Origin of the sequence: Cellulomonas sp. Y8 (assembly GCF_008033115.1) — a bacterium.
Classification (GTDB): Bacteria; Actinomycetota; Actinomycetes; order Actinomycetales; family Cellulomonadaceae; genus Cellulomonas.
In genome coordinates this window covers 2,977,331-3,032,921 of sequence record NZ_CP041203.1, presented here as the reverse complement: position 1 = coordinate 3,032,921, position 55,591 = coordinate 2,977,331, and the positions used below count along the sequence as shown (strand labels likewise).

General features: G+C 76.8%; 56 protein-coding genes, 1 tRNA gene and 1 pseudogene (2 of these 58 cut by a window edge). 20 read left to right on the top strand and 38 right to left on the bottom strand.

The window, feature by feature from the left end:
- Together FKM96_RS13720 and FKM96_RS13715 are read left to right on the top strand one after the other, a co-directional pair.
- A protein-coding gene (locus tag FKM96_RS13720; protein WP_147795714.1) for an rRNA adenine dimethyltransferase family protein crosses the window boundary here: on the top strand, positions 1–834 show its 3' portion. 129 nt of this gene lie to the left of the window's left edge; 834 of the gene's 963 nt are visible here — the last part of the coding sequence; its start codon lies off the left edge, out of view; it ends in the stop codon at positions 832–834.
- Between the two features lie 98 nt (positions 835–932).
- Complete coding sequence (locus FKM96_RS13715) at positions 933–1,877, top strand: 4-(cytidine 5'-diphospho)-2-C-methyl-D-erythritol kinase (RefSeq protein WP_147795713.1); 945 nt, start codon at positions 933–935, stop codon at positions 1,875–1,877.
- Here FKM96_RS13715 and FKM96_RS13710 read toward each other — a convergent pair.
- From FKM96_RS13710 to FKM96_RS13690, 5 genes are all read right to left on the bottom strand, one after another.
- On the bottom strand, positions 1,874–2,365 hold the full coding sequence (locus FKM96_RS13710; RefSeq protein ID WP_147795712.1) for a GNAT family N-acetyltransferase: 492 nt from the start codon (positions 2,363–2,365) through the stop codon (positions 1,874–1,876). The two genes, FKM96_RS13715 and FKM96_RS13710, sit on opposite strands and share 4 nt — an antisense overlap.
- Positions 2,362–3,969 (bottom strand): alpha/beta fold hydrolase, encoded by a 1,608-nt coding sequence (locus tag FKM96_RS13705; protein WP_147795711.1) that lies wholly within the window; start codon positions 3,967–3,969, stop codon positions 2,362–2,364. Before FKM96_RS13705 ends, FKM96_RS13710 begins: the two co-directional genes overlap by 4 nt.
- Positions 3,970–4,085: 116 nt before the next feature.
- Positions 4,086–5,894, bottom strand: coding sequence for an HNH endonuclease signature motif containing protein (locus tag FKM96_RS13700; protein WP_147795710.1), 1,809 nt, complete (start codon positions 5,892–5,894; stop codon positions 4,086–4,088).
- Positions 5,895–6,052: 158 nt separating this feature from the next.
- The gene (locus tag FKM96_RS13695) at positions 6,053–6,784 is read right to left on the bottom strand and encodes a head GIN domain-containing protein (RefSeq protein ID WP_147795709.1); all 732 of its coding nucleotides are present in this window, start codon (positions 6,782–6,784) and stop codon (positions 6,053–6,055) included.
- 160 nt (positions 6,785–6,944) lie between these two features.
- Positions 6,945–8,129, bottom strand: coding sequence for an aminotransferase class I/II-fold pyridoxal phosphate-dependent enzyme (locus tag FKM96_RS13690; RefSeq protein WP_147795708.1), 1,185 nt, complete (start codon positions 8,127–8,129; stop codon positions 6,945–6,947).
- A gap of 104 nt (positions 8,130–8,233) precedes the next feature.
- Between FKM96_RS13690 and aroD the strand changes: the two genes are divergently transcribed.
- Positions 8,234–9,016 (top strand): type I 3-dehydroquinate dehydratase, encoded by a 783-nt coding sequence (aroD, locus tag FKM96_RS13685; RefSeq protein ID WP_147795707.1) that lies wholly within the window; start codon positions 8,234–8,236, stop codon positions 9,014–9,016.
- A gap of 39 nt (positions 9,017–9,055) precedes the next feature.
- Here the strand turns inward: aroD and rsmI are convergent, their stop codons facing one another.
- The gene (rsmI, locus tag FKM96_RS13680) at positions 9,056–9,916 is read right to left on the bottom strand and encodes a 16S rRNA (cytidine(1402)-2'-O)-methyltransferase (RefSeq protein WP_147795706.1); all 861 of its coding nucleotides are present in this window, start codon (positions 9,914–9,916) and stop codon (positions 9,056–9,058) included.
- 128 nt (positions 9,917–10,044) lie between these two features.
- On the opposite strand from rsmI, the gene FKM96_RS13675 reads away from it, so the two are divergent.
- Positions 10,045–11,955: a dolichyl-phosphate-mannose--protein mannosyltransferase gene (locus FKM96_RS13675; protein ID WP_246854974.1), complete on the top strand. Its 1,911-nt coding sequence runs from the start codon at positions 10,045–10,047 to the stop codon at positions 11,953–11,955.
- 9 nt (positions 11,956–11,964) lie between these two features.
- Here FKM96_RS13675 and FKM96_RS13670 read toward each other — a convergent pair whose 3' ends face one another.
- From FKM96_RS13670 to glp, 8 genes are all read right to left on the bottom strand, one after another.
- Positions 11,965–13,452: a family 20 glycosylhydrolase gene (locus FKM96_RS13670; protein WP_147795705.1), complete on the bottom strand. Its 1,488-nt coding sequence runs from the start codon at positions 13,450–13,452 to the stop codon at positions 11,965–11,967.
- A gap of 139 nt (positions 13,453–13,591) precedes the next feature.
- The gene (locus FKM96_RS21845; protein ID WP_256375919.1) at positions 13,592–13,783 is read right to left on the bottom strand and encodes a bile acid:sodium symporter; all 192 of its coding nucleotides are present in this window, start codon (positions 13,781–13,783) and stop codon (positions 13,592–13,594) included.
- 32 nt (positions 13,784–13,815) lie between these two features.
- Positions 13,816–14,622, bottom strand: coding sequence for a bile acid:sodium symporter (locus FKM96_RS13665; RefSeq protein ID WP_256375918.1), 807 nt, complete (start codon positions 14,620–14,622; stop codon positions 13,816–13,818).
- A gap of 72 nt (positions 14,623–14,694) precedes the next feature.
- A complete protein-coding gene (locus FKM96_RS13660; protein WP_147795704.1) occupies positions 14,695–15,252 on the bottom strand; it encodes a dihydrofolate reductase family protein in 558 nt (185 codons plus the stop codon).
- An 86-nt stretch (positions 15,253–15,338) separates the two neighbouring features.
- Positions 15,339–15,411: transfer RNA gene (locus FKM96_RS13655), tRNA-Ala, on the bottom strand.
- Positions 15,412–15,472: 61 nt separating this feature from the next.
- The gene (locus tag FKM96_RS13650) at positions 15,473–16,609 is read right to left on the bottom strand and encodes a hypothetical protein (protein ID WP_147795703.1); all 1,137 of its coding nucleotides are present in this window, start codon (positions 16,607–16,609) and stop codon (positions 15,473–15,475) included.
- Positions 16,610–16,759: 150 nt separating this feature from the next.
- Positions 16,760–17,365, bottom strand: coding sequence for a GNAT family N-acetyltransferase (locus tag FKM96_RS13645; protein ID WP_147795702.1), 606 nt, complete (start codon positions 17,363–17,365; stop codon positions 16,760–16,762).
- On the bottom strand, positions 17,365–18,588 hold the full coding sequence (glp, locus tag FKM96_RS13640) for a gephyrin-like molybdotransferase Glp (protein ID WP_147795701.1): 1,224 nt from the start codon (positions 18,586–18,588) through the stop codon (positions 17,365–17,367). The genes FKM96_RS13645 and glp overlap by 1 nt, the downstream gene beginning before the upstream one ends.
- 103 nt (positions 18,589–18,691) lie before the next feature.
- Here glp and FKM96_RS13635 point away from each other — a divergent pair, with 103 nt between their 5' ends.
- Positions 18,692–19,330: a 5-formyltetrahydrofolate cyclo-ligase gene (locus FKM96_RS13635; protein ID WP_147795700.1), complete on the top strand. Its 639-nt coding sequence runs from the start codon at positions 18,692–18,694 to the stop codon at positions 19,328–19,330.
- A gap of 170 nt (positions 19,331–19,500) precedes the next feature.
- Positions 19,501–19,593 (top strand): annotated as a pseudogene (locus tag FKM96_RS22275) (FmdB family zinc ribbon protein); the annotation flags it as partial.
- A gap of 62 nt (positions 19,594–19,655) precedes the next feature.
- On the opposite strand, the gene FKM96_RS22270 reads toward FKM96_RS22275, so the two are convergent.
- Positions 19,656–19,796, bottom strand: coding sequence for a hypothetical protein (locus tag FKM96_RS22270; RefSeq protein ID WP_371300544.1), 141 nt, complete (start codon positions 19,794–19,796; stop codon positions 19,656–19,658).
- 178 nt (positions 19,797–19,974) lie between these two features.
- On the opposite strand from FKM96_RS22270, the gene FKM96_RS21100 reads away from it, so the two are divergent.
- Together FKM96_RS21100 and mscL are read left to right on the top strand one after the other, a co-directional pair.
- Positions 19,975–20,865 (top strand): SAF domain-containing protein, encoded by an 891-nt coding sequence (locus tag FKM96_RS21100; protein WP_210417275.1) that lies wholly within the window; start codon positions 19,975–19,977, stop codon positions 20,863–20,865.
- Between the two features lie 40 nt (positions 20,866–20,905).
- Positions 20,906–21,487: a large conductance mechanosensitive channel protein MscL gene (gene mscL / locus FKM96_RS13620; protein WP_147795697.1), complete on the top strand. Its 582-nt coding sequence runs from the start codon at positions 20,906–20,908 to the stop codon at positions 21,485–21,487.
- 245 nt (positions 21,488–21,732) lie between these two features.
- Here mscL and FKM96_RS20760 read toward each other — a convergent pair whose 3' ends face one another.
- The 3 genes from FKM96_RS20760 to FKM96_RS22260 all read right to left on the bottom strand — a co-directional run bounded on the left by FKM96_RS20760 (position 21,733) and on the right by FKM96_RS22260 (position 27,146).
- On the bottom strand, positions 21,733–21,906 hold the full coding sequence (locus FKM96_RS20760) for a hypothetical protein (protein WP_168216988.1): 174 nt from the start codon (positions 21,904–21,906) through the stop codon (positions 21,733–21,735).
- Between the two features lie 477 nt (positions 21,907–22,383).
- Complete coding sequence (locus FKM96_RS22265) at positions 22,384–24,051, bottom strand: hypothetical protein (protein ID WP_371300533.1); 1,668 nt, start codon at positions 24,049–24,051, stop codon at positions 22,384–22,386.
- Positions 24,052–24,455: 404 nt separating this feature from the next.
- On the bottom strand, positions 24,456–27,146 hold the full coding sequence (locus FKM96_RS22260) for a hypothetical protein (protein ID WP_147795696.1): 2,691 nt from the start codon (positions 27,144–27,146) through the stop codon (positions 24,456–24,458).
- A 646-nt stretch (positions 27,147–27,792) separates the two neighbouring features.
- Between FKM96_RS22260 and FKM96_RS13600 the strand changes: the two genes are divergently transcribed.
- A complete protein-coding gene (locus FKM96_RS13600; RefSeq protein ID WP_147795695.1) occupies positions 27,793–28,206 on the top strand; it encodes an OsmC family protein in 414 nt (137 codons plus the stop codon).
- Here the strand turns inward: FKM96_RS13600 and FKM96_RS13595 are convergent.
- On the bottom strand, positions 28,172–30,853 hold the full coding sequence (locus FKM96_RS13595; protein ID WP_147795694.1) for a LuxR C-terminal-related transcriptional regulator: 2,682 nt from the start codon (positions 30,851–30,853) through the stop codon (positions 28,172–28,174). The two genes, FKM96_RS13600 and FKM96_RS13595, sit on opposite strands and share 35 nt — an antisense overlap.
- A gap of 293 nt (positions 30,854–31,146) precedes the next feature.
- Here FKM96_RS13595 and FKM96_RS13590 point away from each other — a divergent pair, with 293 nt between their 5' ends.
- Positions 31,147–31,746 (top strand): NADPH-dependent FMN reductase, encoded by a 600-nt coding sequence (locus FKM96_RS13590; protein WP_147795693.1) that lies wholly within the window; start codon positions 31,147–31,149, stop codon positions 31,744–31,746.
- A 37-nt stretch (positions 31,747–31,783) separates the two neighbouring features.
- On the opposite strand, the gene FKM96_RS13585 is transcribed toward FKM96_RS13590, so the two are convergent.
- Positions 31,784–32,776 carry a pirin family protein gene (locus tag FKM96_RS13585; RefSeq protein ID WP_147795692.1) on the bottom strand — a complete coding sequence of 331 codons (993 nt, stop codon included), beginning with the start codon at positions 32,774–32,776 and terminating at the stop codon, positions 31,784–31,786.
- Positions 32,777–32,933: 157 nt separating this feature from the next.
- On the opposite strand from FKM96_RS13585, the gene FKM96_RS20750 reads away from it, so the two are divergent.
- Entirely contained in the window at positions 32,934–34,934 is a 2,001-nt protein-coding gene (locus tag FKM96_RS20750) for a hypothetical protein (RefSeq protein WP_168216987.1), read from the top strand.
- A gap of 29 nt (positions 34,935–34,963) precedes the next feature.
- Here the strand turns inward: FKM96_RS20750 and FKM96_RS13575 are convergent, their stop codons facing one another.
- Both FKM96_RS13575 and FKM96_RS13570 read right to left on the bottom strand, forming a co-directional pair.
- Positions 34,964–35,524, bottom strand: a complete 561-nt coding sequence (locus FKM96_RS13575; RefSeq protein WP_147795691.1) for a hypothetical protein — start codon at positions 35,522–35,524, stop codon at positions 34,964–34,966.
- A 12-nt stretch (positions 35,525–35,536) separates the two neighbouring features.
- A complete protein-coding gene (locus tag FKM96_RS13570) occupies positions 35,537–36,685 on the bottom strand; it encodes a zinc-dependent alcohol dehydrogenase (protein ID WP_147795690.1) in 1,149 nt (382 codons plus the stop codon).
- A gap of 115 nt (positions 36,686–36,800) precedes the next feature.
- On the opposite strand from FKM96_RS13570, the gene FKM96_RS13565 reads away from it, so the two are divergent.
- Both FKM96_RS13565 and FKM96_RS13560 read left to right on the top strand, forming a co-directional pair.
- Complete coding sequence (locus FKM96_RS13565) at positions 36,801–37,256, top strand: hypothetical protein (RefSeq protein WP_147795689.1); 456 nt, start codon at positions 36,801–36,803, stop codon at positions 37,254–37,256.
- The gene (locus FKM96_RS13560) at positions 37,253–39,493 is read left to right on the top strand and encodes a DEAD/DEAH box helicase (protein WP_147795688.1); all 2,241 of its coding nucleotides are present in this window, start codon (positions 37,253–37,255) and stop codon (positions 39,491–39,493) included. Before FKM96_RS13565 ends, FKM96_RS13560 begins: the two co-directional genes overlap by 4 nt.
- A 7-nt stretch (positions 39,494–39,500) precedes the next feature.
- Here the strand turns inward: FKM96_RS13560 and FKM96_RS13555 are convergent, their stop codons facing one another.
- Positions 39,501–39,749, bottom strand: coding sequence for a hypothetical protein (locus FKM96_RS13555; protein WP_147795687.1), 249 nt, complete (start codon positions 39,747–39,749; stop codon positions 39,501–39,503).
- Positions 39,750–39,979: 230 nt separating this feature from the next.
- Here FKM96_RS13555 and FKM96_RS13550 point away from each other — a divergent pair, with 230 nt between their 5' ends.
- Complete coding sequence (locus FKM96_RS13550; RefSeq protein WP_147795686.1) at positions 39,980–40,306, top strand: hypothetical protein; 327 nt, start codon at positions 39,980–39,982, stop codon at positions 40,304–40,306.
- Here FKM96_RS13550 and FKM96_RS13545 read toward each other — a convergent pair.
- Entirely contained in the window at positions 40,254–41,225 is a 972-nt protein-coding gene (locus FKM96_RS13545) for a DMT family transporter (RefSeq protein WP_147795685.1), read from the bottom strand. The two genes, FKM96_RS13550 and FKM96_RS13545, sit on opposite strands and share 53 nt — an antisense overlap.
- A gap of 35 nt (positions 41,226–41,260) precedes the next feature.
- Between FKM96_RS13545 and FKM96_RS13540 the strand changes: the two genes are divergently transcribed.
- Complete coding sequence (locus tag FKM96_RS13540; RefSeq protein WP_147795684.1) at positions 41,261–41,839, top strand: TetR/AcrR family transcriptional regulator; 579 nt, start codon at positions 41,261–41,263, stop codon at positions 41,837–41,839.
- Here the strand turns inward: FKM96_RS13540 and FKM96_RS13535 are convergent.
- Both FKM96_RS13535 and FKM96_RS13530 read right to left on the bottom strand, forming a co-directional pair.
- On the bottom strand, positions 41,836–42,198 hold the full coding sequence (locus FKM96_RS13535) for a hypothetical protein (protein WP_147795683.1): 363 nt from the start codon (positions 42,196–42,198) through the stop codon (positions 41,836–41,838). The two genes, FKM96_RS13540 and FKM96_RS13535, sit on opposite strands and share 4 nt — an antisense overlap.
- Complete coding sequence (locus FKM96_RS13530; RefSeq protein WP_147795682.1) at positions 42,180–42,512, bottom strand: hypothetical protein; 333 nt, start codon at positions 42,510–42,512, stop codon at positions 42,180–42,182. Before FKM96_RS13530 ends, FKM96_RS13535 begins: the two co-directional genes overlap by 19 nt.
- A 260-nt stretch (positions 42,513–42,772) precedes the next feature.
- On the opposite strand from FKM96_RS13530, the gene FKM96_RS13525 reads away from it, so the two are divergent.
- Complete coding sequence (locus FKM96_RS13525; protein WP_147795681.1) at positions 42,773–43,528, top strand: class I SAM-dependent methyltransferase; 756 nt, start codon at positions 42,773–42,775, stop codon at positions 43,526–43,528.
- A gap of 15 nt (positions 43,529–43,543) precedes the next feature.
- Here the strand turns inward: FKM96_RS13525 and FKM96_RS13520 are convergent, their stop codons facing one another.
- From FKM96_RS13520 to FKM96_RS13495, 6 genes are all read right to left on the bottom strand, one after another.
- Positions 43,544–44,143, bottom strand: a complete 600-nt coding sequence (locus FKM96_RS13520; RefSeq protein WP_147795680.1) for a hypothetical protein — start codon at positions 44,141–44,143, stop codon at positions 43,544–43,546.
- Positions 44,140–44,952, bottom strand: coding sequence for a hypothetical protein (locus FKM96_RS20745; protein WP_168216986.1), 813 nt, complete (start codon positions 44,950–44,952; stop codon positions 44,140–44,142). The genes FKM96_RS13520 and FKM96_RS20745 overlap by 4 nt, the downstream gene beginning before the upstream one ends.
- A complete protein-coding gene (locus FKM96_RS13510) occupies positions 44,949–46,238 on the bottom strand; it encodes a hypothetical protein (RefSeq protein ID WP_147795679.1) in 1,290 nt (429 codons plus the stop codon). The genes FKM96_RS20745 and FKM96_RS13510 overlap by 4 nt, the downstream gene beginning before the upstream one ends.
- The gene (locus FKM96_RS13505; protein WP_147795678.1) at positions 46,238–46,534 is read right to left on the bottom strand and encodes a hypothetical protein; all 297 of its coding nucleotides are present in this window, start codon (positions 46,532–46,534) and stop codon (positions 46,238–46,240) included. The genes FKM96_RS13510 and FKM96_RS13505 overlap by 1 nt, the downstream gene beginning before the upstream one ends.
- 33 nt (positions 46,535–46,567) lie before the next feature.
- Entirely contained in the window at positions 46,568–47,035 is a 468-nt protein-coding gene (locus FKM96_RS13500; protein WP_147795677.1) for a hypothetical protein, read from the bottom strand.
- Between the two features lie 141 nt (positions 47,036–47,176).
- Complete coding sequence (locus tag FKM96_RS13495; protein WP_147795676.1) at positions 47,177–47,644, bottom strand: hypothetical protein; 468 nt, start codon at positions 47,642–47,644, stop codon at positions 47,177–47,179.
- 207 nt (positions 47,645–47,851) lie between these two features.
- Between FKM96_RS13495 and FKM96_RS13490 the strand changes: the two genes are divergently transcribed.
- Complete coding sequence (locus FKM96_RS13490) at positions 47,852–48,049, top strand: hypothetical protein (protein ID WP_147795675.1); 198 nt, start codon at positions 47,852–47,854, stop codon at positions 48,047–48,049.
- A 121-nt stretch (positions 48,050–48,170) separates the two neighbouring features.
- Here the strand turns inward: FKM96_RS13490 and FKM96_RS13485 are convergent, their stop codons facing one another.
- From FKM96_RS13485 to FKM96_RS13460, 6 genes are all read right to left on the bottom strand, one after another.
- Positions 48,171–48,665 (bottom strand): hypothetical protein, encoded by a 495-nt coding sequence (locus FKM96_RS13485; protein ID WP_147795674.1) that lies wholly within the window; start codon positions 48,663–48,665, stop codon positions 48,171–48,173.
- Positions 48,659–50,431 (bottom strand): alpha/beta hydrolase, encoded by a 1,773-nt coding sequence (locus FKM96_RS13480; RefSeq protein WP_147795673.1) that lies wholly within the window; start codon positions 50,429–50,431, stop codon positions 48,659–48,661. Before FKM96_RS13480 ends, FKM96_RS13485 begins: the two co-directional genes overlap by 7 nt.
- A complete protein-coding gene (locus tag FKM96_RS13475; protein WP_147795672.1) occupies positions 50,428–50,730 on the bottom strand; it encodes a hypothetical protein in 303 nt (100 codons plus the stop codon). Before FKM96_RS13475 ends, FKM96_RS13480 begins: the two co-directional genes overlap by 4 nt.
- On the bottom strand, positions 50,727–51,263 hold the full coding sequence (locus tag FKM96_RS13470; RefSeq protein WP_147795671.1) for a hypothetical protein: 537 nt from the start codon (positions 51,261–51,263) through the stop codon (positions 50,727–50,729). The genes FKM96_RS13475 and FKM96_RS13470 overlap by 4 nt, the downstream gene beginning before the upstream one ends.
- A gap of 66 nt (positions 51,264–51,329) precedes the next feature.
- Positions 51,330–51,773: a hypothetical protein gene (locus tag FKM96_RS13465; RefSeq protein WP_147795670.1), complete on the bottom strand. Its 444-nt coding sequence runs from the start codon at positions 51,771–51,773 to the stop codon at positions 51,330–51,332.
- On the bottom strand, positions 51,755–52,267 hold the full coding sequence (locus FKM96_RS13460; RefSeq protein ID WP_147795669.1) for a hypothetical protein: 513 nt from the start codon (positions 52,265–52,267) through the stop codon (positions 51,755–51,757). Before FKM96_RS13460 ends, FKM96_RS13465 begins: the two co-directional genes overlap by 19 nt.
- A gap of 176 nt (positions 52,268–52,443) precedes the next feature.
- Between FKM96_RS13460 and uxuA the strand changes: the two genes are divergently transcribed.
- The 3 genes from uxuA to uxaC all read left to right on the top strand — a co-directional run.
- Positions 52,444–53,625 carry a mannonate dehydratase gene (gene uxuA / locus FKM96_RS13455; RefSeq protein ID WP_147795668.1) on the top strand — a complete coding sequence of 394 codons (1,182 nt, stop codon included), beginning with the start codon at positions 52,444–52,446 and terminating at the stop codon, positions 53,623–53,625.
- Between the two features lie 20 nt (positions 53,626–53,645).
- A complete protein-coding gene (locus FKM96_RS13450; RefSeq protein WP_147795667.1) occupies positions 53,646–54,677 on the top strand; it encodes a LacI family DNA-binding transcriptional regulator in 1,032 nt (343 codons plus the stop codon).
- Between the two features lie 128 nt (positions 54,678–54,805).
- Positions 54,806–55,591 carry the 5' portion of a glucuronate isomerase gene (uxaC, locus tag FKM96_RS13445; RefSeq protein WP_147795666.1) on the top strand. 651 nt of this gene lie beyond the right edge of the window, so 786 of the gene's 1,437 nt are visible here — the first part of the coding sequence; it begins with the start codon at positions 54,806–54,808; its stop codon lies off the right edge, out of view.

The window sequence follows — 55,591 nt, the reverse complement described above, 5'->3', positions numbered from 1 at the left end:
GGCGGCACCGTCCGCAAGATCGTCCGGCAGGCCGACGTCGTCGCCGGCGAGCGGGTCGTCGAGGTCGGCCCGGGCCTCGGCTCGCTGACGCTCGGGCTGCTCGAGGCGGGTGCGGACGTCGTGGCGGTCGAGATCGACCCGGTGCTCGCGGGGCTGCTTCCGGACACCGTGCGCCGGCACGTCCCGGGCGCGGTCGTCGACACCGTCGACCTGCCGGACGTGCCCGTGCCCGCTGCCGGTGGGCCGGACCCCGGTCCCCCGCCGCACCCCTCGCTCACGGTCGTCCGCGGCGACGCGCTCGACGTGCGCGCGCTGCCCGGGCGGGCGCCGACCGCGCTGGTCGCGAACCTGCCGTACAACGTGTCCGTGCCCGTGCTGCTCACGTTCCTCGAGCACTTCCCGACGCTCGAGCGGGTCCTCGTCATGGTGCAGGCCGAGGTCGCCGACCGCGTCGCCGCCCCTCCGGGGAGCCGCACCTACGGCGTCCCGTCGGTCAAGGCCGCCTGGTACGCCTCCGCCCGCCGCACCGCGACCGTCGGCCGGTCCGTGTTCTGGCCGGTGCCGAACGTCGACTCCGCCCTGGTCCGCCTCGACCGGCGCGAGCCCCCGGCCACCACGGCGACCCGCGAGCAGGTGTTCGCGGTCGTGGACGCGGCGTTCGCGCAGCGGCGCAAGATGCTCCGCTCCGCCCTGGCGACCCTCGCCGGCGGCAGCGAGGCGGCCACCCGCGCCATCGAGGCCGCCGGGGTCGACCCGCAGGCCCGCGGCGAGGCGCTCGACGTCCTCGCGCTCGCCCGCGTCGCCGAGCAGCTGCACGCACCCACGGCGGGCTGACCTCGCCCGACGCCGTCGGCGGTCCGCGCCGCCGTCGCGGGCCCGCCCGTCGCCGCCGGGACGCGCCGGACGCGCCCGGACCTGGCACAGTGGTCCCCGTGACCGACCTGCGCCTCGCCCCCCGCACCGGCCGTGAGGTCCGCGTCCGGGCGCCCGGCAAGGTCAACCTGTCGCTCCGCGTCGGCCCGCGCCGCCCCGACGGCTACCACCCGCTGGCGACCGTGTTCCAGGCCGTGTCGGTGTACGAGGACGTGGTGGCCTCCGCGTCGCCGGACCTGCGCGTCACGGTCTCCGGCCCGCAGGCCGACCTGGTCCCCACCGACGCGAGCAACCTCGCCCTCCGCGCCGCCCGCGCGCTCGCCGCCCGCACCGGCATCGACGAGGGCGTGCACCTGCACCTGCACAAGGGCGTCCCGGTCGCGGGCGGCATGGCAGGAGGCTCCGCCGACGCCGCCGCCGCGCTACTCGCCTGCGACGCGTTCTGGGGCACCGCGCTCAGCCGCGAGGAGTTGCACGAGGTCGCGGCCGAGCTCGGCTCGGACGTGCCGTTCCTGCTGATGGGCCAGACCGCCGTCGGCTCGGGCCGCGGCGACCTGCTCACAGCCGCGCTGAGCCGCGGCGAGTACCACTGGGCGTTCGGCGTGCGCGACGAGGGACTGTCGACCCCCCGGGTCTACGAGGAGTTCGACCAGCTCGCCGCCGGCCGCGACGGGCTGGACTCCGACGGGGACGTCGCGCTGCTGCAGGCGCTCCGGGCCGGCGACGCCCCCGCGCTCGGCGCGCTGCTGCACAACGACCTGCAGGACGCGGCGGTCGAGCTCGCGCCCGGCCTGGTCGAGACGCTGGCGGTCGCGGAGGACGCCGGCGCGCTCGGCGTGGTCGTCTCCGGCTCGGGGCCGACCGTGGCTGCGCTGGCCCGGAGCCGGCAGCACGCGCTGGTCATCGCCGCCGCGATGACCGCCGCGGGCGTGGCCGACTCGGTGCTCACGGCCTCGGGGCCGGTGCCGGGTGCGCGGCTCGTGGCGGGGTCGGACGTCCTCTAGCTCGCGGTGATCGCGCGAGTGCTCGCAGCCGGAGCGATGCGCCGCAGGTGCAGCAGCGGGTAGGGCCTGCCGTCACCGTCGAGGGCGGAGCGACCCACCTCGACGAAGCCGCGCCGGGCGTAGAAGGCCCGCGCCCCCGGGTTCTGCTCGTTGACGTCGAGCTCCACCACCGGCCGACCCGCCGTCGCGTGACGCAGGAGCGTCGACCCGACCCCGCTGCCGTGCACGTCCGGGTCGACGAACAGCATCTCGACCCGAGCGCCGTCGACGGCGACGTCGACGGCGACGAACCCGAGCACCCGACCCTGCCGCTCGGCGAGCGTCACCGTCAGGGCCGGGAGCCCGGCACGGACGACGGCCTCGTAGCGGGCGACGTCCCCCGACGCGAGGAAGTCGTGCGTCGCGAGCACCGCCCGGTGCCACACCGCCACGAGCGCCTCCGCGTCGTCCGGCCCCGCCGGGCGCAGGGCGGGCTCGGCCGCGCTCATGCCAGGTCCACGTAGACGTCCAGCCCGCCGAACTCGGCGAAGCCCAGCCGGGCGTACAGCCGCGCGGCGCCGTCCGTGTCCGGCTCGGTGTGGGCGAGGCCCGCGCCGGCGTCGACCGCGCACGCGAGCAACCACGAGCTGACGGCCGCCGCGACGCCCCGATTCCGGGCGGCGGGCACCACCCCGACGCCGCCCAGCCCCACGGCGGGACCCGCCTCGCCGTCCGAGCGCACGACGTAGGCCGTTCCCACCGGGGCCCCGTCCAGCTCGGCCAGCGCGACCGTCACCGCCGGCGACCCCAGCAGCGGATCCAGCCAGGCGCGTGAGGCGGCCGGCTCCCCGCCGAACGCCGCGAGGTCGGCCGCCAGCACCGCGTCCAGGTCCGCTCCGGTCGCCCGGCGGATCCGCAGCCCGGGCACCGGCGGCTGCGTCACGAGCGCGTCGGCGTCGAGCAGCATGAGCCGCTTCCGGAACAGGCGCCGACCGTGCGGCCAGGTCACCCCGGCGGGGACCCGCACGCCCCACGGCACACCCCGCCGCGCGTACCAGTCGCGGACCGCCTCGAGCTCCACCCGGTCCGGGTCCGTGACGTCACCGTTGTTCCACCACGGGTGCGCGAGGCCGCTGGCCATCAGCCGGATCCCCGGCAGGTCCGCGACCGCGCCGCCGCGGCCCGCGCGGATGCGCCCGTGCGTCTGCCAGGTCTCGGCGTGGGCGGCGCGCGCGAGCGCGTCCGGGTCGGGTGCACCGAGCGCCGCGTCGAGCACCAGGTCCGGCCGGTCCCACAGCAGCGAGCCACCCGCGCCCGGCACCACCCGCCGCACCGCGCCTGGTACGCGCGCCGTCAGCATCCGCGCACGATCGGGCGAGTGCCCGCGGTCGTGCTCCCCGACCAGCACCGTGGTCGGCACGGCGACGGCCGACAGGTCGACGCGCCAGCGCCGCATGGCCAGCAGCGTGTCCTGCACGTACGCCGCCCCTTGACCGGCGAAGCCCTCGACCAGAGACGCCCGCCAGCGCGCGAGGAACGTGGGACGTTCGTAGACGGCCCGGTCGACGGCCTCGGCGCCGGCCAGCACCATCGCCTCCATCTCGGCCGGACCGAGCCGCTCGAGGACGGCCCGAGCGGCCTCCGGATCCGCCAGCGCGAGGTCGGCCAGCTCGCGCGCGTGCGGCGGCAGGAGCGGCGCCACGTCCGGGTGCGCGACCTCGTCCGCAGGCGAGACCAGCACCAGCCGGGAGGCGGCGCCCGCGGCGGCGAGCGTGAGCCCGAACACTGCCCCCTGCGAGTTCGCGACCACCGGCAGCGGCCCGGGATGCCCCACCGCCGCCGCGAAGGCGACGTAGTCCCGTGCCGTCGAGGCGGCCGTGCGGGTCGGGTCGGGGGTCGATCCCCCCATCCCGGCGCGGTCCACCGTGATCAGCCGCACGCCGCGCGGCTCGAGGAGGTCCTCGCCGAAGCCCATGGCGGAGCCCGTGGCGGCACCGCCGACGAGCAGCACGGCCCTGCCGTCCGCGGGGCCTCGCGTGCGGCCCGTCAGCACGCGGCCGTCCGGCAGCGCCACGGTGTGCCGCTCGGCCGCGCCGGTGGAGGTGGTGGTCATGGGGTCGGGCTCCTTCCGCCGCGTCGGACGCTAGCGGCGCCACGGCCCGGCACGCCCGCTGATATCCGCGTCGCCTCGCGCCCGTTGCGCGCGCCGGCTCCCGGGTGCTGGCGGGGTCAGTACGGCGGGAGGTCGTCGTCCAGGGCGTGCGGGGCGGGTGGGAGCGGGGCGGCTGCACCCGGCGGAGCCCCCGACGTGGAGCTGTCCGGCGGGACCCCGGACGGAGACGGCTCGGGCGAGGTTGCGGGCGTGGACGGGTCCGGTGGGGTGTCGGGTGCGGGTGTGCGCAGGCGGCGGGGGCCGGTGAGGTGCTGGGTGGGGCGGTCGGTGCCGGGGCGGGTGCGGTAGGTGTGGCCGGTGGGGTCGGTCCAGTCGTGGGTGCCGGGTTCGGGTTGGTGCAGGGTGAACCGGGCGTGGTGCTTGGCGCGGTGGTGGCGGGGGCAGGTGGGGCCGAGGTTGGTGTGGCTGGTGGTGCCCGGGAGGTGGGGGTCGTCGGGTGCGGGCGCCCAGTCCTCGGTGTGGTCGAGGTCGCAGTGGTGGGCGGGCACGGGGCAGCCGGGGAAGGTGCAGGTGCGGTCGCGGTGCCGGACGTGGTCGGCGAGGGCTGCCGGTGGCCGGTAGGTGGTGCGCCCGACGTCCAGGACGGTGCCGGACAGGTCGTCGGTGACCAGGCGCCGCCAGACCCCGCCCTGGGCCAGGGCGCGGGCGGTGGTGGCGTCGATCGGGCCGGACCCGGCGAGGTCGGCGGGGGTGTCGCCCTGCCCGATCAGGGTCGACAGCGGCACGGTGACCAGGACGTGGGTGCGCGGGTCACGCGTCGCGGCCCGGCCGGCGTCGGGCGAGGAGCCCACGTCGGCACCGGGGACGGGGTCGGACGAGGTAGGCGCGCCGGTGTCGCGGGGGCTGGGCAGGTAGCCGGGGGTGGCGGCGGGTGAGGCGCCGGTCGCGGCCAGGGCGGCGGCGGGGGTGCCGGCCAGGACGCAGTCCACCAGGGTGTCGCAGCGCAGCTGGTCCACGGTGCGGGGGTCCCCGGCGGCCTTGGCGGAGCGGGCCGCGCCCTGCAGGGCGGTGTCCAGACCGATCGCGTGCTCGGCGGGTAGCACGAGATGCATCTCGGCCATCTGGTCCGGCAGGGCCCGCGGGTGGCTCACACGCCGCGCGGCCCGGGCGGTGTCCCGGCGGTCCTGGGCGTGCTCGGGGTCGACCCGCAGCAGCGCCCGCTCCAGGTCCACCCGGACCTGGGTCACGGTGGAGTGCTCCGCCCGGGGCAGCACGTAGTCCTGCACCGGCCCGGACACCCACGCGACCTGGTCACCCAGCCGGGCGGCAATCACCCGCGCCGCCGGCACGCTGATCCGCCCCTGACGCAACGCGGTGCCGGTGTCGGCCAGGGCGCCGGCGAAGTCCGCGCCCTCGCGGATCAGCGCCGCGGTGTCCTGCGGGGACCGGCTCAGCCGCGCGGACAACGTCATCGCCGCGACCCGCTGCGAGCTCAGGCCGGAACCCCGGCCCCTGGGCGCGCGGGGGTCGAGCTGCGGCCCCATCCCCTGGCGGCGGGCGAGCTCGGCCGCCACCCCCGCCAGCCCCGCGTGCGCCCACCCCGACATCCGGGTGTACGCGGCGGCGACCTCCGCCAGGTCGAAGTCGTCCAACGACCGCGGGTCCAACGCCCCCAGCAACCGGGCCAGCGGCACCCCCGTGGGCGTGCTGTCCAGGGCCTCGGTCAGCTGCTCCGAGCGCGGCAGACCCGGGTCCAGGAACTCCGCCACCACCGCCGCAGGGTCGGACGCGCCACCGCCCGCCTCGTCCTCCTCGCGGGGGTCGGACCCACCCCCGCCGCAGGTGCACCCGCACCCGCACGCCAGCACCCCCGCGCCCGGCACGGGGCCGGGCTCGGGAGGGGGTTCGCGCAGGTCAGCGGGCATGTCACCACCCTAGGGACCACCACCGCCACACCACCGCGGCCGCCGCCCCGCCTGGGGACCACGCACGCCCCGCCGCCTGTGGAGGACTCGGCGCCCGCTCGCAGCGCGCCCGGCACCGCCCGGCACAGCCCGACCCCGACCCCACGCCGGAGACGCGGTCAGTCCTCCCGCGACACCTCGCCCGACCCCTCGATGCGCTGGGTGACCTCCGGGTCGCCCGCGTACGACACGGACCCGGAGCCCTCGATCGACACCGCCAGCCGCCGGGTCGCGTGCACCTCGACGTCGCCGGAGCCCTCGATCGACACGTCCACCTCGTCGGCGCGCAGCCGGTCCGCGTCGATGCCGCCCGAGCCCTCGATCCCGATGGCGAGCGACCCCGTGCGGCCGTCGAGCTCCACGTCGCCCGACCCGGCGACCCGCAGCGCGATCGACTCGGCGTCCAGCCCCGTCAGGTCGACCGACCCGGAGCCCTCGACCGACAGCCGCAGCGACTCGCCGGTGACGTCGTCCGCGGTCACGTCGCCCGAGCCGGAGACCACCAGCTCGGCGACCTCGCCGACGACGAGCTCGTACGACACGTCGCCCCAGGAGCCCACGCCGAACGAGCCCCGGGAGTCGAGCACCAGCACGCCGTCCCGGACCTCGGACACCAACCGGTCCTGGGTGCCCTCGCGCGCGGTGACCGTCAGGGACGGGGTGGTCCCGCGGCGGATCGTCAGGTCGCCCGAGGTCGCGAGCTGCACCGCGGTCACGTCCTCGATGTCGACGTCCCGGGTCACGACCGGGCCCCGCGGCGCGCCGGCGCACGCGGCGAGGCCGAGCACCAGCGCCGCCCCCACGGCCGCCGCCGTCGTCGCCCGGGCCGCCGTCGTCCTGGTGCCTCGCATGGTCCGTCCCCTCGTGCCGCCGCGGCCGCGAGGAGGTCCCGCGCGCCGTCACGTCCGAGGCTCCCAGGTCGGGGCGCGGCGGCGGCATCCGGTACGCCCCTGAGCCGACCCTGAACGCACCCTGGGGACGCGTGGGGCTCGCCCGCGCGGAGCAGCAGGCTCACCCCAGCCGGGTCAGCCCCCTGCGCAGCCCGCGCACCGCCTGCCCGATCCGCTGCTCGTTCTCGATCAGCGCGAACCGCACGTGCCCGTCGCCGCCCGGCCCGAACCCGACGCCCGGCGAGACCGCCACGTCGCAGTCCCGCACCAGCATCTCGGCGAACTCGATGGACCCCATCTCCCGGTACGGCTCGGGGATCCGCGCCCAGGCGAACATCGTCCCCTTCGGCCGCAGGATGTCCCAGCCGATCCGGGACAGCCCGTCCACCAGCGCGTTCCGCCGGCTCTCGTAGACCGCGGAGAGCTCCGCCGGGTAGTCCGTCGCCTCGTTCAGGGTCACCGTCGCGGCGATCTGGATCGGCTGGAACGTCCCGTAGTCGAGGTACGACTTGAGCTTCGCGAGCGCGCCGACGACGTCCTTCCGGCCGACCAGGAACGCCACCCGCCAGCCGGCCATCGAGTACGACTTGGTCATCGAGTACAGCTCGACGGCGACCTCGGTCGCGCCGACGCACTGCATGATCGACGGCGGGGTCCAGCCGTCGAAGCACATGTCGGCGTACGCCAGGTCGTGCACCAGGACGACGTCGCGCTCCCGCGCCCAGTCGACGAGCCGCTGCAGGTCGTGGAGCTCGACGGTGGTGGTCGTCGGGTTGTGCGGGAACGACAGCACGATGACGCGGGGCTTCGGCCACCCCAGGTCCCAGGCCTCCATGACCCGGTCGACGTAGCCGGCCCCGTCGGTGCCGTCGCCGATCGGCACCTGCCGGGCGTCGGCGCCCGCGAAGTACGGGCCCCAGATGTGGATCGGGTACGACGGCGTCGGGACCAGCGCCGCGTCGCCGGGCTGGAGCAGCACCCACATGAGGTGGCTGAACCCCTCCTTGGCGCCGATCGTCGAGATGATCTCGGTGTCGGGGTCGAGCGTGACGCCGAACCGGCGCAGGTAGTGGTCGGCCACCGCCTGCCTCAGCTTCGGGATGCCGCGGGACGCGGAGTACCGGTGGTTCCGGGTGTTGTGCGCCGCCTCGGCCAGCTTCTCGACGGCGACCTGCGGGCTGGGCAGGTCGGGGTTGCCGAAGCCGAGGTCGACCACGTCGCGGCCGGCGCGCCGCGCCTCGACCTTGAGCGTGTCGATGATCGTGAACACGTAGGGCGGCAGGCCGGGGATGCGACGGAACTCCATGGCCCGACGCTAGTGCGCCCGGCCGTGCGGGGGTGCGCGCCGCGCGCGGCGAACCGGCATGATGCAGTGTCCGGCGGAGCGTCCGTCCGAGGAGGATCCCACCCATGACCAGCACCGCGGCGCCCGCGCCGACCCCGGTGACCGTGCGCGGCACGGCGATCGGCACCGGCCGGCCCAAGGTGATCGTGCCCCTGACCGGTGGCACCGTCGACGAGCTGCTCGCCCAGGCCGCCGCCGTGGTCGCCGCCGGGCCCGACGTCGTCGAGTGGCGGGTGGACCACCTCGAGGGCGGCCGCGCGACGCCGGAGGCCGCCGCCGCAGCCGGCACCGCGCTGCGCGGGGTGCTCGGCGACCTGCCGCTGCTCGTCACGATCCGCACCGCGCACGAGGGCGGGCTCGCGGACGTCACCGACGAGGCGTACGCCGCCGCCTACCGGGCCGTCCTCGCGACCGGCGTCGTCGACCTGCTCGACGTCGAGGTGATGCGGGACCCGGGCACGGTGCGCGCGCTGGTCGACCTCGCGCACGCCGCCGGCGCCGTCGTCGTCGCGTCCAACCACGACTTCGACGCCACGCCCGCGCGCGAGGAGATCGTCCGCCGGCTGCTGCACATGGCCGAGCAGGGCGCCGACGTGCTCAAGATCGCCGTCATGCCGCGCGACCCCGGCGACGTGCTGACGCTGCTGGCCGCGACGTGGGAGACGGCGCAGCGCACCGACCGGCCGCTCATCACGATGTCGATGGCGGGCACGGGGGTCGCGTCGCGCGTCGCGGGCGGCGTGTTCGGCTCGGCGGCGACCTTCGGGACGGTCGGGCCGGCGTCGGCGCCGGGGCAGGTCGAGCTCGGGGCGCTGCGCGCGGCGCTCGACGTGGTGCACGGAGGCTGACGGGCCCGGCCCCGGCGAGCCCCGCCCTGCGCCCCGCCGTCAGCGCCCGGCGCGCGCCGCCAGCGCCGCCGCGTACAGCTCCCGCTTCGGGATGCCCGCGACCTGGGCGACCTCGGCCACGGCGTCCTTGAGCCGCTCGCCGCCGTCCGCCCGGGCGAGCACCTCCGCGACGAGGTCCGCCTCCGAGGCCACCTCGCGCGCGGGGGCGCCGGCCACGACGACCGCGATCTCGCCGCGCACCTCGCCCGCCGCGGCCCACGCCGCCAGCGCGCCCAGCCCGTCGCGGACGACCTCCTCGTAGGTCTTGGTCAGCTCCCGGCACACGGCCGCGGGCCGGTCCGCGCCGAACGCGGTCGCCATGTCCGCGAGCGTCGCCGCGAGCCGGTGCGGCGCCTCGAAGAACACCATCGTCCGCGGCTCGCGCTCCAGGGCGGTCAGCGCGCGGGCCCGCTCCCCCGGCTTGCGCGGCGGGAAGCCCTCGAAGCAGAACCGGTCGGTCGGCAGCCCGGACAGCGCGAGCGCGGTCAGCACGGCGCTCGGCCCGGGCGCGGCCGTCACGGTCAGCCCCGCCTCGACCGCGGCAGCCACCACACGGAACCCCGGGTCGGACACCGCGGGCATCCCGGCGTCCGTCACGACGACGACCGTCCCGCCGCCGCGCACGACGTCGAGCAGCTCGGGCGTCGTCGCCGCCTCGTTGTGCTCGTGGTGGCTCACCACCCGCCCGCCGACCGTCACACCCATGCGCGTCGCGAGCGCCCGCAGCCGCCGGGTGTCCTCCGCCGCGACGACGTCGGCCTCCTCGAGCAGCCGGCGCAGCCGGGGCGAGGCGTCCTCCACGTCGCCGATCGGGGTCGCCGCGAGCACGAGCCGGCCGGTGCCGGGAGCCTGGGGGGTCACGCGGGCCAGCCTGCCACCTCCGCGGCGGTCCCCGCGCCGCGGACCTGCGTCCGCGCCACGCACCCACCGCCCCGTCGACGACGCGACCCCGCAGGTCCCGCCCAGGCGGCGCCCCTACGATGGCGACCGTGCCGCAGCCCGACCCCGTGCCCGACGAGCCGGGTCCCCGCGACCCCTCCGACGCGCCGGGCAGCAGCGGCCTCGGCCGCGACGCCCCGGACGCGGGCGAGCGGCGGTTCCCGCCCGTCGTCCCGCCCGGCCCCGACGACGCCCCCACGGCGCCGCGCACGACCGGCACCGTCATGACGGAGGCCGCCCCGCCCGGCGACGCCACCCCCGGCGGCGGGGCCGCACCCGAGGGCACCGGCCGGCACGGCCACGCGGTCCCCACCCCGGCGGCGGGGACGCTCGTCATCCGCGCCGGCGAGGACCCCGACCGCGAGGACGACCCCGGCCTGTCGACGCACGACCGGCTGCTCGTCTCGCTCCTGGGCGCCCGCACGCTCCTGCTCGGCGCGACGCGCCGGGCCCGGGTCACCGGGTGGCTGTGGCCGTTGGCGGTGACGCTGCTCGGCGGCGTGCTGCGGTTCTGGGACCTCGGCCGGCCGCACGAGCTGGTCTTCGACGAGACCTACTACGTCAAGCAGGCGTACTCGCTGCTGAGGCTCGGGTACGAGGGGTCCTGGGGCGACGACGCGAACGCGCTGTTCGCGCAGGGGGACGGCTCCGCGCTCGGCACGTCGCCGGAGTACGTCGTGCACCCGCCGGTCGGGAAGTGGCTGATCGCGCTGGGCATCCAGCTCGGCGGCGGGATCGGGTCCGCGACCGCCTGGCGGCTCGCGTCGGCCGTCGTCGGGACGCTCGCCGTCCTCATGGTCGCCCGGATCGCGCGCCGGCTGTTCGCCTCGACCGCGCTCGGCACGGTCGCAGGGCTGCTCATGGCCGTCGACGGCGAGGCGATCGTGCACTCCCGCACGGGGCTGCTGGACAACTTCGTCATGTTCTTCGCGCTCGCCGCGTTCGGGGCGCTGCTGCTCGACCGGGACCAGGCCCGCCGCCGGCTGGCCGCGCGGACGGCGGCGGTCCTCGACTCCGGGGCGGAGCTGGGCCTCGGCCCGCGGCTCGGCTGGCGGTGGTGGCGGTTCGCCGCGGCCGTGCTGCTGGGCCTGTGCATCGGCACCAAGTGGTCGGGCCTGTACTTCCTGGCCGTCTTCGGGCTGCTGTCGGTGGCCTGGGACGCCTCCGCGCGCCGGTCGGTCGGGGTCCGCGCGTGGGTGCCGGCGACGCTGTGGCGGGACGCGATCCCGGCAGGGTTCATCGTGGTGCTCACCGCTGCCGGCACGTACCTCGGCACCTGGGCGTCCTGGTTCGCGCACCCCGGCTCCTACCTGCGGCAGTGGGCCGTCGAGAACCCCGGCGAGGGCGTGACCTGGCTGCCGCCCGCGTTGCGCTCCCTGTGGCACTTCCACACCCAGATGTGGGAGTTCCACACGCACCTCACCGCCGAGCACGCGTACGCCGCGCACCCGCTGGGCTGGATCATCCAGTGGCGGCCGACGTCGTTCTACTACCCGACCGAGGTCTCCGGCCTGACGGGGTCCGCCGCGCGCGAGCTGTGCGGGGCCGACGCCTGCTCGCAGGCGATCACCTCGCTCGGCAACCCGGTGATCTGGTGGCTCGGCGCGCTGGCGCTGCTGATCGCCCTGTACCGGCTGCTCGTCCGCCGGGACTGGCGCGCGGGCGCGGTGCTGTCCGGCATCGCCGCCGGCTGGCTGCCCTGGTTCCAGTACACCGAGCGGACGATCTTCACCTTCTACTCGATCGCGTTCACGCCCTGGGTCGTGCTGACGCTGACCTACGTGCTGGCGCTGCTCGTGCAGGGCCGGGACGAGCGCCAGCGCCGCCGGGGGCTGGTGGCCACCACGGCGGTGCTGGTCGTCGTCCTCGCGGTCAGCGCCTTCTTCTACCCGATCTGGACCGCGTGGGTCGTGCCGTACGACTTCTGGCACGTCCACATGTGGCTGCGGTCCTGGATCTGACGACCGTCGTCAGCCGAGGTCGACGGCCCAGTCGACCTGCGGGCTCGGGTACCAGGCGTACCCCTCGGCGTCCCAGTACGGCCCGTGCGCGGCGACCCGGGTCGCGAAGTCGTCCCAGTCCCGGCGGTCGGCCGGCGTCCACGCGACCTCGGCGACGGCCGCGAGCCGGGGCAGCAGCATCGTCATGAGGTCGTCGAGGCTGCGCAGCGTCTCGGTCCACACGGTCGCCTCGACCCCGATCACGGAGCCCTCCGGCAGGCCCGGCACCAGCGCGGTCGGCTCCCAGGCGTAGGCGTCGCGCAGCTCGATGTGCCCGGCCCACTCCAGCCCGAGCGCCGTGTCCCCGTCGTACTTCATGTCGAGGTAGGCCTTCGAGCCCGGCGACATCAGCAGCCGCGCCCCCGCCTGCGCCGCGGCGACGATCGGCGCGGGGTCCATCCGGGTGTCCCAGTACTGCACGACCGTGCCCGGCTCGAGCGGCGTGGTGGCGATCTCCTGCCAGCCGACCACCTGCTTGCCCGCGGCGCGCACGGCGTCGGAGGCCATCCGCACGAGGCGCGCGTACTCGTCGCGCTCCATCGTGTGCACCTCGTCGCCGCCGATGTGCACGTACTCCCCCGGCGTCACGGCCGCGACGTCGCCGAACACGTCCCGCAGGAACGGCTCGGTCGTCGGCAGGTCCGCGGTGAGCCGGCTGAAGCCGACCTCGATGCCGGTGTACGCCTCGGCCGGCTCGCCCGACGGCGTCAGCTCGCCGTACGCGTGCAGGGCCGCGTTCACGTGGCCCGGCACGTCGATCTCCGGCACCACCCGCACGCCGCGCGCGGCCGCGTACGCGACCAGCGCCTGGAACTCCTCGGTCGTGAAGTAGCCGCCCGGGTCGCCGTCGACGGCCGTGCCGCCCGAGCGCGCCGCCAGGTCCGGCCGGGACGGCAGGTCGAGGCGCCAGCCCTGGTCGTCCGACAGGTGCAGGTGCAGCACGTTGAGCTTGTACGCCGCCATCAGGTCGACGACGACCCGCAGGTCGTCCGGCCCGAAGAAGTGCCGCGCCACGTCCACGGACAGGCCCCGCCAGCCGTGCACCGGCTCGTCCTCGACGTGCACCGGCCAGGCGGCGAACGTGCCGTCGTGCGGCCGCAGCACCTGGTGCAGCGTCGCCAGCCCGCGCATGAGGCCCTCGGCGGTGCCTGCCGCGACCCGGACCAGGTCCTCGGCGACGTCGAGGTGGTACTGCTCCCCCGACAGGTGCTCGGGGTCGAGCACGAACGCGACGTCGCCCGGCTGGGTGGGCTCCGCGACGTCGCGGTAGCGCACCTCGACGGTGCTGCCGGAGATGCGACTGAGCTGCTCGGCGGCGAGCACGCCCAGCGCGACCTCCGCGGGGCTGACGCCCGTGGTCACGGTGGTGGCGGCGGAGACGACGAACGGCGCACCCTCGGCCTCGCGCACCAGCCGCGGCGCCGGCACGAGTCGCAGGGGTGTGGTCGGAGCGGGCACGACGGTCCTTCCGGGCGACGGACTGAACACGGGCGCACGACGGCCCGGCCCCCGCGCACCAGTGTGCCCGGTTCGTCCGGTCCCGTGGGGCGACGCGCGGGACGGGTTCGCGCGCCGTGGTCGCCGACGGCCGGGAGCGTCAGGCGCGCGCGACCACCGGGTCGGGCTCGGGGTCCGTCGCCGCGAGCCGGCGCGCCAGCACCGCGCAGGTCGCGAGCTGCAGCTGGTGGAACACGATCACGGGCAGCGCGACACCCGCGGCCGCGACCGGCCCGAACAGCACGCTCGCCATCGGCAGGCCGGTGGCCAGGCTCTTCTTCGACCCGCACATGAGCAGCGCGATCCGGTCGCCGCGGGACAGCCTCAGCGCGCGCCCGCCGCTCCACGTGATATCACCAGCATCGCCGCGAGCAGCACGGCGCAGACCACGACCAGCGCGACGAGCACGCCGACCGTCAGGTCGTCCCAGACGCCCGACGACTCGGCCTCCGACACCGACCCGTACGCGACGAGCAGGATCGTGCCGCGGTCGGTGATGAGCGTCACCGGCTTGTGCGCGCGGACCCACGCGCCGATCTTCGGCTGCAGGAGCTGGCCCACCACGAACGGCAGCAGCTGCAGCAGCGTCGCACCGGCCGAGCCGCCGACCGGACCCCCCGCCCGCGACATGAGGACCCCGACCAGCAGCGGCGTCAGCACGATGCCGAGCACGTTCGACACCGTCGCGCCGGTGATCGCCCCCGCCACGTTGCCGCGCGCGATCGACGTGAACACGACGGACGACTGGATCGTCGACGGCAGCAGCGACAGGTACAGCAGGCCGGTCTTGAGGTCGGCCGGCAGCACCGAGTCGGGCAGCACCTGCACCGCGAGCCCGAGCACCGGGAACAGCAGGTACGTCGACGCGAGCATCCCGCCCTGCAGGCGCCAGTTCTTCAGGCCGTCCCAGACCTCGCTGGTGGCCATGCGGGCGCCGTAGAGGAAGAACAGCAGGACGACGGCGGCGGTGGTGACGTGGTCCAGGCCGGTCGCGAAGCCGCCGGAGGCGGGGGCGAACAGCCCGAGGAGGAACACCGCGACGATCATGACGACGAGCGGGTCCACCCACGTCTTGGTCGCGGACCAGGCCCGGGACCACCGGCCCGGTCGGGACGGGATCGCTTCAGGCACCGGGTCATTCTGCCACCGCGGCCCGGAGCGCCCGGCCGCGGTCCGCGCGCCGGGCGGCTCGCCGGGACGTCGTCAGGAGGGCGGCAGCACGTCGTACGTCAGGTGCGCGAACTGGTCGAACCGCTCGGCCGACCGCAGCCGCAGCCGGTCCGGCCCGACCCGCCGCGGCAGCACCGGCGCCCCGCCGGTGAGGGCGGCGGGCGCCACGCTGACCTGCACCTCGTCGAGCGCCCCGGCGTCGAGGAACTGGCCCGCGAGGTCGCCGCCACCGATGACCCACGCGTCGCCCGCGCCGGCCGCCGCGTGGATCGCCGGCAGCGCCTCCGCCACCGACCCGCGGACGAACCGCACGTCGGCGCCCTCGGGCACCGGCAGGTCGCGGCTCGTGAACACGTAGTACGGGCGCGCGCCGTAGTACGCCGGCCACTTCTCGGGGTGCGCCACGAGGTCCTCCTCGCGCAGCACCCACTCGTAGGTGGTCGAGCCGGACACCAGCACCCCGATGCCGGCCAGGAACGCCTCGTGGTCGGGCCGGGTCGCGGAGTCGACCGCGAACAGCCAGGCGAGCGAGTTGTCCTCGTCCGCGATGAACCCGCTGAGCGACGTCGCCGTGTTGTAGATCACCCGCATGGCACCGACGCTAGCGGCGACCACCGACACGCCCGCCGGGGAACGACGAAGGCCCGGGATCGAGGATCCCGGGCCTTGCCTTCAGGTGGAGCTGAGGGGATTCGAACCCCTGACCTTCTCATTGCGAACGAGACGCGCTACCAACTGCGCCACAGCCCCTTGAAGCGGTGATCAGCCTAGCACCCGTCCGAGGGTGCTCACGACACGGCTGGTCGCGGCCCTACGCGCCGGCAGCGCGGCGGCGGGCGAGGACGGCGTTGAGGTCGATCGAGCCGGTCGGCTCCTCGGTCGCCGGGGCGGTGACGCCCCCACGGGCCGGGGCCGCGTCGGAGGGCGCGGGCGCGCCGGCGGGGGTCGCGTCCGCGGGTGCGGCGGACGGGGTCGTGGGCGCCGGGGCGCCGTCCGTGCCCGTCGCCGTGACCGCGGTCTGCTCGGCCGCGGGGACGGCCGCCTCGTCGGGGGTCGCCGTCGTGCGGCGCGCGGGCGCGGCGTGCGTCGAGCCCTCGACCTCGCCCAGCGGGGCGGGCTCGCGGCGCGGCGCGGGGGCCTTCGTGGCGTAGGTGGGCCGGGGCACGGCGACCGGCGTCCACGTGTCGCCCTCGCGGCCGCCGTCCCGCACCCGGGTCGAGGTCCGGACGGGGGCGTCGGCGCGCACCCGCTCGATCGCCTGGGTCTCGGTGAGCGACGGGCGCACGGCGCGCCCCGCGGCGCCCTTGCGGCCCGGGCGCGCGGCCCGCTCGCGCAGCGGCGCGGTGGCCTCGTGGATCCGGCGCTGCCACTCGTCCTCGGCGAGGCGGCCCTGCACCACGGCGCGACGGCCGAGGCCGAGCACCCCGGCGAGCAGCACCGTCGGCACCAGGCCGGCGAGCACGCCGAGGGCGGTCACGCCCGCGACGACCCACCCGACGACCGTGGCGGCGAGCAGCACGCCCGCGAGGGCACCGCGCCGGCGCGCGGCGGCGCCCCGGCGGGCGGTCGCGGCGGCGTGGGCGGCCTGCAGCTGCGCGGCACGACGGGCGGCGTCGGCGCCGATCCTGTCCTGGGTCCCGTGCGGTCGGTCCACCTCGGCCCCTCCCCTCTCCGTCGTCGCGAGCCGGTTCCCCGTCCCCGGGGTCAGCAGCCCGGCCCGCTTCTCCACCGGGCCGCAGTCCTGCCGGACTCCCCCCGCCACCTCCGCGCGCCGCCGGCGGCCGGACCCCTCCGGGCCGGTCACGGCGAGCACCCGCAGGGCGTCGGAGAACCGGTCGTCGGTCCGCGACTCCAGCAGCTGCTGCCGGTGCCGCAGCTTGTGCGGCACCAGGTACGCGATCCACAGGCCGACCACCACGAGGGCGGCTGGTCCGGCGAATTCGTACACTCCACGACGGTAGGTGCGGCGCAGGCACCGGCCCCGGACCCGTCGCGGCGTGTCGAGCGGCCCACCGCGTGAAAATCACACCGATGTCATTCGGCGGGCCGAGCACAGCCTGCCACACCCGGACGAACCCGGGCAGAGCGGACGGATCGGTCAGACGTCCGAAGACCGTCGCGCGTGCCAGCGCGCCAGCAGCCCGCGCGGCACGTCCTCCGTCGTCAGCGCGAACGTGCGGTGGTCGCACCACGCGCCCTGGATGTGCAGGTACCGCTCGCGCAGGCCCTCGTCCCGGAACCCGAGCTTCTCGACCACGCGCAGCGACGGCCGGTTCTCCGGGCGGATGTTCACCTCGACCCGGTGCAGCCCGAGCGCCGTGAAGCAGTGGTCGGTCGCCAGCGCCACCGCGGTCGGCGTGATCCCCCGGCCCGCGACGTGCTGCGCGACCCAGTAGCCGACCGACGCCGAGTACAGCGACCCGTAGGTGATCCCCGAGACGGTGAGCTGGCCGACCAGCTCCCCGGCGTGCTCGATCGCGAACGGCAGCGAGGTCCCCGAGCGGGCCTGTCGGTCGAGCGTCCGCACGAACTGCCCGAACGTCGGCCGCCGACCCGTCACGGGCTCGGGCGACGTCGCGTCCCACGGCTCGAGCCAGGCGGCGTTCACCGCGCGCAGCCGCATCCACGCGGCCTCGTCGGACCGCCGCAGCGGGCGCAGCCGGACGTCGCCGTCGGTGAGGGCCACGGGCCAGCCGCGCGGCATCAGCCCTCCAGCACCAGGCAGTGCACGACCTGCCCGGCGACGACGGCGGAGTCCTGCTCCCCCACGACGGCGAGGGCGTTGGCGTGCGCGAACCCGGTGATCGACGGGACCGCGGGGTCGCCGACGGGCGTGACGCGGTAGCCCTCGCCCGGCGTCCCCACCACCGCGGCCGGCACGAACTGCCGCACCCCCTCGGGCGACGGCCAGCCGACGTCCGCGCGCGCCGTCACCGACGGCCGGAACAGGTCGGTGTGCCCGGCCATCGCCCGCAGCGCGGGACGGACGAACACCTCGAACGCCACCTGCGACGCCACCGGGTGGCCGGGCAGCGCGAACAGCGGCACCGCGTGCGGCCCGTCGCCGAGGGTGCCGAAGCCGTGCCGGAAGCCCGGCGCCATCGCCACCTGGTCGAACCGCACCGTCCCCAGCGGGGCGAGGACGTCGGCGAGGGTGTCGTGCTGCGACTCGGACAACCCGCCCGTGGTGACCACGACGTCCGCGCGCACCAGCTGGTCCTCGAGCGCCTCGCTGAGCACGGCGCGGTCGTCCGGCACCACGCCCGCCCGGACCGGGGTCGCACCCGTGTCCCGGACCGCCGCCTCGAGCGCGTGGCCCGCCGACTCGTACACGCCGCCGTCGCGCGGCGGCGTGCCGGGCTCGGCGAGCTCGGACCCGATCGAGACGATCACGACGCGCGGCGCGGGGTGCACCCGGAGCCGGCCACGACCCGCGGCCGCGGCGGTCGCGAGCTGCCGCGCACCGAGCCGGGTGCCGGCCGCGAGCACGACGGCGCCGCGCACGGTGTCGGCACCGACGGCGCGGACGTGCTCGCCCGGCACCGGCACCCGGTGCAGGGCCACCCGCACGGCGCCGCGGTCCGTGTCCTCGGCCGGGACCACGGCGTCCGCGCCCGCGGGCACCGGACCGCCCGACGCGATCCGCACCGCCTGGCCCGGGGCGAGCCGCAGCGCCGCGGGATCGCCCGCGAGCACGTCGTGCGCGACCGGCAGCACCAGGGGCGCGCCCGGGGCACCGCCCCGCAGGTCGCCGGTCGCCACCGCGTAGCCGTCGCGCGCGGCGACCGGCCGGGCGGGGACGTCCGCCGGGGCCACGACGTCCTCGGCGAGGATCGTGCCGGCCGCGTCGGCGAGCACCACGTCGAGCGGGGCCACCGGTCCGACCCCGGCGAGCACCGCCGCGAGCTGGTCCTGGACGGATCTCATGCCCGCATCATGCCCGCCCGGTGCGGCCCGCCGCCCACCGGCCGCGCCGGTTCAACCCCTTTGGTCCTACCCGGTGCGGGGGCGATTTGCGAGACTGGGTGCCATGAGCGCCGCTGCCCAGCCGTATCCGCACGTCTCCGACGGCAGCAGCATCACCGAGGTGAAGGACGAGTTCCGGGCCGCCATCCGTGCAGCCCGCCGCGCGCGGTCGCCCCGCCTGCGAGCCGCCGCGGCCGAGGCGTTCGTCGACGTCGTCCAGACGATCCCGGTCCTCGCGGACGCCGGGGTGGTCGCCGCCTACAGCGCCCGACCGACCGAGCCCGACACCGGCCCGCTGCTCGACGCGCTCGCCGCGCGCGGCGCCCGGGTGCTGCTCCCCGTGCTCGGCGCCGGCCTGCAGCGGGAGTGGGCGTGGTTCGCGGGACGGCACGACCTGCTGGAGCGCGCGCCCGGCCGCCCGCCGGAGCCGTCCGGCCCCTCGCTCGGCGCCGACGCCATCGCCGAGGTCGACGTGATCGTGGCGCCTGCGCTCGCCGTCGACACCGCCGGGAACCGGCTCGGGCAGGGCGGCGGCTGGTACGACCGCGCGCTCGCGCACGCCCGCCCGGGGACGCCCGTCGTCGCGCTGGTGTTCGCCGAGGAGCTGTACGACGCCGGGACCCGGCCGCTGCCCCACGAGCCGCACGACCGGACGGTCGACATGGTCGCGACGCCCGAGCGCTGGGTCCGGCTCGGCGGCTGAGCGGGGGCGCGCGGGGCCCGCCCCCGGGGCCTGCGCGGACGCACGCCGAGGAATATCGCGGGCGCGCGTATCATTGGCACTCGGACAGAAGGAGTGCCAGGGGCGCGGGCGGTTCCGCCCGGCGACCGGCTCCCCGTCCACCCAGGTCACGTCATCCGCGGGAGACAGCAGTGCCCACCTACGCCTACACCTGCACCGAGTGCGGCCACGCCTTCGACATCCACCAGTCGTTCAGCGACGCGGCGCTCACCGAGTGCCCCGCCTGCGGCGGGAAGCTGCGCAAGGTGTTCTCCTCCGTCGGCGTCGTGTTCAAGGGCTCGGGCTTCTACCGCAACGACTCGCGGTCGACCTCCAGCTCCACGACCTCCGCGAGCAGCAGCACCTCGACGTCGAGCACGTCGTCCTCGTCCTCGTCGACCACGAGCACGGCTGCTCCGGCGCCGGCCGCGTCGACGTCCTCGTCCACGAGCGCCGCGAAGCCCGCCGCGAGCTGACGCCCGGGGTGGGGCCGTTCGCGGCCCCGCCGCCGGACCCGCGCCCCGAGCGGGCGCCGAGTCCTCCACAGCCCAGCTGAGCGCGCGTCGTCCCCAGCCGGCCGACCGGCGGGTCCGGCGCCACCCCGTGGGCTGCCTAGCGTCGGTGTCGTGCCTCTCACCGACCCGCTCTCCGCGGCCGCCCGCCGCCGGCTCCGCCTGCTGACCTGGCGCGCCCGCCGGCCGGTGGCCGCGCTGTGCGCCGGGCTCGCCGCCCTGGTCGCGGTCGGGCTGCTGCGGCCCGCCGACCCGCCCTCCGCACGGGTGCCGGTCGCGGCGCGCGACCTGGCGGTCGGCACCGTGCTGGCGCCCGGGGACGTGCGGCTCGCGGAGGTGCCGGTCGCGCTGCTGCCGGCGGGGCTGGCCGAGGAGTGGTCGGTGCCCGGGTCGGAGGCCGACGAAGGCGCCGCCGCGGAGGGGCGCGCCGCGGACGACGGGGCCGACGCCACCGGCGCCGCGGGCGACAGAGCTGGCGCCGCCGGCACCGCGGTCGACCGATCCGACGCCGCCGGCACAGCGGTCGACGGGGCTGGCGCCGCCGGCGCCGCGGTCGACGGCGCGAACGACGCGGGTTCGACCCGGTCGTCGGCGGTGACGGCTCTGGCCGGGCGACGACTCGCGGTCGCGGTGCCGGCGGGCCTGCCGCTCGTGGCCGAGCTGCTCGTGGACGACGCCGCCACCGGGCCCGCCGGGACGGTCGTCGTGCCCGTGCGGTTCGCCGACGCCGGCGTGGCGGACGTGCTGGTGCCGGGCATGCGCGTCGACGTCGTCGCGGCCGCGCTGCACGACGGCGACGAGGCGACCCGGCTCGCCCGGGCGGCCGTGGTGCTCCCGCGACCGGGCGGGGACGACCCCGGTCCGGGCGCGGGCGGCGGGCTCCTCGGCGGCGGCACCACGTCGACGGAGAGCACGCCGGTGCTCCTGGCGGTCGACCCCGACGAGTCGGTCGCCCTGAGCGGCGCGGCCGCGTCCCGTGTGCTCAGCGCGGTCATCGTGGGATGATGCGGACATATCGCCGCAGCACACCGGGGGACCTCACCGCATGAGCGACGCACTGAACAAGGGCCTGCGCACCGCGACCGAGGGCGCGAGGGGCGCCGGCAAGGTGCTGCAGGGTTTCAAGGACTTCATCTCCCGCGGGAACGCGATCGAGCTGGCCGTCGGTGTCGTGATCGGTGCGGCGTTCGGCGGGGTCGTCACCGCGATCCAGAACGGCTTCATCTCGCCGCTGATCGCCATGATCTTCGGCGAGCCCGACATCAGCAGCATCTGGATGATCGGCCCGTACAACAACGCCCAGATCAGCATGGGCCTGATCCTCAACGCCCTGCTGCAGTTCCTCATCACCGCCGCCGCGATCTACTTCTTCATCGTGCTGCCGCTCAACAAGATGGCCGAGCGCCGTAAGCGCGGGATCGAGGCGGAGCCCGCCCGGCCGTCCGAGGACATCCTGCTGCTCCAGGAGATCCGCGACCTGCTGGCCGCCCAGTCGAGCCCGGCGCTCCGCCAGGACACCTCCGACGCGCCTGCCCCCGGGACCGCCGGCGCCACCGGCCCGGCGACCCCGGGCGTCACGGGCCGCTCGACCGGCACCGGCGACCCGGGCCACCCGCCCCTCGCCTGACCTCCTGCCCGCTCACGCGCCACCGGGCACTCGCCTGACCGCCCACCCGCTCATGCGCCGGCTCGCCGCGCCACCCGGCACTCCCCCGGAGGGCCGTTCGTCGCGCCCGCGCGGCGCCGGTCGTTCGCGCGGTGCTTGGCGCCGAAGTCGGTGCTTGGCGCCGAAGTCGGTGCTTCGGGTCGAGATCGGTGCCTAGAACCACCGATCTCGGCAGGAAGCACCGACCTCGGCGCAGCCCGCGCGGGTCACCAGTGCGGCGGGACGTCCCGGCGGAGGCGATCGTCGTTGGAGTCGCCGCGGTCGTCGCCCCAGCCCGTGTCGGAGTCGTCGGCGCTGCGGCTCGGGATGAGCGGGGAGTCGTCGACCGGACGGCGGGGTCGGTCCGTGGGCTCGGAGCCCGGCTCGGTCGGAGTGGTCACCCGCCCAGTGTCCCACCCCGAGCCTCCATGACACGGGCGAGGCAGCCAGACCCCGACCTCGCCTGCTCGACGGGTTCGGCGGATCTCGCCGGGTTCGGTGGACGTCGCCGGGTCCGGTGGATGTCGCCGGGTCCGGTGCGTGCAGCCAGCGAACCCGGCGCCGAGCACCGAGCTCGCCGACACCGCCCACGTGGGGCACTCGACCCCGCCTCGCCGCGGGCGCGCCGCCCTCCGAGGACCCCGCGGCACCGCCGCCGCCGAGATAGGACCTCCGCTCCGAGATAGGACCGTCGACGGTCCTATCTCGGCGAGACGGTCCTATCTCGGCGGAGCGGTTCCCGGCGCTCCGGTCTGGGGCGATCCCCGGCGGCCTCGTCCGCCCCCGGCGGCCTCGTCCGCGCGCCGTGACGGCTCGGTCCTCGGCGGCACGGTCCGCCCGCCGGGAGCGGCGCCCCACCCGCGGCCGACGCGACGCCGTCAGCGGGTCGCGCGGGTGACCGCCGCCGAGACGACCGAGTCGACCCGGGCACCGCGGCGGGTGATGCCGAGCTCGGCGCGCAGGGCCGCGGCGAGCTCGTCCTGGGTGCGCTCGGTGCCGTCGGACACGAGCCAGGCGACGAGGTCGTCGAGCTGGTCGTCGGAGTAGGCGCTGATCGGCAGGCCCGGCCGCACGTCGGGGCGCGGGCCGCCCGGGACGGCGAGCGTCGGCTGGACCGCGCGGACGGCGCCGGTCATCGGCGCGGCCGCCTCCATGACGCCCGGGATCTGCGCGGCGGTCGCCGGGGCGGCCGACGAGGCCGAGCGCTCCTGCGACGAGCCGGCACCAGGCGCACCCGGCGCACCGGCCCCCGGCGCCGCCGGCGGGGTCCACCGCGCCGGCGCCTCGGGCGTGCTCGCCGACCCCGAGGAGCCCTCGCCGGCGCCGTCCTCGTCGTCCGCCGTCGTGTCCGGCACCACCGTGATCGCGCCGGTCGCGTCGAGCACCCGGCGCTCGCCGGGCCGCGCGCCGCCGCCGGCGGGCAGGTCGGCGCCCGGCACGACCGCGAACCCGGTCAGCGTGGGCGCGGGGCCGGTGCCGTCGTCGTCGAGCAGCGGCGCGGGGACCAGCAGCCGGGCGCGCGCCCGGTCGGCCTCGGACTCGGCGATGCGCCGGTCGGCGACGGCGTGCAGGGCGCGGCGGATGCGGTCGACCTCGGCCTCGGGGTCGAGGAACGCGGCGGCCGACCAGACGCGCAGGACGCTCCAGCCGAGCCGCTCGAGCCGCTCGGCGACCTGGCGGTCGCGCACCCGGACGCTGGGCTCGTGCAGGTAGGCGTCGTCGTCGGTGAGGACGGCGACGAGCAGCTCGCCCGGCAGGTCGGGGTGGCCGACCGCAAGCGGCAGGTGCAGCCCGCCGGGCAGGCCGTGGTCCAGCTCGACGACCAGCCCGTGCCGCCACAGCCGCTCGGCGAGGTCGACGACGAGGCGGTCGGGCGCGTGCTCGGCGGCGGGGGCCTTGACCTCCTCCGCCACCGCCGGGGCCGCGGCCTCCTCGGCGGCGGGCGTGCTGTCGTCGTCGGACGCGTCGGTCCCCTCGGCCGCCGCCTCCGCCTCGGCCGCCGCCTCCGCCTCGGCCGGCGCCGCCGCGATCGCCAGGTCGGTCTCCCCCGCGGCCCGCCGCTCGGCGAACCGCAGCAGGTCCGCCAGCAGCCGCGGACCCGGGCCGCGCAGCCGCTCGGGGTCGACGTCGGCCACCGCGAAGCAGGACACGACGTCGAGCCGGTGCCGGGTGACGCCGAGCGCCGCGAGCAGCAGCGCGTCGCCGCCGGGCCCGCTGATGGGCCCGAACCGGTGCAGCACCCGCCCGTGCGGGGTCCGCCCGAAGCCGAGCGACAGGATGAGCGCGTCCCGGCGCAGTCCGGCGACGTTGGTCAGGTCGGTGACGACGAACGGCTCGGGCCGCGCGCCGTCGAGGCAGGCGGCGAGCGACGGCGAGTCCCGGACCTGGGCGAGCACGGCCTCGCGGATCTGCGCGGTGTGCACGGGCGACGCCGTGACGACGGCGAGCGACTCCTCGCCGTGGGTGAGCGCGTGCTCGATGACCAGCTCGACGACCCGGTCGACGTCGGCGCGGGTGCTCTGCACGGCGCCGGACCCGTCGGGCATCCCGGTGCCGTCGACCAGGTGGTGCCCGACGGCGGCCGCGCTGGTGGGCAGCGGCGTGGGCGACAGCACGTCGGCGTAGCCGTGCGCGGCGAGGAACGCCGTGAGGTACGGGTCGCGCCGGGACGCGTCCGCGCGGAGCGGCACGGTCGGCAGCACGTCGGCGAGCTCGCGGACGGCGGTGCCGGACGCGCACCGCCGGTCCCCGACGACCACGACCTGGCGGCCGCGGGCGATCGCGGGCAGCGCGACCTCGACGGGCAGGTGCGCGGCCGCGTCGAGGACCACGAGGTCGACGGTCCGGGTCGCGGGCAGCACCTGCGGCACCAGCATCGGCGCGGCGGCGAGCACGGGCCGCAGCCGGCGGGCGACGTCCGGGTACCGCTCGAACGTCTCGCGGAGCCCGGTCAGCCGCTCCTCGACGAGCTCGGCGAACAGCGCCTCGGTCTGCTCGGTGTGCGCGGCCATGGTGTTCCGCACGTGCGCGGCGGCGCGGGCGCGCACCGGTCCGGCGAGCGCGGCGGTGTGCGCGACGTCGAGCTGCCGGTACTCGGCGGCCAGCCGGCCGAGGGTGCGGCCGTCGTAGCCCGCGAGGGCGGGGTCGGCGGCGAGCAGCTGCTCGAAGACGGTGCTCCACCAGGCGAGCTCGAGCTCCGCGGGGACCAGCCCGGCCGGCACCCGGCGCGTGGCCAGGTCGTCGAGCAGGTCGTCCAGGCCGGCGGCGCGCAGCGACCGGAGCAGCCGGGTGCGCTCGGGCAGCCGGGCGAGGGTGTCCCGCGCCGCGACCAGCCGCCGCGCGCGGTCCAGGACCTCGCCGATCGGGCGGTCGAGCAGGTCGGCGCCCTCGGGGGTCCCGGCGAGCACGATGCCGAGCGCCTCGACGTCGGCGCGCACCTCGCGGTGCTCGGCCTCGATCTCCCCGAGGCCCTCGGGCAGCCGCGGGCCAGCCGCCGGCCGGGCAGTGCTCGGCCCAGATGGCACGCTGCCGCTGCACGTCGAGCAGGGCGGCGTGCAGGTCGGCGACCGGGCGGCCCCGGGCGCAGCAGGTCCTTGGCCTGCTTCTTGAGCCGGCGGCGCAGCCAGTAGCCCATGGGGGTGCCGTGCTCGGCCCGCCAGGCCTTCGACGCCGTGGCGGCGACCATGTCGGCCGGGCTCCGCTCGAACACGATCGGCTGGAACACGTCGAGCGCGCCGCGGACGCCCGCGAGCACCTCGAGCTGCTCGGCCCAGGCGGCGAGCGTGGTCGCGGGCGTGAACCCGGTGACCTCGGCGACCTCCGCGATCCGGCGCTCGACCCGGGCGAGCCCGGCCTCGGCGGCCAGGCGCTCGGCGCGGCGCAGGGCGTCCGCGGCCTCGGCGTCGCTGAGCAGGGCGGCGCCGTACCAGGGGGTGTCGACCGGGCGGAGCGTGAACGCCCCGGCCTCGGCGGCCTCGCGCAGCTCCGCTCCGACGGCGGCGCGGCGCTCGGCGTCCAGGGTGCGGGCGACCTCGGCGGCCAGCCGGACCGTGGTGCGGGGCGCGGGCCGCTCGGCGGTGAGTCGCGCCAGCGCCTGGAACGCGTCGTAGGCGGACGCGCCCCACGGCTCCCGGACCCGGTGCAGGCCGTCGACGTAGCCGCGCAGCCGCTCCCGGCGCTCGACCAGGGCCCGGCGGAGCTCGCCGGTCGCCACCGGGTCACCCGGGTCGACGTCGAGCGTCATCGCGCCCATGAGCCGGCGCGACGAGGCGGCGCGCCACGCGGCGTCGGGTGCGACGTCCAGCAGGACCTCACCCACCCCGAGCTGCTCCAGGCGCTCGCGCAGCGCGACGGCGGCGCGCCGGTGCCCGGGGACGTACAGGACGGTGCGGCCCTCGGCCGCGGCGTCGGCGACCAGCGCGGCCAGGGTGCCGGTGACGTCGCTGTCGGCAGGCGCGTCGACGAAGACGTGCGACCCGCCGGCGACCACGTCGAGGACGTGCTGCTGGGCGGGGTCCAGGTCGCCCACCCCGCGCTCCAGCGCCGGGTCGCGGTCGCCGCGGGACGGCTCGGGCACGGCGACGTCGAGCGCGGCGACGGCCTCGGGGACGCCCGCCAGCGCGGCGACCACCTCGTGCCGGTCCAGGGCGGACGCCAGCCGGTCCAGGTCGTCGACGAGCACCTGGCCCGGGTGCACGAACGTGCCGACGACGATCCGGTCGACGAGCTGGAAGTCGTCGAGGACCGCGGTGCCGAGCGAGGTCAGCCGGGTGATGGCGTCGCGCGGGTCGAAGCCCGACCCGGTGAACGCGCTCCGGGCGACGGCGCCGGGGTCGAGCAGCGCCCCGCGCGAGCGCAGCGCGCGGGCCAGGACCGGGTTGACCTCGAGGGACGGCTCGAGGGTCAGCTCGTAGTCGCTCTCGGCGGTGCCGCGGGCGCGGAGCGAGACCGGCCGGAGCAGCACGGGCGCGCGCACCTTGCGGGCGGTCGGGGCGGGGGCGTCGTCGTCCGCGGCGACGCCGTCCGGGCGTGCCGCCGTCGACTCCCGCGTCGCCGTGGCGATCGCCGCGACGTCGTCGGTCGCCACGTCGGGCGTCGAGTGCTCGGTCCACGAGGCGACGCCGATGGCCAGGTAGGTCGGCGCGATGCCGTACTGCTGCGCGTAGGTCCCGGCGCGGGCGGCGACGGCGCGGGCGCGGCGCCGGGCGGTGCCGCGCGCGGCGCCCTCGCGGACCAGGTTCGACAGCCGGGTCTCCCGCCCGGCGAACAGCTGGGCGATGCCGGAGGGGTGCGCGGCGGACAGGTCGAGGGCGGCGTCGCCGAGCAGCTCGACGTCGGCCAGCGTCGAGCCGCCGGCGGCCTCGACGAGCGCGGCGCGCCACGTGCCGGCGGCGCCCTCGACGAGCTCGGCGGCGGACGGCGGCTCGACGAGCACGGGTCCGGCCGGGGTCGCGGGGTCGGTGGGGTCGGGCATGGGCGTCTCGCCGTCGTGGGTGTCGGGCCGGGGCGCGGGGCCGTCGGTGCCGGTCCCGGCGGTCGGCCCGCCGGCGGGCGTCGCGGGGGTCGGCGGCGTCACCGGCGCTGCCTCGGCGGAGGCGGCCGGCTGCTGCCCGGGGACGGAGCGACGCGCAGGGACCTTCACCCGCAGCACGCTAACCGGGACTCCCCCGACCGCGGGCGTGACGCGCCGCCGAGGCGGGTGATGACGCGGAACTCGCCCACCGGGACCACCCCGGGGGCGGTCCTCGGGCGGCTCGGAGGAGCACGACCCGGAGGGGTGGCCGCGGGCCCGGAGCGGCGGCTCGACGGGCGACGACGGCGACGTGGTGAACGGTGCGCACCGCGCAGGGGGCAGGCGATGCGCACCGTCGAGATGAACTATGGCCCCCGATGGTGCAGCGGTCAACAATCTGGCGTCCGCGGGGGTGAACGCTCACACAGCGTGGTCACAGGCCGGGAGCATCGCCGCAGGTCGACCGTCGGCGCTCGTGACCGAGATCACGATGCGACGACGAGGGCCCCGGTGCCCGACGGGGGGCGGTGCCGAGCACCGGCGACCTCGACGTCGGAGGGCCTGTCAGCCGCTGCAGGCCCTCCGACGTCGTCCATTCAAGGCGCCCCGGACCGCCGCTCACCGCGGGGTGAGTGGTGCAGGCGGCTCCGTTGAGTGGCGGGAGGCGCCGGCCTGAGGGTCCGCGGGCCGTCGGTGAGCGTCACGCTCCGCCCCACGTAGGTGCCGCGAGGTCGGGCGCCTACGCTGCCGTCGACACCCGAGGGGAGGACCGCCGGTGCCCGAGGACTTCGCGGTCACGGTCGGCGCGGGCACGCTGGCGCCCGCGGACGGCGACGCGCTCGCCCTCCCCCACCGGTGGACGGACGGCGGCGTCCGCGCCACGGTCGCCTTCACCGGCGCGCACCTGCTGCACCTCGCGGTCGCCGGCTGCGTGCTCAACGACCTGTTCCGCGAGGCGCACGCCCGGGGCCTGCCGCTCGCCGGCGCCGCCGTGACGGCGCGCGGCGGGTTCGCGCCCGAGACCTGGGCGTCCACGGGCATCACCTACGAGGTGCGGCTCGACACCACGGCCCCCGACGACGCCGTGGCGCAGCTGCTCGCCGTCGTCGACGAGGTCGCCGAGATCCCCCGGGCCCTGCGTCAGGGCGTGCCCGTCAGCCGCCCCACTGCACCAGCTCGCCCCGGCTGACCAGCCCGAGCTTCCGCAGGGCGCGGCTCATGTGGTTCTCGACCGTCCGGACGCTCAGGTAGAGCTGGTCGGCGATCTGCCGGTTGCTCAGGCCCTCGCGCGCGAGGACCGCGACCTCCTGCTCCCGGACCGACAGCGGCTCGGCGCGCACGCCGGCCAGCAGCCGGGGCACGGGCGCCCGCGCGGGCCGCGGGGTGCCCTCCTGGACCCCGAGCACCTGCTCGGCGGCGCGGGCGAGCGCCGGGGCGGTCGCCGCGCTCGTCCGCGACACGGCCGCCGCGACCGACTCCCGGTCGCCCTCGACGAGCCCGACCACCACCTGGGCGTACGGCTCCAGCAGCGGGACCCGGGTCCGGGCCGCGAGGTCGCGGACGGCGTTCCCCCGGTGGGCGTCGAGGTCGCCCGTGCCGAGCGTCCAGCACAGCAGCGCGGGCTGCAGCAGCCCCTCCGCCGCGTAAGCCCGGGCCGCCCGCCGGACGATGCGCGCGCCGGCCGGCGCCTCCCCCGACGCCGCCGCGAGCGCCGCCCGGGCGAGCGGCCGCATCGAGCGCAGCAGCGGCCGGTACGCCTGCGGCGAGCGGTCCAGCTCGCGCACGAGCACCTGGGCGAGCGTGAGGTTGCCGGCGTGCGCCTGGATGACCGCGCCGACCGTCAGGCCCCGCCGGTAGAACGTGGTGCCGACCGGGCCCGGCGCGCCGAGGCGGAGCGCCGTGCTCACCGCGCGCCAGGCGGCCGCGGTCTGGGACGACATGTACAGCACCTCGGCGAGCATGCTGGCGTGCACCCGGATGGCCAGGGCGTCCACCTCGTCGTAGGCGGCGTCCAGCATCCGGCGCTGCCACTGCTCGGCCTCGTCGATCCGGCCGGTCTGGAGGAGCCCCTGCCCGCGCAGGGCCGCGAGGTAGTGCCGCGGCTCGGGGGCCGCGCAGGACAGGTCCGTGCGCTCGACCACCTCGAGCGCGGCCTCGGGCCAGCCGGCCTCGAGCAGCGCGGCGGCGCGCAGCACCGACGGCCAGCCGCGGACGAACGGCACCCGCGTCTCCGGCTCGACCTCGGCCGCCACCTCCTCGGGGCTGCGTCCTCCCGCCAGCTCGCGCAGCAGGCGCGGCTTGAGCCGGCCGAGCTCGGCGACCGGGGCGAGGTCCGGGTCGACGGGGTCCGGCCACGCGTCGTCCGGCCCCGTGACGGGCCAGCCGTCGTCGGCGGGCTCGGCGTCGGGCACGACCTCGCCGTCCGCCGCGTCCTCCGCCGCGTCGCCCTCGGCCCCGTCGTCCTCCCCCGGCCCGTCGCCCGCCGGCTGCCCGCCCGCGAGGTCCACGGGCAGCGGCGCCTCCGGTGCCGTGGTCGCCGCGGTCGCCGCGGTCGCCGCCCAGGCGGCCCACCGCGAGCGGTAGAACGCGAACGCCGCGCGCGCCCCCGCGTCGTCGTGCTCGCCCGGCTCCACCCGCGCGAACACCTCCTCGAGCTGCTCGGCGGCCGGCCGGAGCATCAGCGCCGCGAGGTAGGCGTTCGCGGTGGCCAGCGTCGGGTGCGCCAGCCACTCCGTCCGGCGCGCGCCCTCGTCCGCGGTGGCGCGCTCGTGCACGAGGCCGGCGACCTGCGCGACCCACGCGGGCGCGCCGCCCTCGCCGGACGGCGCGGCCAGCAGCACGGTCGTCAGGTCGTCGACCGGCGAGGCGGCCGCGGCGAGCCCGCCGCCCTCGGCCGCGACCCGCTCCGCCAGCCGGCGCCGGCGGTACGGCGACACCCGCTCCCGCAGGGCCCGGGCGAGCAGCGGCGGCGACACCGCCAGCACCTCGCCGGCGCCCGCGAGCTCGTGGCCGACGACGCGGCCGTGGTCCGACAGCTCCGCGAGCGCGGACGGGTCGACCAGCCGGCCCGCGACGTCGGCGGGCAGCGGGCCGGCGCTCGCGAGCGTCTCCAGGGCCCCGACGCAGGCCGGGCCGAGCCCCGACAGGAACACGTAGGCGACGGCCTCCACGGGCACGTCGCCCAGCGTCCCGTCCTCGACCCACAGCCCGTCCTGCCGGCGCAGCGCGCCCGCCGCGCGGGCCGCGTCCGCGAGCGCCACGACCGCGCGGGGGTTGCCCCCGGTCCCGGCCATCACCGAGGCGGTCAGCCCGGCGTCGGCGGGCGCGCCGAGCACGGACTCGAGCAGGGTCGCCACGGCCCGGAACCCGAACGGCTGGACCCGCACCTCCGCGGGCGCGCGGCCCAGCAGCAGGTCGCGCAGGCCGCCGCCCGGGGCGCGGAGCGGGTCGGAGGTGCTGGCGGCGACGAGCAGCGACCCCGTGCGGCCGAGGACCCGCCGGGCCACGCCGAGGCTGGCGTCGTCCATCCGGTCCGCGTCGTCGACCAGGAGCACGCTGCGGCGCGCGCGCAGCTCGTCGGTCAGCCAGTCGGTCAGCGCCGACTCGTCCGGCACGCGCACCGAGGAGGACGCGTGGTCGAGCAGCGCCGACAGCGGCCGGGAGCCGCCCGCGCGCAGCAGGATGCCCGTCACGCCCCGCCGCGAGGCGTCGGCGAGCAGGCCCTCCAGCACCGTCGTCTTGCCCGCGCCGCGGTCCCCGCGCACGAGGACGTCGCGGCCGAGCGGCAGCCACCGCTGCGCCGCCGCCACCGTCAGCCCGAATCCCTCTGCCTCCACCGTCAGCCCTCCGTGTGCGTCAGCCCCCGGGTAGGGACTGTTCCGCCTGGGGCACCACTCAACGGCGGCGCCGGGAGCACCTACGCAGTGCGCGGCCGCCCGGTGGGCCCCCGGCGTGCCGCACGGACGCAGCGGTCCCTGCGGGCACCTACCCAGTCGGCGCGAGGGACACCGACCACCCCGGCGTCGCCGGCCGCCGCGCAGCCCGCGCAGCCCGCGCCCGCCGGTGCCAGGCTGGAGGGCGCCGCGCGAGGGCCGGCCGGGCCCCCGCCGCCTGAGGACCGGAGACCGCGATGTCGTACACCATCGGCTACTTCGTCGGCAGCCTGTCGAGCACCTCGATCAACCGCACCCTGGCGAACGCCCTGGTCGCGCTCGCCCCCGAGCAGCTGGAGTTCCGGGAGATCCCCATCGGCGGGCTCCCGCTCTACAGCCCCGACCACGACGCGGACTACCCGCCCGAGGCCCGGGAGCTCAAGCGGGCGATCACCGAGTCGGACGGCATCCTGTTCGTCTCCCCGGAGTACAACCGCTCCATCCCCGGCGCGCTGAAGAACGCGATCGACTGGGGCTCGCGGCCGTGGGGCACCAACGCGTTCGCCCGCAAGCCCACCGGCATCGCCGGCGCCTCGATCGGCAAGATCGGCACCGCGGTGATGCAGTCGTCCATGCGCAGCGTGCTCAGCTTCCTCGACGCGCCGCAGCTCAACGCCCCCGAGGTCTACGTGCAGGTGGAGGCCGGCACGTTCGCCGACGACGGGACGCTGCTCGACGACACCCTCGCGCAGTTCCTGCGGCACTACATGGCGGAGTACTGCGCGTTCGTGCAGCGGGTGCTCGCGGCGAACGCGCCCGGGCACATCGGCGACCCGGACGCGATGCCGGTCGCCTGACGGCGGCGGCGAGCGCGGCGACCGCGGTCGCGCCGGGTCAGGCGCGCGGCCGCAGCCGGAGCTCCGGCATCGGCGGCGCCGGCAGCGGCGCCGCCGGGTGCCCCTGCACGCGCCCGAACCCGGGTGCCGGCGCGGCCGGGTCGGCGATCTCCGCCTGCCACCGGGCCCGCGCCGCGACGACCTCGTCGTGGTCCCGTCCGATGAAGTTCCACCACATGACGATCTGCTCGCCCAGCGGCAGCCCGCCGATGAGCAGGACCCGCGCCTCGGTGTCGCCGGTCGACGTCAGGGTGAGCGTCGTCGCGCCCGGCTCCCGGTACAGCAGGTGGTGCGCGGGGGCCGCGACGCCGTCGACCGCGAGCGCCCCGGCGTCGACCAGGACCGCGTGCTCGAACGCCGGGTCCACGTCGAACGTGTGCGCGGCGCCGGGCCTCAGCCGCACCTCCGCCCCGACCAGCGGGCTGAACGTGCGCACCGGCGACGTCGAGCCGGCGAGCGTGCCGAGGAAGACGCGCGCCTCCCCGCCGTCGAGGGTGACCACCGGCGGGACGTGGTGCTCGAACGCGGGCGGCGCGCCCCGGTCGGCCTCCGGCAGCACGGTCCAGAGCTGGACGCCGTGCAGCACCGTCGTCGCGTCGGTCGAGTCCTCGGAGTGGCTGATGCCCCGGCCGGCGGTCATGAGGTTCATCTCGCCCGGGCGGACGAGGCAGTGCGTGCCGAGGCTGTCGCGGTGCTCGATCTCCCCCGAGAACAGCCAGGACACCGTCTGCAGGCCGGTGTGCGGGTGCGGCGGGACGCGCATCCCGCCGGTCGCGGCGACGTCGTCGGGGCCGTAGTGGTCGAGGAAGCACCAGGCGCCGACGAACGACCGGGCGCGCTGCGGCAGCGTGCGCCGGACGGACATCGCGCGGATGCCGCCGAGGGGGACGTCGCGGGGCTCGAGCAGCTCGAACCCGGCGGGGAGCCCCGCCGCGGGCGCGCCGCCCGGGGTGCACACGCGCTCGGTGGCGACGGCCTCGAGGTTGGTCATGTCGCTCCCGTGATCGCGCTGTCGTGCCGGCGCGCCCAGGGTACGTCGGGCGCGGCCGCCCACCGCCGCGCCGCGGTCCCCTCAAGACCGGGTGCGCCGGGGCCGATGGACAGGCGATCGCGCCGCGCACCGCCGGCGCCGGGGTCGAGGGAGTCCCGTGCCGCCGTACCGCCTGCTCACCCGCGCGCTCGCCGGCGTGGTCACCGACCGGGTCCCGCCCGGCCTCGTCCAGGTGGCCGTGCTGCTGAGCGTGCTCACGCCGGTCGTCGGGTCGCTGTCCGGCACGGGCGTCGCGGTGCCCGCCGCGACCGCCGAGTCGCTGCCGTACTACCTCACGGGCACGGCGCAGGCGGCGGTGCTGGCCTGCCTCGTGCTGGTGTGGCTGGTCCCGTCGACGGCCCTCGTCCTCACGGCGGCGGGCACCGCGGTGTGCGGGCTCGCCCCCGATGCGCTCGCCGGGCCGAGCGGGCTGTGGCTGGCGGCCGCGGCGCCGCTCGGCGTCCTGGCCGTCGCGGACCAGCTGCTCGCCGTGCGGCGACGGGCGCTCGCCCGGGCCGTGCTCCGCGACGGGAGCTCGACGGTGACGCTGCCGCCGGTGCACCCCGCGGTGCGCGCGGACCTGCTGCGGACCGGGTGGGGCCGCGGCGCGCTGGGCGTGCTGCTGCTCGCGGCCGGGCTGGCGGCGACCGTCCTGCTCGTGCACGACCACGTGGCGGCGACCCGGTTCCGCGCCGGCGCGGAGACGGCCGCGGGCGTCGTCGATCGGGTGACGGAGGACGGGCTGTCCATGTCCGTGCGGGTGGACGAGGGCGCGTTCGACGCGCCGGTGAACTACCAGGAGCGGTCACCGGGCGACGCCGTGCGGCTGCGGTTCGACCCCGTGACCGGGCGCGCGGAGGCCGTCGACGACGTGTTCGACGCGTCGACCGCGCTCATCCCCGTCGTCGGCTGCGGGCTCACCGGCGGGCTGCTGCTCGTTCAGGTGCGCCGGCGCCGGGCCCGCCTCGCCGCGCTGCTGGACGAGCCGCAGCCGGCCGTCGTCGCGCTCGCGCACGGCGCACCCCGGGCGGGCGGGGCGCTGCTCACCCCCGTGGACGACGTCACGCACCTGCTCGCGACCGCTCCGGCCCTGGTGCCGGTCGCCGGGCCGGCGCTCGTCCTGGTCGTACCGGACGACGACCCGGACGACGACCCGGACGACGGGCGCGACGACTTCGACGACGTCACCGACAACCCGCAGGGGCACAAGGCGTGGGACGTCGCCGCCGACGCATGGCACCGCGAGGACGAGGACGACGACGAGCACCGCGTCCTGGTCTCCGAGCTCTCCGACGCGGAGCTGCTCGACCTCGCGCGCGAGGTCGGGGCCGACGACGAGCCGCCCGGTGAGCACGACCCGTTCCGGCCCCCGGCCGGCGACCCGGTGCGCGCCGCCGGCGTCCCCGTGGTGCTCATGGGCCTGGCCGGCGACGACGCCCCGGTCGCGGTCGGCGTCGGCCCGGACGTGTACGTCTCGCTGCGGCCGCTGCGCCCGCCGCGGTGGCGCTGGCCGCGCCGGGTCGCGGTGGCAGAGCGGCCTGGTGCGTGGCGGGCGTTCGCCGACAGCAGGGACCGCGCCGTCGAGCAGCTGGGCCGCCGGGCGGGCCGGTGGCTGCCGTGGGTCGCGCTGCTGCCCGCCGGCTGGGGTCTGCGCGGGATGGCGCGCTGGGGCGACGCCACATGGTGGACGGCGGCGGGCCTCGTGCTCGGCCTCGTCGCCCTGGCCTGGTCCGTCTCCGTGTGGGGCCAGCCGCGCGTCGACCTGAGCCCGCGCGGGCTCCGCGTCCGCGGCTTCCTGCTGGACACGCTGGTGCCGTGGAGGCGCGTGACCGGGACCGCGGCGGACGACGAGGCGCTGGTGGTGCGGTACGACGACGACGAGCCGGGCGGCAACGCGATGCTCGTGCCCCTCGGGGGCGGCGGGCTCCCGCTGACCCGCGACGGCGCGACGCCGGCGGAGATCCGCGCGCGCATCGAGGGGCGGGCGGCCGCGGCCCGGGCCGAGCCGCTCCGCACTCCTCACGGGGCCGTGCCACCGGTCGAGCGGCGGCCGACGGTCCCGGTGCTGGCAGCCCTCGCTTGGCTCGTCGTGTGCGTGGTGGCGGTCGCCGGGGCCTGACCGCGGTCGCGTGGGCCCCGGTCGGGGCGTCAGCCCCTCTTCGCCACCTTGCGCAGCACCGCGACGGCCGCCAGGCCGCCCGCGATCCACGGGCCCGCGACGATCAGCGGGTCCAGCACCTGGTGCCGGACGTCGACCCGGCCCCGCCGCGAGGCGATCGGGTGCCGGCGCGGCTCGGACAGGATCCCGGTCTGCGTGATCGGGTTGTCGGGCCGGGTCGTCGCGAACGACTTCAGGTGCTCGGTCGTCGACTCGACCCGGTCGGCGGCGATCAGCAGCAGCCAGTGCGCGGCGCGGCCCTCGCTGAACCGGTCGTAGGCGTACCGCCGGATCGCCCCAGCGGGGCCGTGCAGCGGCTGCGCGGTGCCGAACACCGGCGGGAGCTGGGTGTGCTCGATCGACCGCTCCCGCGGATACGGCTCCGGCTGGCGCTCCGGGAAGTCCCAGTGGGCACCGGTCGGGAGGTCGGTCCGCTCGCGCGGGTACGACGGGCGGTCGGCGGGGTCGAGGTCGGCACCCCAGCCGGGGATGCGGGCGCGGAGCTGCTCCGGCGTCTCCGCGAGCGGCGGCTTCTCGGCGCGGTACGGCATGGTCGTGCCCCCTCAGTCCTCGTCCGGGATGATGACCGGCTTGATCATGCCGTCGAGCTTCGACGACATCAGGTGGTAGCCCTCGGCGATGTGCTCGAGCGGGATGCGGTGCGTGATGATGTCCGACGGCTTGAGGTAGCCGTTCCGGATGTGCTCGAGCAGCCGCGGCCACTGCCGGGCCACCGGCGCCTGGTTCATCCGCAGCGTCAGGCCCTTGTTCATCGCGTCGCCGAACTTCACGGCGGAGAAGATCGGGCCGTAGGCGCCCATCACGGAGACGGTGCCGCCCTTGCGGACGCCGTCGATCGCCCAGTTCAGCGCGACCGGCGACCCGCCCTGCAGCTTGAGCTTGGCCGCGGTGACGTGCTGGATCAGGTTGCCGTCCGCCTCCGCGCCGACCGCCTCGATGACGCGGTCGAACCCGAGGCCGTCGGTGGCGTACTTCATCTCGACGACGATGTCCCGGTACTCCGCGTAGTTGCGGGTCTCGGCGTGGGCGAACTCCTTCGCCTTCTCGAGCCGGTAGTCGAGCTGGTCGATGACGACCACCCGCCCGGCGCCCATCAGCCAGGCCGACCGCGCCGCGAACAGCCCGACCGGTCCCGCCCCGAGCACCGCGACCGTGTCGCCCTCGCGGATGTCCGCGAGCTGCGCGCCGAAGTAGCCGGTGGACAGCGCGTCGGTCATCAGCAGCGCGTCCTCGTCGTCCAGCCAGTCCGGGATCTTCTCCGGGCCGACGTCGGCGAAGGGCACGCGCACGTACTGCGCCTGGCCGCCGTCGTAGCCGCCGGTCGTGTGGGAGTACCCGTAGATGCCGCCGACAGCCGTCGCGTTCGGGTTCACGTTGTGGCAGTTCGAGTACAGGCCGCGGGCGCAGAAGAAGCACGTCCCGCAGTAGATGTTGAACGGCACCATCACGCGGTCGCCGACCTGCAGGTTCTGCACCGACGAGCCGACCTGCTCGACCACCCCGATGAACTCGTGGCCGAACGTGTGGCCGATCCGGGTGTCAGGCATCATCCCGTGGTAGAGGTGCAGGTCGGAACCGCAGATCGCGGCCCGCACGACCTTCACGATCGCGTCGTTCGGATGCTCGATCCTCGGGACGTCCTTCTCCTCCACGCGGACCTTGTACGGCCCGCGGTACACCATGGCGCGCATCGACGTACCCCTCTCGGCGATTCGGTGACCCTCAGCCTGCGGACTGCGGGACGATGCCGCATCTGGGGGCGGCACGCGGTTCCCCGGCCGCGCGGATCGGTGCGACGATCGGTCCGTGCCCGCCGCCCGCCGACCCGCCGTCGCCCTGCTCGGGACCGCGGTGATCGCCGCCGTGACCGGCCTCGTCGCCGGCTGCGGCCCCGCCGGCTCCCCCACCGGTACCCCCGCCGCACCCGCGCCGTCCGCGTCCGAGCACCTGGGCGGGCAGCCGACGCCGGACGTCACCGGGGTGGTCGCGGGCGGGGCGCTCACCGCGGCGTCGGACCCGTACTTCGAGGGGATGGCGCTCGCCGGGCTGGGTGCGGAGCCGTCCGTGCTCGCCGCCGACGGCTCGCAGGCGACGGTGGCCGAGCTGCGCGACGGCGACCGGGTCGAGGTGTGGCTGGCGCCGGAGGCCCGGTGCGCGGAGTCGGCGCCGGTGCAGTGCGACCTGCTGACCGTGCGGGTGACCGGGGCGGCGCCGAGCCCGACGGCGAGCCCGACGCCCGCGCCGTGGCATCGCGGGCGATGAGCACCGCGCCCCTCGCCGAGCCGGCCCCGGTCGAGCCCGGCGCCGCCGCGCGGGATCTGCTGGCCCGGCACGGCGCCCTGGCCGACCGCGCCCGCGCGGTGCTCGACCACGTCGACGGCGCGACCGTTCGGGTGGCCGCGCTGGTCGAGGCCGACCGCGAGCAGCGCGTCCGCGCCGAGCTGGGCGTCGTCCCCGTCGAGCAGCTCGGCGCGATGACCGACCGGAACCTGCGGCTGCGGGCCCTGACGGACGCCGGGTACGCCACGGCCGCCGACCTGCTCGGGGTGCCCGCGGAGGCGCTGGACGAGGTCCCCGGCGTCGGCACGCAGACCGCCCGCAGCGTCGTCGCCGCGGTCGACCAGCTCGCCGAGGCGGTCCGGGCCGGGGTGCCGGTGCGCCTGGAGGTCGACCGGTCCGGCCGCCCCGACACCGCGACCACGGCCGAGGTGCTGCGGCTCCTCGACCGGCTGCTCCGGCTGCGCCCGCTCGTCGAGCCGCACCGCGAGACGCTGACCGGCTACGCGTCGGCGGTGCCGGTGCACGCGGCGTCGGCCGCCCCCGCTGCGGGCCGGCTGCGGTTCGCGCTGTCCCGGCGGGCGATGAAGGACCGCGCGCGCCGGGCTCTGGCGGCCCTGGCGGGCTGGGACGCCACGCTCGACGCGGGCGGCCTGGCCGCGACGATCGACCGGCTCGCCGCCGCCTGCGCCGTCCCCGACACCGACGGCCCGGCGCTCTGGGCGGTGTTCGAGCGCCGTGCGGCCGAGCTGTACGGCGTCCTCGGCGCGATCGTGCCGCTCGCCCAGGACGTGCTCGCCGCCCGGGGCCTGCTCACCGCCGAGCTCGCCGAGCGGGTCGCCGCGCACCCGCTGGACCTGTCCGCGGTGCGGGTCCCGCTGCGCGGGTACCAGGAGTTCGGCGCGCGGTTCGCGCTGAACCAGGGCCGGGCGCTGCTCGGCGACGAGATGGGCCTCGGCAAGACGGTGCAGGCGCTCGCCGCGATCGCGCACCTGGCGGCCGGCGGCGAGCGGCGGTTCCTCGTCGTCTGCCCCGCCGGCGTGCTGGTGAACTGGCTCCGCGAGATCGACGCGAAGACCACGCTGACCGGGCACCGCCTGCACGGCCCGGACCGCGCCGCGGCGATCGCCCGCTGGCACGCCGAGGGCGGGATCGGGGTGACGACGTTCGAGGGCCTGCCGCACGTGCCGCTCGACGGTGGCGGGGTGGCGATGCTGGTCGTCGACGAGGCGCACTACGTCAAGAACCCGGAGGCGCGGCGGTCCCGCGCGGTGGCGGCCTGGGCCGCGGCGGTGTGGCGGGTGCTGCTGCTGACCGGCACGCCGATGGACAACCGGATCGACGACTTCGTCGCGCTCGTGCGGCTGCTCGACCCGGACCTCGCGGGGTCGCTCCCCCGGCACCTGGGCCTCGTCGGCGCCGACACCTTCCGCCGGGACGTCGCCCCGGTCTACCTGCGGCGCAACCAGGCGGACGTGCTGGTCGAGCTGCCCGACCTGGTGCTGGTCGACGAGTGGGAGGACCTGTCCCCCGCCGGCGAGGAGGTCTACCGGGCCGCGGTGGCGAGCGGGAACTTCATGGCGATGCGGCGCGCGGCCTGGCTCACGGCCGACCCGGGCGAGTCGACCAAGCTCGGCCGGCTGCGCGAGGTCGTCGCCGAGGCGGGGGCCAACGGGCAGCGCACCGTCGTGTTCTCGTACTTCCGGGACGTGCTGGACGTGGTCGCCGGGGCGCTGGGGGCCGGGCCCGGCGCCCCCCGCGTGTTCGGGCCGCTGACCGGGGACGTGCCGGCCGACGAGCGCCAGGCCGTCATCGACGCGTTCTCAGCCGGGCCCCGCGACGGCGTGCTGGTCGCCCAGATCACCGTCGGCGGCGTCGGGCTGAACCTCCAGGCCGCGTCCGTGGCGGTGCTCTGCGAGCCGCAGCTCACTCCGTCCGCGGAGTCGCAGGCGGTCGCCCGGCTGCACCGGATGGGCCAGGTGCGGGCGGTCGTCGCGCACCGGCTGCTCGCCGAGGACGGCGTGGACGAGCGGATCGTCGAGCTGCTGGCCGGCAAGCGGCGCGTCTTCGACGCCTACGTGCGGGAGTCCTCGGTCGCGGCGGCGGCCGTCGCGGCGGTCGACGTGACCGAGGCGGGGCTGGCGCGCGAGGTCGTCGCGATGGAGCAGGCGCGCCTCGGCTACGGCCCGGTGTGGGACGAGCTGGCGGCCGCCCCGGAGTAGGGCTGCGCTACTGCTGCGCGACCCGGTCGGGCCACGCGCCCTGCTCGCCGCGGTGCCGGACCGCGCGGCCGACGACCAGGCCGGCGAGCGCGCTGGACGCGTTCCTGCCCTCGACGTGCCAGGTGTTCCGGTCGCCCGAGGTCTCGATCACCAGGACGCCGTCGACCTGGCCGTCCGGCTGGTCGCGGCGGACCTCGTAGCGGACCTCCGCCGCGTTCTCGTCGATCTTGTCGGCGTAGACCAGGACCCCGCTCATACGCACTGTGTACACGGTGACGCCCGGCGGACGCGAACTGGGGGGCGGACGTCGGGGTGCACGAGAGCCAGTCCCGCCCGCCGGTGCGCCTCCCTGGCCAGGACCCCGGCGATCCCCCGCCGAGGTCGGCGGTTCCGGCCGCCGAGGGGGTGGCGCAACCGGCGACCTCGGGCGCAATCGACGACCTCGCGCGTGGCCAGGCTGCGAGGGGTGCTGCCACGATGACCGGCATGGAGACCCGCCGCAGGCCGCGCACCCGGATCGCTCTCGCCGTCGGGGTCGCCGCTGCGACCGTGCTGCTGCTCGCCGCCTGCGCCGCGGGTGTGAACCCCGACGTCGGTCAGGCGCCGCCCGGGGCCGAGGAGCCCGCCGGGTTCTGGCTCGGGCTCTGGCACGGGATCATCCTGCCGGTCACCTGGATCGTGTCGCTGTTCACCCGGACCGTCTCGCCGTACGAGGTGTTCAACTCGGGGAACTGGTACGACTTCGGGTTCGTGCTGGGCATCACGATCGTGTTCGGTGGGCCGTTCGGGGCGGGTCGGGCGCGCCGGCGGTGACGGGTGCGCGCGCCGCCGACCGCGCGACCCGCGCCTCCACCGCCAGCACCACCGCCACCCCGGCCCCGCACAGCGCGAAGCCCACGAGCGTCACCGCGGTCAGCGGCTCCCCCAGCCCGACGGCACCCGCCGCCGCGGTGGCCGGCGCGACCAGGAACAGCAGCGCGTTCAGCGCCGTCACCCCGATCCGGCGCAGCAGCCACCAGTACAGCCCGTAGGCGACGAGCGTGGGGAACACCGCGGCGAGCGCCGTCGCGACCCAGAACCCCGCGTCGGCCGGCGGCGCGAGCTCACCCGCGACCGCCGCCGCGACCAGCAGCGCCGCCGCCGTGACCACCACCTGCACCGTGAGCACGACCAGCACCGGCGGCCGCGAGGGCGACCGGCGCTCGAGGAACGTCGCCGCCACCAGGCACGCCATCGCGCCGAGCGGCAGCAGGTACGCCGCCGCGGGCGCCTGCGACCCGCCGAGCTGCGACCGCACGACGAGCAGCACCCCGACCGCGCCGACCGCCAGACCGGCCCACTGCGCCCCGCGCACCCGCAGCCCGAGCAGTGGCCCGACGAGCGTCGCGACCACCAGCGGCTGCACCGCGTCGATGAGCGCGGTGGTCCCTGTCGCCACACCCGCGGCGATCGCGGCGTACACGAGCACGACGTAGCCGAGCTGCGCGAACAGCCCGATCACCGCCTGCCGGCGCAGGTCCGCGCGCGGGACGCCGCGGGCGGCTCCGGTCGCGAGCGTCACCGCCACCAGGGCGACCGCGACCGGGACGAACCGCCAGACCAGGAGGGTCAGCGGCGGGGCGTCGACGGTCGCCACCTTCGCGATGACGAAGCCGGAGCTCCAGCTCCCGACGAACGCGGCGGCGCCGCCCGCCAGCAGCAGCCACCCCGGTATACCGACCTGTCTACTCATGGTCGACGACTATACAGATCTGTATACTCGGCGCCATGGGAACGCTCGGCCCCGCCCCGCTCACCCCCGGCGCACGCCGCGTCCTCGACGCCGCGTCTGAGCTGTTCTACGAGCGCGGCATCCACGCCGTCGGCGTCGACACCATCGCCGAGGTCGCCGGGGTCACCAAGAAGACGCTCTACGACCGGTTCGGGTCGAAGGAGGCGCTGGTCGTCGCCTACCTGCGGGAGCGCGACGCGCGGTGGCGCGAGCACCTGCTGGCGGCGCTGGACCGCGTGCCGTCGCCCGGGCCGGACCGGGTGCTGGCGGTGTTCGACGCCGCGGCGTCCTGGTCGACGGCGAACAGCCCGCGGGGCTGCAGCGCGATCAACGCGCGGGCCGAGTCGTCCGCCGGCGACGGGGACGCGGTGCTCGCGGAGGTCGCCGCGGAGAAGGCCTGGCAGGTCGGGCTGCTCGTCGACCTGTGCCGGGAGGCGGGGGTGCGGGAGCCCGAGGACACCGCGCGGGCGCTGATGCTGGTCTACGAGGGGGCGATCGTCACCGTCGGGATGGGGACGTTCGACCGGCCGTTCGCGCGGGCGCGGGAGGTCGCGGCGGCGCTGCTCGCGGTCTAGCCGAGGACGACCCAGAGGAACGTCAGCGCCGCAGCGACGAGCCCGACGCCCGCCGACACAAGCGCGCGGCGGGGTCGGAGGTCCGTCCAGGGCACGATCACCACCGCCGCCCCGACGAGCGCCCCGACCACCAGCGCCGGCCCGACGACGTCGCGGACGTCGCCCCGCGGCCCGTCGGCGCACCCCCACACCCCGCACCAGGCGAGGCTCGCCCAGCCGACGGGCAGGACCGAGACCACCAGGGCGACCGGCACGGTCCACAGCAGATCCCACGCCGGGTGCCGTCGGCGCGCGCTCGGTGGTCCGGCGCGCACCGCGTCGGGCTCGTCCGCCGGCCGGCTCACGGGGCGGCGAGCCACAGCCGCACGCTCGTCGACCCGTCGTCGACCCGGGACACGGAGACCCGGGCCGCCCAGCCGTCCGCCGTCCCCTCGGCGCGGCACCCGCGCGCGCAGTCGCCGTCGACGGCCGCGTCGTAGCCCGCCCGGCTCAGCCACTCCTCGAGGTCGCCGTCGCTCACCGCGCCGTCGACGACCCACCACCGGTGGACCGACGGGCAGGCGGCGTCGCCGAGGCAGAGCAGCCGACGCGGCTCCGACGAGTCCGACGACGGCCCGGCCCGGTCGCCCGGGTCGAAGCGCGCCGCGACGGCACCGACCGATCCCGAGGGCAACGGCGCCGTCGCCACGAACGGGGCGGCCAGGGGGCAGCACGAGCGCCGTCGTGAGCAGGACCCACCCTCGTCGTCGCACCCGGTCTCCCTCCGCCTCGCGCTCCGTCACGGTAGGGCGCGGCACGGGGCTCCGGGCGTCGTCGGGCTCGCAGTCACCCACGCGGCGCTGCACGTCGCACGGTCGAGCCGGCTGCGGTCCCCCGCGTGGAGCACACGGAAAGACCGCGACCACGCCCCCGCCGCGGTGCGACGATGCCGCGATGCGCCCGTTCGAGGACCTGACTGCCGCCGAGGCCCTCGCCGCCGACGTCACCGGCTGGGGCTTCGGCTGGCTCGACGGCCGCGCCACCGAGGAGCGGCCGCCGTGGGGCTACGCCCGCCTCCTCGCCGACCGCCTCGCGCGCGTCGACTCCGCGCTCGACGTCGACACAGGCGGCGGCGAGGTCGTCGCCGAGGCCCCGGTGCTCCCGCCGCGGATGGTCGTCACCGAGGGCTTGCCGCCGAACGCGCGCCGCGCGCGGGAGCTCCTCGGCCCGCGCGGGGTGACGGTGGTGGAGCCCGGCGACGGCGTGGAACCGGCCGACGCCTCGTTCGACCTCGTCAGCTCGCGGCATCCCGTGCGGCCCGACTGGGCCGAGATCCGCCGCGTGCTGCGGCCCGGCGGCACCCACCTCGGGCAGCACGTCGGCCCGCGGTCGGCGTTCGAGCTGATCGAGCGGTTCCTCGGTCCGGTGCCGGGGCCGGTCGCGCGCGACCCCGACGACGAGGCGGCCGACGCCGAGCGCGCCGGGCTGACCGTCGTGGACCTGCGGCGGGCGACCTGCCGCATGGAGCTCCACGACGTCGGGGCGGTCGTCTGGCTGCTGCGGAAGTGCGTGTGGTGGGTGCCGGACTTCTCGGTCGACCGCTACGAGGACACGCTGCGGGCGCTCGACGCCGAGATGCGGGCCGGGCGGCCGGTCGTGGCGCACTCGACGCGGCACCTGATCGAGGCGCGCCGGGGGCCGGCGGCCTGACCGGGGTGGCGCCCGTCAGCCCAGGTGGCCGCCGATCGCGCCGGCACCGCCGGCCTTCGCGGCGGTGAGCACGCCGGTCGTGATCAGCCCGGCGAGGGGCGAGCTCGCGACGGTCCCGCCCGCCTCCAGGTGGGCCGCCTGCTTGCGCAGCGCCTCGGCGACCGGGCGCGCCCCGCCGGCGCGGTGCCGCTCGACGACATCGGCGATCTGCCGCAGCAGGGCGGGTGGCTGGGACTGGTCGAGGTAGTCGGTCCGCGCCACGAGCGAGGCGTACAGCGCAGGACCCCGCGCCGCCTTCGCCCTGAGCAGGAGCGCGCCACCACCGTTCGGCACCAGCGACACCGACGTGCCCGGCTCGAGCCGCACCTCGCGGCGCCACACCCGGCACCGCACGCGCACCAGCGAGCCGCCCACGGGGTCGAGCCACGTCGACTGCCACACCAGCACCGCGAAGTACAGCGCCAGCGGGACCACCAGCAGCAGGAAGGCCCGGTTCTCGGGCTGCGCGACCCAGAGGTAGCCCAGCACGGCGACCACCCCGACGGCCGTCGCGACGATCCACCGCCGCGACGACCGGGACGAGAAGGCCGGGATCCGGACCAGCGTCTCGGTCATCGCGCCCCGGCCGCCGCCGAGGCCACCGCCGCCGCGGTCGACACGGCCCGCTCCGCGAGCTCCCGCACCTGCGCCTCCAGCGCCGCCCGGGTGAGCGGCCGCGCGACCACGGGACCCCCGGACGCCTCCCGCGCCGACAGCACCCACGCCCCGCCCGGACCGGTGAACAGCCCGAGCAGCTCCGGCTCGCGGTCGTCCGGCACCCGCACGACGACGTCGGCGCGCACCAGCGCGGACCCGAGGTGCTCGACGACCTCGGTGGGCGGCTCGTCGGGGTCGGCGACCGCGATCTCGGGCCCGGTGCCGTCGGCCGTCTCGGGGTGCACCGCCGCGTCGAGCAGCAGGTCGCCGAGCGTGCCGGCCGACGCGAGCGCGAACCGGTGCTGCCCGTCGGTCGTGACCTGCTCGACCAGCACGACGTCCCGGACCACGTGCGCGTACCAGTAGTCCTGGCCGAGCACGGTCGACCGGGCGACGCACACCGTGGCCGACGCGCCGCGGCGGAGCGCCACGAGCGACAGCACGTCCTGGCGGACCTGGAGCTCGACGGTCGGCTCGCCGACGGCGGCCGCGAGCGCCGCAGGGGTCGGCGGGTCGACGATGCCGCGCGCGAGCAGGCCGCGGTAGGCGGTGCGCAGGGCGACCTCGCGGTCGGCGTCGGGCAGCGTGGCGAGGTACGGAGCGACGACGAGGCCGCCGGGCCCGGCCAGGATCGCGAGCTCCTCGTCGGTCAGCACCTCGACCGGCACCGGGGTGCCGGGGGTGCCGGCCGCATCCGTCCCGATGACAGCGTCGTCGACGGCGCTCACCAGAGCCCGCCCGACAGCACGTTGAGCGCGCCCTTGCCGAAGTCGGCGACCGCGTCCTTGGCCTTGTCCACCTGTTCTCCTGCCCAGTCGGCGGCGTCGGACACCGCGTTCGACACCGCGCCGGTCGTCGCGTTCCAGCCGTCCGCGATCTTGCCTCCGGCTGCCTGGAAGAAGTCGCCGATGGCCTCGCGGTTGTCCCAGATGAGGTTGCCGACGCTCCAGGCGCCGTAGGCGAGCACCGCACCGCCGGCGACGGCCAGCCCCACCGGGCCGAGACTCGCCCCGGCCAGGAGCAGCGTGCCCGCACCAGCTGCCCCGGCGAGGCCGAACCCGCGCGTGGCCCAGCCTCTCGCTCCCTCGTACCCGCCGCCGGTCCAGGCGTCGGCCAGACCGGTCGCGACCGTCAGCGGCAGGAACGCCTTCCCGGCGACGCGCATCGCGCCGGTGAGCTGCGGGCCGAGGAGTCGCGCGAGCGCCGGGTTCACGGCCTTGCCGTTCTTGAAGATGTCCATCGCCGCGTCGGCCTTGGCGAAGTTCTCCACCATCGCCGCGTAGTGCGTGATGGGTGCCGTCGACGCCTTGAGGAAGTCGAGGTACGCCTTGCCCTTCGTGGCGGACTTCATGACGCCCTGGATCACCTGCGCCAGGGCGACGCCGCCTGCGCCGACCGAGCCGAGGGCGCCGATGACGTCGCCGCTCGCGAAGGCCCGCTGCAGGTAGGCGTCGACCGCCGACGACAGCGTCTGCGGCACCTCGACGGACGCGAGCCTGTCGGCGACCTGCTGGTCGGTCGTCGCCACGTCCTGCAGCGCCGTCGAGATCGCTTCGGCGTGCTCCTGCGCCTCGTCGTTCAGCGCACGCTGCCGCGCGTCACGCTGCGCGCCTGCGCCGTCAGGATCACCCGGGGCGGTCATGACCGGCGGCAGCGTGGGCGCGGTCACGCGGCCGTCGCCCGCGACGGCAAAACCGGCCGCGCTCGCCGCGTCGACCGTCGTCAGAAGTGCCGACCTGGCTCTTCCCAGGTCCGTGGCACCCGAGGCGAGAGCCGAGCGGGCCAAGTCCAGTGCATCGGCCAGGGCGAACCCGGTCGTCGCCTCGTTCGCCATCCGCTGCGCGGCGGCCTGAGCGGCGTCGCCCTGCCAGTGGTCGCTCAGCCGCGTCATCGCAGCCTTGGCCGCCTGCACCTGCGCGTCGACCTCCTGCTGCGCCGTGCTGACGCCGGTCGCGGCGTCCGCGAGCGCCTCGGGCCGCCAGCTCCGCACGACCTCCAGGGTGAGCGCGGTCATCAGAACGCCGCCATCGCGCCGAACCGGGTCTGCACCGACCCGTCCGCCGCGCGGTAGCCGTCGGCCGACCCGGAGGCGCTCGCCGACATGCCACGGATGTTCTCGCCGAGCACCTGCACCGCGGCAGCGACGCGCGTCGAGACCCACACGGCCGCGTCCGGCACGGCAGAGCCGGGCAGCGCCGCCTCGATCCCGGCGAACGCGCCGGCGACGTCCAGCGCCTGCAGCTCCGACGCCACCGTCTCCAGCTCGGACGCGGCGGTGTCCAGCGCCGCGATCGAGACGTCCACGCTCACGTGTCTCCCACCCTTCTTTCGCAGCCCGCGGGCTCAGAACCCGCCGAGCGAGCTGATGATGCCTCCGCCACCCAGACCCATGTACCTGCCCAGCGGCGACGATGCCACCGGACCGCCCGCGTCGAGGTGGTCTGCGTGCGCCCGCAGCGGCGCGATGACCGCCGTCGTCTCCTTGACGCCGCGGGACTCCATCTCGTCGGCGAGAGCGCGGGCCACGTCGGAGGGCACCCCGACTGCCGCGCCGTCGTGGATCTCGATGAGGGGGACGATCGCGTACTTCCACCCCATCCCACGAGCGACCATCAGCTCGGTGCGCCGCTTGTCCGAGGTCAGCACCGCGGCTGCCCTCGCGCTCAAGCGGACGGCCCCGTTGCGGAGCGAGCGGCGGGTGGGCTCGAGCACGCCGGTGCCGCGGTCGAGGCGAGCGACGACCGCGCCGCGCGCGGCCGGGTCGAGCGCGCGGACGGTGACGACGCCGCCGGATCCTGCGGTGCTGCTCACGTTCAGAACTCCCCTAGGCGTGCTGCTCAGTGCGCGCCACGCTACCAAGGGGCGTGCCGAGTCGCGGCACGCTGCTGCGAGGAGCTGTGGACTGCGTGGGAGGTCGGCAGCGGGCCTCGTCTGCCCTCGTGGTGCGACGACCTAGAGGTCACCGAGCGCACTGAAGATGCTGCCCCCGTGACCGCTGTTCACCCCGATGTACCGCGCCAACGGCGACGTGACCACCGGGTTGCCCGCTTCCATGACCGCCGCGTGCGCGCGAAGGGGGTCGATCACGGCGCTCGCCTCACGGACTCCCCGGGTGTGGAGCTCGTCCGCGAGCGCTCGCGCGATCGCGGCCGGCACAGCGAGGGCGATGTCGCCTCGAAGCTCGACGAGCGGCGCGATGACGCGCTTCCAACCGATGAGTCCGCGCGAGACGATGATCTCGGTGCGGTGCTTCCCGGACATGAGCGCGACGTCGGTCCGGCGGTCGAGGCGCACTGGTCCCACCCGCGCCGACCGGGAGACGGGGTCGATCAGCCCGGCGGAACGATCCACCCGAGCGACGAGCGCCGCTCCTGCGCCGAGCCCGCGCAGCTCGATGACGCTGCCCGGGCTGCTGGTCACGAAGGGCCTCCCCACGTCGGAATCACGCGACGGTCACGGTACCAACCGGGCCCCGGGACGCGGTCCGACCGGTGCACGAGCACCAGTCGGGCTCGGCCCCCCGGTCAGGCGACGAGGTCCCCGACGTCCGCGGTCGGAATCGCCACCGGGCGCGCACGCGCGGGGCTAACGTGCCGCTCACGAGCAGCGACCGGACGGAGGACATCGATGGCGCGGCACCCGCGAGCACGGCGCGCGGCCCTCGCGCTCCTGTTCAACCTGGCGCTGGCACTGGTGGCGGAGCTGGTGGTCCAGGCGACGGGCTGGTCGCGGTTGCCGGTGCTCCTCGCCGTGTTCACGGCCGGCCACCTCGTCCACGCGGCGATGCGCGGCGGGACCGCACGAGCGCGGGCGCGCCGGAACTGAACCGGTCTACCGTGGACCCCAGGTGGCCGACCTGACGGTCAGGCCAGACACGGGTCGGGTTCCTGCTGCGGCGGGGGCGCGAGAAGGTCAGGGAGGAGACCCCGGTCTGTCGCCACCCCGCTCAGCCCAGGTCGACGTCCTCGCGCGCAGCCTCCCGCGCCACCCCGTCGGCGACCTCGAGGTACGGCCCGCTGACGCTCACGCTCATGTCGCGACCCCCGGGGTCGGACCCGGAGACGTCGAGCCCGTCGCGCTGCCCGGCGGCGCCGCCGATCGGGTTCACCTGGACGTCGGTGACGCCGGCGTCCTCCAACGCGGCGACGAGGTCGTCGGTGTCCGCCTGCGCGCCGATGGCGATCACCGTGACGGTGTACCGCCGGCGGTCGACGACGCCGTCGCCGCCCATGTCGAACTCGCCGTAGGCGTCCTGGACCTGCCCGCCGAGGGCGTCGACGACACCGGGCAGCACCTGGCGCGCGGCGTCGAGCACCTCGTCGCGGCTGGCGTCCAGGTCGTCGGCGGTCGCCCCGCCGCCGCTGCCGCTGCCGCAGCCCGACAGGGCGAGCGCGGACAGCGCGACGAGCACCGCGGCCGTGCGCACGTGACGGTTCACCACTCGGGCCTCCTGCCCTCGAACGACTGCGGGTCGCGGGTCGCCTCCGGGTCCACCGGGCCGTCGTACCAGGGGTCGTACGAGTGCTCCGCGGCGATGACCTCGTCGTAGTCGCCGACGACGATCTGCCCGATGTTGTACAGCGACTCGGTGCCTGGGTCGAAGTACTTGGTGTGGTCGCCGAAGTTCCGCATCACGTCGGCGCGGGTCGTGGACTCGGCCTGGAACCGGTTGGCGCCGAAGTCGTCCTCGACGATGTCGTTGCCGAGGCCCGCGCCGCCGAGCATCCAGCCGCCGACCCAGCCGTCGTCCGCGAGCGCGGCGACGAGGTCGCGGCTGTTGTTGCCGGCCCAGACGTGGTCGGCGCCGACGCCGAGCTCGGAGGCGTGCTCGACGCCCCCGCCCGCGCCCGGGCTGCCGACCAGCACGATGTCGTCGGCGGCGAGGCCGTGGTCGGTCAAGCCGTGCGCCGTGGTGGTCGAGCCGTAGCTGTGCCCGATGACCGTCAGGTGCGCGGGCTCGCCCTCGCGGGACGCGCGCAGGCCGTCGATGTACCGCGACAGCAGCGCACCGCCCTCCTCGGCGCGGCCCTCGGTCGCCACGGTGGCGGAGTCCCAGTCGCTGGGGGCGTCGTAGCCGATCCACATGATCGAGGAGGCGGTCGAGTACGGGTCCGAGAGCCGCGCGGACTCGTAGATGTTGTACGCCGCGTCGGCGTTGCCGCCGGCCTCGGTGCCCCGGCTGGTGAGGCCCGGGACCATCACGGAGACGTGGTCGGCCGTGTCGGGGTTCCCGAACGCGATGGCGACCTTCCCGTCGCCGCCGAACGCGGTGGCGTCGTACAGGTGCAGCAGCGGCACCAGCGGCTCCCCGGTGACCGGGTCGACCTTGTTCGCGCCCTCGTCCAGGGCGGCCTGCGCGGCGCGGGCGTTGTCGAGCGCCTGGTAGTCCTCGAACAGCCGCTCGCCGCGCTGCTCGCGCAGCTCCATCGCCTCGAGGTCGGTCTCGAGCAGCAGCCGGTTCGCCTGGTCGCGGGCGAGCGCCGGGATGCCGTCGGTGTTGCCGACGAGCTCGGGCCGGGCCGCGAGCACGGCGTACTGCTCCTCCTCGGTCAGCGACGCCCACCACGCGGCGACCTGCTCCGGGGTGCCGCCCTGCGACGGGGAGCCCGGCCGGCCGAGGGCGTCGTCGGCGAGGTCGATCTGCCCGGAGACGGCGGCGCGCGCCTGCGCGAGCGTCGAGTAGGACGAGAACGCGTCGAGCATCGCCTGCTCGGCGGTCGCCAGGTCGCGCACCAGGGCGTCGACGTCGGCGACCACGCCGTCGCGGCGGGTCGCCAGCGACGCCGCCCGGGCCTGCAGCTCCGCGACCGCGGCGTCGTCCACCTCCCCCGCGGACCGGATGTCGGCGTCGAGGTCCTCGCGCGCCTCGTGGTACGACGACCGGGCCTCGACCAGGTCGGTGCGGCGCCGGAGCAGGTCGGTGAGCGCGTCGGCGTGGTCGTCGGCCGCGCGGGCGACCTGCCGCAGCGCGACGCCCATCGCCTGCGCGTCGGCACCGGCGGCGCGGACGTGCCGGCCGTACGCGGTGGCGGCCTCGCCGGACCAGCCGTCGAGGGTGGAGGAGTCGAGCGCGAACGTGTCGAGGTCGTCCAGGTTGACCGCGCTGGCCAGCAGGTCCTGGGCGAACGCGGCCACGACGGCGGGGTCGCCCTCCACGGCGGGGATCGCGTCGATCGCCGGCGGGATGTCGATGGTCACCGTGGTCACGGGGTCCCTCCCAGCCAGGACTCGAACGTCTCCTGGGCCGTGACGTCGGTGACGGCGTACGCCTGCTGGGCGTCGCGGAGCCGGGTGCCGATCTCCTCGGCGCGGTCGGCGACGTCGCCGAGGACGGTCCCCCACGCCGACGTCCACGACGCGGCCGCACCGGCCACGGCCGGGGTGAAGCCGGAGGTGGTGGCGTCCGCGACGCGGTCCCGGGCGGTGCGCACGCGCGAGCCCTGGTCGGTCCAGTCGTCGGCGGACAGCCCGAGGGTGTACGGGTCGACCTGGATCTCGCCGCTCACCGGCCGTCCTCCGTCCCGGAGACGAGCGCGCGGGCGGTGGCGGTCGCGACGGGGAGGTCCCGGCCGCGCACGGTCAGCAGGACGGCGTCGTCGAGCCAGGCGACGCGCACGGAGCGGTCGTCGAGGGCGGCGAGCAGCAGGGGCGTCACGCCCGCACGGTCGAGGCGGCCGTCCCAGCCGTCGGCGCGCAGCCTGGCGGACAGGGCACGGCCCACGGCGACGCCGGCCTCGGGGCCGTCGATCGGCAGTCGCGCCTCGACGACGGGCACGACGTGGGACGCGGGGGCGCTGCGCCAGGTGGCGCGCGGGGCCGCGGCGGGCTCGGCGCCTGCGGCCGCGAGCAGCCCGGCGAGGACGCCCTCCACCCGGGACCGCTCGGCGTCCAGCGCGGCGTCGGTCACGGGGACGGGCGCATCCGCGAGCTCGGGGGCCGGCGCCTCCGGCGGGAGGACGACGACGTCGACGTCGGGGTGGCGCTCGTGGACGACGCGCAGCAGCGGGGCCTGCGCGAGGGGGTCCTGCGGGTCGGTCACGGCGTCACTCTAGGGGGACTCCGGCGCGGGGGCGCGGGAACGGTGGCACCTGCGGTCGGGACGAGATCAGCGCCAGCGGTAGCTGAACGCCCAGTCCAGCGCCGCGAGCGCCTGCGGGCCCAGCTCCGGGTGCCGCGCCCGCAGCGTCGCCGCGGCCTCCGCGCAGCCGCCCTGGTACCCGTGCCGGTCCCAGTCGACCTCGTAGCCGGTCATCTCGGCGTCGATCGCCCGCACGCGCTCCACCAGCTCCGCGGGGTCCCGGTCGACGTGGAGCGCCGCGACCGCCTGCTCGTCGGCCCACGGGAACGGCGTGCTGCCGTAGGAGAGGTAGGCCACGACCGCGGCGCTGAGCGCCTCGTCGACAACCTCGCGCCCGGCGTACGGATCGCCCTGCGGCGGCGTGGGCGGCACGCCGCGGGGGAGGTAGGGCTCGTGACCGGCGGTGTCCGCCAGCTGCCGGCACGCGCGGCAGCCCGCGGGCGCGGTGCCGCTCAGGACCACCCGGCCCACCCCGGGTCGTCGAGCAGCCGCCGCCACTCCGCCGCGACCTCGTCCCACCCCACCGTGACGCTCCCCGACGTGATCCCGGTCGCGTCGGCGACGATCTCCTCCCAGCCGGTGAGCTCCCGGTCGGCGGGCGCGTGGTGGCCGATGACGACCCGGTCACGCGTCGGACGCCCGGTGAGCTGGTACGCCCAGAGGAACATCACCCACCCGCCACCCGCGAACCGGTCGTCGTGCTGGGTGAACTCGATCGTGAGCAGCGGCGTGGGCGTCCCCCGCCCGGACAGGCGCACGGGAGGACCGAGGTAGGGCGGGGTCTCGCCGTCCTCGAGCATCCGGGTCCAGTCGCCCAGGTAGTGCGCGACGACCGGGTGCAGCGTCGCGAGATCGGCTGCGTCCGGCGGCGTGTCCCGGGCGACCGCCTCCAGGACCCGCATCGTGGCGGGGTCGACGTCGGGACGCAGCGGCACGCGGAAGGACCAGACGGGGCGGGAGCTCACGCCGGAACTCTAGGCGGGCGGGGGTTGCGCCCACCTCGACCACCCGCAGCCGCGGGCTCGCGCCGGGCTCGCGAGCAACTTCTGGCAACCGGTTGTCCCCCCGCACCCGTCCCGGCGACGCTGCTGACCACGCGGGGCGGCACCGACGCCGTCCCCCACCCCCGGGAGGGACGGCGATGGAGCACACCTGGCGCTGGTTCGGCGACCGCGACCCGATCACGCTGGCGCAGGTCCGGCAGACCGGCGCGACCGGCGTGGTCACCGCGCTGCACGACATCCCGAACGGCGAGGTCTGGCCGGTCGAGGCGATCGAGGCGCGCCGCGAGCAGATCGAGGCCGCGGGCCTGGTGTGGTCGGTCGTCGAGAGCGTCCCGGTGCACGAGGACGTCAAGCGCGGCGGCCCGCTGCGGGACCGCGCGGTCGCGGCGTACCAGCAGACGATCCGGAACCTCGCGGCCTGCGGCATCGACCTGGTCTGCTACAACTTCATGCCCGTCCTCGACTGGTCCCGCACGGACCTCGGCTATCCGCTGGAGGACGGGACGTGGGCGCTGCGGTTCGACGCGGACCAGCTCGCCGCTTTCGACCTGTTCCTGCTCCGCCGCCCCGGCGCGGCGGCCGAGTACGACGCGGAGCAGACCGCCCGGGCGCGCGCCGTGCTCGACGCGATGGACGAGGCGGCCCGGGAGCGGCTGGTCGACACGATCCTGCTCGGGCTGCCGGGGTCGGAGGAGCGGTACACGCTCGACGAGTTCCGCACCGCCCTCGCGACCTACGACGACGTCGACGCCGACGCGCTGCGCGGGAACCTGGCGTCGTTCCTGCGCGAGGTCGTGCCGGTGGCCGAGGAGGTCGGCCTGCGGCTGGCGATCCACCCGGACGACCCACCGCGCCCGCTGTTCGGGCTGCCGCGGGTCGTGTCCACCGCCGAGGACGCGCAGCACCTGCTCGACGCGGCGCCCTCCCCCGCGAACGGGCTCACGATGTGCATCGGCTCCTACGGGTCGCGCGCGGACAACGACGTGGTCGCGATGACCCGGCGGTTCGCCGAGCGCATCTACTTCGCGCACCTGCGGTCGGTGCGGCTGCAGGACGGCGGCCGGAGCTTCTACGAGGCCCCGCACATCGCCGGCGACGCGGACATGGTCGCGGTGATCGCGGCGCTGGTCGCCGAGGAGCGCCGGCGCGAGCGGGAGGGCGGGCCGCGGCTGCCGATGCGGCCGGACCACGGGCAGCGGATGCTCGACGACCAGTTCCGCGAGACCTACCCCGGCTACTCGCTGATCGGCCGGCTCAAGGGGCTGGCGGAGCTGCGCGGGGTCGAGCAGGCGGTCCGCTCGCTGCTCCCGGCGGCGTAGCCGCACCCTACGATCGCGGCATGGTGGAGGCCGACGGGGGCAGCGAGCCGCGGGCGACCCGCGCGCCGACGATCTACGACGTCGCGCAGGCGGCCGGCGTCGCGGCCTCGACGGTGTCCCGGACGTTCGCGCGGCCGGGCCGGGTCAACTCGCAGACCGCGGAGCGGGTGCGCGCGGCCGCCGCGGCGATCGGCTACCGGGCGAACCCCGTCGCCCAGGCGCTGTCGACCGCCCGGACCCGGATGATCGCGGTCCTCGTGTCCGACCTGGCCAACCCCATCTACGCCGAGCTGCTGCGCGGCGCGCAGGTCGCGGCGTCCGCGGCCGGGTACGGGGTGCTGGTCGAGGACACCCGGGAGGACGCCGGGATCGAGCGGGAGACCGCGGAGCGCATCCTGCCGATGGTCGAGGGGGTGCTGCTCACGTCGTCGCGGATGTCGGACGCGGCGATCCGCGGCGTCGCGAAGCAGCGGCCGCTGGTCGTGATGAACCGCGGGCTCGCCGACGTGCCGTGCGTCGTGGCGGATGAGCAGCGGGGTGCCCGGCGCGCCGTCGAGCACCTCGGCGAGGCCGGGCACCGCGACCTCGTCTACGTCGCCGGCCCCGACGCGTCCTGGCCGAACGGGGCACGGTGGCGGGCGTTCAGCGACGCGTGCCAGGAGCTGGACCTCACCGGCCGGCGGATCGGGCCGTTCGAGCCGACGTTCGCGGGCGGGTTCGAGGCGGCGCTGGCGCTCGGCGGGTCGCGGGCGTCCGGGGTGCTGGTGTTCAACGCGCTCATGGCGGTCGGGGTGATCCGCGGGCTGCAGCAGGCCGGGCTGCGGGTCCCGGAGGACGTGAGCGTGGTCGGGTTCGACGACGTGCTGATCGGGCAGATCGTCTCCCCCGCGCTGACCACGGTGTCGTCGCCGCTGCAGGCGATGGGCGCCACCGGGCTGCGGAATCTGCTCGCCCTGGTGAACGGCGCGCGGTCCCGCGGGGAGCCCGTCGTGGTGCCCGCGCGGCTGGTGGTGCGGGAGTCGTCGGGGGCCGTGGCGGCACGCGCGGGCTGACGCCGGCCCGCCGGGCGGGACGGTCGCCGCGGGGGTCGTCGGGCGCCCGCCGCGGGGCGCCACCCGGCACCGGGGCAACTCATGGCAACCGCTTGCAGCCCCGCCCCGCCGCCTCGAACCATGGCCGCATGACAGCGCTGTCGACCCCCGTCGCCCCACCCCGGCTCGCGCCGCACCCCGACCGGCTGCTGCCGGCGGACCCGGCGACGCGGTCGGTCGCCCGCGAGCTCTACGCGGCGGTGCGCGACCTGCCGATCGTGTCCCCGCACGGGCACGTCCCGGCCCGGTGGCTGGCCGAGGACACCGCGTTCCCCGACCCGACCGCGCTGCTCATCACGCCCGACCACTACCTGACCCGCCTGCTGCACGCGCGCGGCGTGCCGCTCGAGGACCTCGGCGTCGGGGTGGCCGACCCGACGCCCGCGCAGTCCCGGGCCGCGTTCCGGCTGCTGTGCCGGCACTGGCCGACGTTCCGCGGCACGCCGGTGAAGCTCTGGCTGGAGCAGGTGCTGGTCGAGGTGCTCGGCGTCGACCTGGTCCCCGCCGAGGGCACCGCCGACGACCTGTACGACGCGATCGCCGCCCGCGTCGCCGAGCCGGACTTCCGGCCCCGGGCGCTGTACGACCGGTTCGGGCTCGACGTGCTCGCCACGACGGACGACCCCTGCGACGACCTCGCGCACCACGCCGCGCTGCGCGCCGACCCGACGTGGCACGGCCGGGTCGTGCCGACGTTCCGCCCCGACCGGTACCTGGAGGCCGGCGTCCCGGGCTGGGCCGACCGCGTCGGCGCGCTGGGCGAGGTCGCCGGGACGGACACCGGCACGCTCGCGGGCTGGGTCGACGCGATGCAGCGCCGGCGGGAGCACTTCGCGGCGTACGGCGCGGTGTCGTCCGACCACGGCCACCGGGAC

Bases quoted from the DNA above. Each gene is read 5' to 3' on its own strand.
- FKM96_RS13710 (WP_147795712.1), bottom strand. From the start codon at position 2,365: ATGAGCGCGGCCGAGCCCGCCCTGCGCCCGGCGGGGCCGGACGACGCG.
- FKM96_RS13705 (WP_147795711.1), bottom strand. From the start codon at position 3,969: ATGACCACCACCTCCACCGGCGCGGCCGAGCGGCACACCGTGGCGCTG.
- FKM96_RS13700 (WP_147795710.1), bottom strand. From the start codon at position 5,894: ATGCCCGCTGACCTGCGCGAACCCCCTCCCGAGCCCGGCCCCGTGCCG.
- FKM96_RS13695 (WP_147795709.1), bottom strand. From the start codon at position 6,784: ATGCGAGGCACCAGGACGACGGCGGCCCGGGCGACGACGGCGGCGGCC.
- FKM96_RS13690 (WP_147795708.1), bottom strand. From the start codon at position 8,129: ATGGAGTTCCGTCGCATCCCCGGCCTGCCGCCCTACGTGTTCACGATC.
- aroD (WP_147795707.1), top strand. From the start codon at position 8,234: ATGACCAGCACCGCGGCGCCCGCGCCGACCCCGGTGACCGTGCGCGGC.
- FKM96_RS21845 (WP_256375919.1), bottom strand. From the start codon at position 13,783: ATGTGCGGGTCGAAGAAGAGCCTGGCCACCGGCCTGCCGATGGCGAGC.
- FKM96_RS13660 (WP_147795704.1), bottom strand. From the start codon at position 15,252: ATGCGGGTGATCTACAACACGGCGACGTCGCTCAGCGGGTTCATCGCG.
- FKM96_RS13645 (WP_147795702.1), bottom strand. From the start codon at position 17,365: ATGCCGCGCGGCTGGCCCGTGGCCCTCACCGACGGCGACGTCCGGCTG.
- glp (WP_147795701.1), bottom strand. From the start codon at position 18,588: ATGAGATCCGTCCAGGACCAGCTCGCGGCGGTGCTCGCCGGGGTCGGA.
- FKM96_RS13635 (WP_147795700.1), top strand. From the start codon at position 18,692: ATGAGCGCCGCTGCCCAGCCGTATCCGCACGTCTCCGACGGCAGCAGC.
- mscL (WP_147795697.1), top strand. From the start codon at position 20,906: ATGAGCGACGCACTGAACAAGGGCCTGCGCACCGCGACCGAGGGCGCG.
- FKM96_RS22265 (WP_371300533.1), bottom strand. From the start codon at position 24,051: ATGCCCGACGGGTCCGGCGCCGTGCAGAGCACCCGCGCCGACGTCGAC.
- FKM96_RS13590 (WP_147795693.1), top strand. From the start codon at position 31,147: ATGTCGTACACCATCGGCTACTTCGTCGGCAGCCTGTCGAGCACCTCG.
- FKM96_RS13585 (WP_147795692.1), bottom strand. From the start codon at position 32,776: ATGACCAACCTCGAGGCCGTCGCCACCGAGCGCGTGTGCACCCCGGGC.
- FKM96_RS13575 (WP_147795691.1), bottom strand. From the start codon at position 35,524: ATGCCGTACCGCGCCGAGAAGCCGCCGCTCGCGGAGACGCCGGAGCAG.
- FKM96_RS13570 (WP_147795690.1), bottom strand. From the start codon at position 36,685: ATGCGCGCCATGGTGTACCGCGGGCCGTACAAGGTCCGCGTGGAGGAG.
- FKM96_RS13560 (WP_147795688.1), top strand. From the start codon at position 37,253: ATGAGCACCGCGCCCCTCGCCGAGCCGGCCCCGGTCGAGCCCGGCGCC.
- FKM96_RS13555 (WP_147795687.1), bottom strand. From the start codon at position 39,749: ATGAGCGGGGTCCTGGTCTACGCCGACAAGATCGACGAGAACGCGGCG.
- FKM96_RS13550 (WP_147795686.1), top strand. From the start codon at position 39,980: ATGGAGACCCGCCGCAGGCCGCGCACCCGGATCGCTCTCGCCGTCGGG.
- FKM96_RS13545 (WP_147795685.1), bottom strand. From the start codon at position 41,225: ATGAGTAGACAGGTCGGTATACCGGGGTGGCTGCTGCTGGCGGGCGGC.
- FKM96_RS13540 (WP_147795684.1), top strand. From the start codon at position 41,261: ATGGGAACGCTCGGCCCCGCCCCGCTCACCCCCGGCGCACGCCGCGTC.
- FKM96_RS13525 (WP_147795681.1), top strand. From the start codon at position 42,773: ATGCGCCCGTTCGAGGACCTGACTGCCGCCGAGGCCCTCGCCGCCGAC.
- FKM96_RS13520 (WP_147795680.1), bottom strand. From the start codon at position 44,143: ATGACCGAGACGCTGGTCCGGATCCCGGCCTTCTCGTCCCGGTCGTCG.
- FKM96_RS13510 (WP_147795679.1), bottom strand. From the start codon at position 46,238: ATGACCGCGCTCACCCTGGAGGTCGTGCGGAGCTGGCGGCCCGAGGCG.
- FKM96_RS13490 (WP_147795675.1), top strand. From the start codon at position 47,852: ATGGCGCGGCACCCGCGAGCACGGCGCGCGGCCCTCGCGCTCCTGTTC.
- uxuA (WP_147795668.1), top strand. From the start codon at position 52,444: ATGGAGCACACCTGGCGCTGGTTCGGCGACCGCGACCCGATCACGCTG.
- FKM96_RS13450 (WP_147795667.1), top strand. From the start codon at position 53,646: ATGGTGGAGGCCGACGGGGGCAGCGAGCCGCGGGCGACCCGCGCGCCG.